This is a genomic window from Polaromonas sp. P1_F6, assembly GCF_056405695.1.
The window spans coordinates 1-56873 of the sequence record NZ_JBFUBQ010000009.1 but is presented as its reverse complement, the minus strand read 5'-3'; the positions used below and the strand labels follow the sequence as shown (position 1 = coordinate 56873).

Sequence of the window (56873 nt, the reverse complement as noted above, 5' to 3'; positions counted from 1 at the left end):
GCGGCCGGCGGCTACCCGGCCGAGGTCATGCAGCTGTTGGGCGAAATGACGGCCGCCGGCGCGCTGATGCAGAGCAACATCAAGTTCAATGGTGCGCTCATTCTTCAGATCTTCGGCGACGGCCCGGTCAAGCTGGCCGTGGCCGAGGTTCAGCCCGACCTGAGCTTGCGCGCCACCGCCACGGTGACGGGTACGGTCGATGCGGGCAGTTCGCTGAGCCAGCTGGTCAACGTGAGCAATCAGGGGCGCTGCGCGATCACGCTGGACCCCAAGGACAAGTTGCCGGGGCAGCAGGCCTACCAGGGTGTGGTGCCGCTTTTTGGCGATCAGCGCGAGAAGATTGAGAACCTGGCGGAAGTGCTTGAGCATTACATGCTGCAAAGTGAGCAGCTCGACACCAAACTGATTCTGGCAGCCGACGGCAAGGTGGCTACCGGCCTGCTGATCCAGCGGCTGCCGGTCAAAGGCCAGGGGAACCTTGAAGGCCAGATCGACCGGGACGCCAACGAAGACCAGATCGGCGTCAATGAAGACTACAAACGTATTGCCATGCTGGCCGGCACGCTCAAGCGCGAAGAGCTTTTAACTCTCGATGCCGACACGATCCTGCGCCGCCTTTTCTGGGAAGAGCAGGTCACCCGGTTTGAACCCGCCACCCCCAGTTTTGCCTGCAGCTGTTCGCGCGACCGTGTGGGCAACATGCTGCGCAGCCTGGGTACAGACGAAATCGAAAGCATCATTTCCGAACGTGGCAAGGTCGCGGTTGGGTGCGAATTTTGCGGCGCACAGTATGAATTTGACCCGGTGGATGCGGCGCAGCTTTTCACCAGCCAGACCAACCAGCAGCCACCCACGTCCACCGTGCAATAGTTTCGTCGGCCGCGCTGCGGCAGGGCAATGCTTCAAGCGGTTGCTGCAGCGCGCTCCGCCAGCAGGTCGCTGAGCAGGCGGTGCTCACAAGCAGGATCGCTGCACTTTTCGCAGACCCACACCCAGGCCTTCCTGCTTTTTTGGGGGCTTGCTGTCGCGCCGGGCGTGCTTCGGGTGAAAGTCGGGGCACGGGGCCGCAGACTTTGCGCGGCCTCCAGCGCCCGGGCAAGGCGCTGCTCTGCGGTCCCGTACATCACGCGATAGGGAATGCCCGCGTGCGACAGGGTTGCACGAATCGACTGGTCGGCGCTGTGTTGAAGTTGCCGGCGTTCATCGGCCGTTGTTGCCGCCTGCACTTCTTCCAGTCCCATGAGCAGCGTCAGCCCAAAGCTGGGGAGGTCGGCAGGAAGGGACGCGGCATCGGTCACGGCTACGGTGGCTTCGTGCCCCGAGATTTTCAGGGCGCAGTCCAGCGCAGCGGCAAGCTGTCTCTTTCCGGTAAGTGGAGCGCCGGTAACGGCAATTTTCAGCACGGGTACTTTCGCAGGCTGGATACCCAGGGCTTACTTGGTCACCTGCACGAAGATTTCATTCGGCTTGACCATTCCGAGTTCGATCCGGGCTTTTTCTTCGACCATTTCGAGCCCCTCCTTCAGGTCTCGGACTTCTGCAGCGAGCTGGTCATTGGCAGCCTGCGCCTGAACGTTTTTGGCGAGCTGCTCGGTCAGCCGGTGCTGCATGTCGCGCACGCTGGGAATGCTGCCCCGGCCGATCCAGAGTTGCGCGTGGAATATGGCTAGCAGCGCAATCAGGATGGYGGGGACGAGTCGGTTTCCCATGCCTATGCTTGAGGGTGATGATTAAAGGACAAGGTTTTTTCGCCGGGCCGCCCCAAGAAAAAACGCGCCCCCTCGGGGGGCAGCGAAGTACGCGAAGCGACGAGCGTGGGGGCTGACTTTTCGCCGGGCCGCCCCAAGAAAAAACGCGCCCCCCCGGGGGGCAGCGAAGTACGCGAAGCGACGAGCGTGGGGGCCATTTACCGGAGGTTATAAAAGGCCGCGCGGCCCGGATAGGTGGCGATGTCACCCAGGTCTTCTTCGATGCGCAGCAGCTGGTTGTACTTGGCCATGCGGTCCGAGCGCGAGAGTGAACCGGTCTTGATCTGGCCCGCATTGGTGCCCACGGCGATGTCGGCAATCGTGGAGTCTTCGGTTTCGCCCGAACGATGGCTGATGACGGCGGTGTAGCCGGCGCGCTTGGCCATCTCGATGGCGGCAAAGGTCTCGGTCAGCGTGCCGATCTGGTTGATCTTGATCAGGATGGAGTTGGCAATCTGCTTGTCGATGCCTTCCTTGAGGATCTTGGTGTTGGTGACGAACAGGTCGTCGCCGACCAGCTGCACCTTTTTGCCCAGGCGTTCGGTCAGGGTCTTCCAGCCGTCCCAGTCGCCTTCGGCCATACCGTCTTCGATGCTGATGATGGGGTATTTGTCGACCCAGGTTGCCAGGATGTTGGTCCATTCGGTGGCGTCCAGGCTCAGGCCTTCTGCGCCCAGGACGTATTTGCCGTCCTTGTAGAACTCCGACGCTGCGCAATCGAGGCCCAGGGCAATTTGTTCGCCGGCCACATAACCAGCGGCGTCGATGGCCTCCAGGATCATCTGGATGGCCGATTCATGGTTGGCCACATTGGGTGCAAAGCCGCCTTCGTCGCCGACGGCCACACTCATGCCCTTGTCGTGCAGGATTTTCTTGAGCGCATGAAACACTTCAGCACCGTAGCGCACGGCCTCGCGAAAGCTTGGTGCGCCCACGGGAATGATCATCAGTTCCTGCAGGTCCAGGTTGTTGTTGGCATGCGCGCCGCCGTTGACGACGTTCATCATGGGCACGGGCATCTGCATGGCACCGCTGCCGCCGAAGTAGCGGTACAGGGGCAGGCCGGCTTCTTCAGCTGCTGCGCGTGCCACGGCCATGCTGACGGCCAGCGTGGCGTTGGCGCCCAGGCGCGATTTGTTGTCGGTACCGTCCAGGTCGATCAGCGTGCGGTCCAGGAAGGCTTGTTCGCTGGCGTCCAGGCCCAGCACGGCTTCGGAGATTTCGGTGTTGATGTGTTCGACGGCCTTGAGCACGCCTTTGCCGAGGTAGCGCGACTTGTCGCCGTCGCGCAACTCAATGGCTTCACGCGAACCGGTGGACGCGCCCGAAGGCACTGCAGCACGGCCCATGACGCCGGACTCCAGCAGCACGTCGCACTCAACGGTAGGGTTGCCACGGCTGTCGAGAATTTCGCGGCCGACGATATCAACAATTGCGCTCATTAGGTTCCTTTTTTTGTAGAGAGGGGATCAGACCGGGGCGGCAACGCCTTCGACCAGGACCATATTGAAAAACTCGGTGGCGCCAGCACGCTTGGCACGCGCGGCGCGGTACATTTCGTCGTCATAAAAGGCCTTGGCCTTTTCGTAGCTGGGAAAGCGCAGCATGGCGACGCGTGCAGGTTGCCAGGTGCCTTCCAGCGCCTCAAACTTGCCACCGCGCACCAGGTATTCGCCCCCAGCGGCCGCAACCGCGGCAGGCGCGGCCGCCATGTACTGCTTGTACTGCTCGGGGTCGGTGATCTTCATGTCGACAATGATGTAGGCGAATGTCATGGCTTGTGTAGGTTTCCGGGATGGATCGCTGGCTCAGGCGCTGAAGTTGTTTTCGAGGAAGCCGTTTTTCTTGGTGACACGATCCAGTTCGAGCAGTGTTTCCAGCAGCGCCTTCATGTGCTTGAGCGGTACGGCATTGGGGCCGTCGCACAAGGCCTTGGCCGGGTCTGGATGGGTTTCCATGAACAGGCCAGAGACGCCGACGGCCACTGCGGCACGCGCCAGCACCGGCACCATCTCGCGTACGCCGCCGCTGCTGGTGCCCTGGCCGCCGGGCAGCTGCACCGAGTGGGTCGCGTCAAACACGACCGGCGCGTTGGTCTCCCGCATGATGGCCAGGCTGCGCATGTCGCTGACCAGATTGTTGTAGCCAAAGCTGGCGCCGCGTTCGCAGGCCATGAAGTTGTCTTCCGGCAGACCGGCTGCCTTGACGGCCGCGCGCGCCTTGGTGATGACGTTCTTCATGTCGCCCGGGGCCATGAATTGGCCCTTCTTGATATTGACCGGCAGGCCGGACAGTGCGACGGCGTGGATGAAGTCGGTCTGGCGGCACAGCAGGGCCGGTGTTTGCAGCACATCGACGACTTTGGCGACCTGGGCGATCTGGTCTTCGGAATGGATGTCGGTCAGCACCGGCACGCCAATTTCCTTTTTGACCTTGGCCAGGATCTCCAGTCCTTTTTCCGTGCCCAGTCCACGAAAGGCCGTCTCGCTGGTGCGATTGGCCTTGTCGAAACTGCTCTTGAAGATGAAGGGAATACCCAGCGAGGAAGTGATTTCCTTGAGCGTACCGGCGGTGTCCATCTGCAATTGCTCGGACTCCACCACGCAGGGGCCGGCGATGAGGAAGAAGGGTTGGTTCAGGCCAATGTCGAATCCGCAGAGTTTCATGGTCAGGCTACCGCCTTGAGGGGCTTGGCGGCAGCTTTCGGGTCCTGGCCTGCCGTGGCGCGCTGTTGGAGTACGGCCGCAATATAGGCATTGAACAGCGGGTGGCCATCCCAAGGCGTGGACTTGAACTCGGGGTGGAACTGCACGCCGACAAACCAGGGGTGGACGTCTTGCGGCAGCTCGACGATTTCGGTGAGTTGCTCGCGCTGCGTTAGCGCGGAGATGACCAGGCCCGACGCACGCAGGGCATCGAGGTAGTTGACGTTGGCTTCATAGCGGTGGCGGTGGCGTTCTGTCACCACGTCACCATAAATTTTGTGGGCCAGCGTGCCGGCTGCGACGTCCGAGCTTTGCGCGCCCAGGCGCATGGTGCCGCCCAGGTCGGATTTGGCATTGCGTGTCTTGATCGTGCCGTCGGCGTCTTTCCACTCGGTGATCAGCGCGATCACGGGGTGCGGTGTGGCGGGGTCGAACTCGGTGCTGTTGGCGTCCTTCAGGCCAGCCACATGGCGCGCGAATTCGATGGTCGCTACCTGCATGCCCAGGCAGATGCCAAGGTAAGGCATCTTTTGCTCGCGGGCGAAGCGGGCCGCGCAGATCTTGCCTTCGACGCCGCGTATGCCGAAGCCGCCGGGCACCAGGATGCCGTCAAAGCGCGCCAGGCGCGAGACATTGTCCTGCGTGATGGTTTCGGAGTCGACATACTCGATGACCACCTTGGCGTGGTTCTTCATGCCGGCGTGGCGCAGGGCTTCGTTAAGCGACTTGTAGCTGTCTGAAAGGTCTACGTACTTGCCGACCATGGCGATGTGCACTTCGGTCTGCGGATGCTCGGTCTCGTAGACCAGGTCGTCCCAGCGCTTGAGGTTGGCCGGTGGCGTGTTCAGGCGTAGCTTGTCGCAGATCAGGCCGTCCAGGCCCTGTTCGTGCAGCATGCGGGGCACTTTGTAAATGGTGTCGACGTCCCACATCGAGATCACGCCCCACTCGGGAACGTTGGAGAACAGCGAGATTTTTTCGCGCTCTTCGTTGGGAATGCGGCGGTCGGCACGGCACAGCAGCACGTCGGCCTGGATGCCGATTTCACGCAGTTGCTTGGCGGTGTGCTGGGTCGGCTTGGTCTTGAGCTCGCCGGCGGCGGCGATCCAGGGCACGTAGCTCAGGTGAACGAAGGCGGTGTTGTTGGCGCCCAGGCGCAGGCTCATCTGGCGCACGGCTTCAAGAAAGGGCAGGGACTCGATGTCGCCGACGGTGCCGCCGATTTCGACGATGGCCACGTCGACCGCATCAGCCGTCTCGTAGCCGGCGCCGCGCTTGACGAATTCCTGGATTTCGTTGGTGACGTGCGGGATGACCTGCACGGTCTTGCCCAGGTAGTCGCCACGGCGTTCTTTCTCAAGCACGCTTTTGTAGATCTGGCCGGTGGTGAAGTTGTTGGCCTTGCGCATGCGCGTTTCGATGAAACGCTCATAGTGGCCGAGATCCAGGTCGGTCTCGGCGCCGTCGTCGGTCACAAAAACTTCGCCATGCTGGAAGGGCGACATGGTGCCCGGATCCACATTCAGGTAGGGATCGAGCTTGATTAAAGTGACTTTGAGGCCTCGCGATTCGAGGATCGCAGCTAAGGAGGCTGAGGCGATTCCCTTGCCCAGGGAAGACACCACACCGCCGGTGACGAAGACAAATTTGGTCATGTCAGGTACGAACCGCAAGTTCGTAGAGGTGGTAAACGGAGATTATACGGGTTGCCCGCCGGGTTACTTCTTGCAGGGGATACTGAATTTCAGCCCACAGCTGTTCGGGCTTGCACGGTGGCTCGCAGCCCACGTAAGGCTGGCCGGTGTTGACCAAGCAAGCCGGGGCCGCGGAACCGGCTTAGCCGGGCCGCAGGCGCAGCGCCCCCTCGGGGGGCAGCGCATTACGCGAAGCGAAAAGCGTGGGGGCCTTTCCTCCAACTGAGATACATTGCGGAACATGACGAATCAAGTGAATCCCATGGGAAGCGGCCCGGACGGCAATGAAGCCCTGGACTTGGCCGGCAGACACATCGTGCTGGGCCTGTCGGGTGGCATTGCATGCTACAAGGCCGCTGAACTGTGCCGGGCGCTGATCAAGGCGGGTGCCACGGTGCAGGTAGTCATGACCGAAGCTGCCGAGCAGTTCATCACGCCCGTCACCATGCAGGCCCTGAGCGGACGGCCGGTCTACACCAGCCAGTGGGACAGCCGTGAAGCGAACAACATGGCGCACATCAACCTGTCGCGCGAATCCGATGCGATCCTGGTTGCGCCCATGAGCGCTGATTTCATGGCCAAGCTGCTTCATGGGCGTGCCGACGACCTGCTCAGCCTGATGTGCCTGGCCCGGCCCATCGACAACGTGCCGCTGCTGGTGGCGCCGGCCATGAACCGCGAGATGTATGCGCACCCGGCGACCCAACGCAATTTTGTCCAACTGGCCGGTGATGGTGCCACGGTGCTGGGCGTGGGTAGTGGTTTTCAGGCCTGCGGTGAGACCGGCGACGGACGCATRCTGGAGCCTGAGCAGATCCTCGAAGACCTGATTGCCTTCTTTGCGCCCAAGGTCCTGGCCGGGCAGCATGTGCTGGTCACGGCCGGACCGACCTATGAGGCCATAGATCCCGTGCGCGGCATCACCAACCTGTCGAGCGGGAAAATGGGTTTCGCCATTGCGCGGGCGGCGCACGAAGCAGGAGCAGAGGTCACTCTTGTTGCGGGCCCGGTCGGGCTGTCAACGCCACGCGGGGTCAATCGCATTGACGTCAAATCTGCACAAAATATGCTTGAAGCCGTTACAGGGCGTGCGCAAGCAGCTACTATTTTTATAGCAACTGCGGCTGTCGCTGACTGGCGGCCGGCCGCGCCTTCAACGCAGAAGATCAAGAAAGACGGCTCCGGCCAGACGCCGCAGCTGGTGTTTACCGAAAACACGGACATCCTGGCCACTGTCGCCCAGTCACCCGCCGCCCAGGCCGGCCGGTTATTCTGCGTGGGTTTTGCCGCTGAAAGCCATGACCTGGCCGACAACGCCGGGGCCAAGCGCCTGCGCAAAAAAGTGCCGCTGCTGGTCGGAAACATCGGCCCCGACACTTTCGGTCAGGACCACAACGCGTTGCTGCTGGTAGATGCGGAGGGTAGCACCGCGCTGCCCAGGGCTTCCAAGCTCTCGCTGGCGCGCCGTCTGGTGCAGGAGATCGCCGCCCGGATGGCGGCCGGGCCATCGCACGGAAAGGCGGCTGCACCATGAATCACCCCTCGGACACACCGCCTGACGGTGATTTCGCCAGCTACGTGGAGCGCCTGACGGGGGCCAATGCCGCTGCGGGAGTGCGTGAGGATTTGCTCAAACCCCAGGCGGGTGTTTCCGCCAACCCCCGGTTTTCAGCGAGTTCAGGCACGCCTTCGGTGAAGGCTGCGCTGGCGCCTTTGGCTGGCATGTCCTTCCTCAGCCACGTTAGATGGGTAGTAGTGTTGTGGATCGCTACCCAGGCGCTCTCCGAAGTGCTGCCCGGCGCGGGCTTTTTGTTTTTGCCCGCGCTGCTGGTCTATGGGGCCTGGGTGGTCTTCAAGGCCAACCGCAACTCCTCGGGTGCGCTGGTCCAGCGGCTGCGCGAGCTCGCCCGGCAGGCCGCCGAAGAGGCGCAAAAAAATCAACAACCGAAGAAAAAATAATTCATGCTCATCGACGTCAAGATTCTCGACCCCCGCCTTCAGGACAACCTTCCTGCTTACGCCACGCCCGGCAGCGCCGGCCTGGACCTGCGCGCCTGCCTGGAGGCGCCCCTGACGCTGGCCGCCAACGCGTGGCAACTGGTACCGACCGGCATTGCGATCTACCTGCACAACCCCGGCTATGCCGCGCTCATCCTGCCGCGCTCGGGGCTGGGCCACAAGCACGGCATCGTGCTGGGCAACCTGGTCGGCCTGATCGACAGTGATTACCAAGGGCAGCTGATGGTCAGCGCCTGGAACCGCAGCGATGTGCCATTCACCATTGAGCCGATGGAGCGGATCGCCCAGCTGATGATCGTGCCGGTGGTGCAGGCGCAGTTCAATGTGGTGGCGGAATTTCCCGCCAGTGAGCGTGGCGAAGGCGGGTACGGCTCCACGGGCAAAGCCTGACCGCCTGAACGGCTGGCGCGCTGGCGGGCAAAAGGCGTCAGGGGAGGGTGTTTTCCTACAACCCCTGCGACACGGCTCCCACGCCGCGACAGCTCTAATCCCCACCTTGTATTTGCTGCGGCGTGCCCTTAATGGGTCATGGGAGTCTCCGCGCTCCTGGTATCGGCTTCTCGCTAGCGTGAAGCCGATGGCAGGGGCCGGGAAGCTCATGAACTTATTAACAGGAGAGACTCATGCAAAACACATTCCGCTTTATTTCCTCGGCTTCCGCTGTGCTGGCACTGGTGGGCTTGGCTGCTTGCGCGCCCATGAGCCCCAGCGGCGATTCGTCCTACCCGGCCACCACCTCAACCTATCCCGCTTCTTCGTCCTATCCCGCCAATCAGCAGAATGCTTATGTTGAGTACGGACGGGTCATCAATGTGGAAGCCATCCAGACTACGGAAAAGGGCCGCGGCTCTGGCGTGGGTGCTGTCCTGGGCGGTGTGGCGGGTGCTGTGGTGGGTCACCAGATCGGTGGCGGCAGCGGCAAGGATGCTGCAACCGTGGTGGGTGCGGTGGGCGGCGCAGTGGCCGGCAACGCCATTGAAAAGAACCGCAATGCGACCATTCGTGAAAGCTATCGCGTCTCCGTGCAACTGGACAATGGCAGCTCACGCGCCTACGACGTGCCCAGCTACGGCAACCTTCGCGTGGGAGACCGCGTAAAGATCGAAAACGGCCAGATCAACCGGGTCATGTAAAGCTGCGGTTCCTCCGCATATGAAGAGCCGGCTACTCCCGCAGGGAAGGGCCGGCTTTTTTACGCCTGGAATTGCACGCGTCTCAGTGCAGCGTGCCACTTCCCGGTGTGATCGGCTCAAGTTTGAAAAAACCGGTACCAAGTGAGCCCTGGCCGATTTCCTCTTCGCTGGCTTCGCGCACGGCTTCAACCTTGAGGTTCAACCGGATGGCAATGCCCGCAAGGGGATGGTTGCCATCGAGCACGACGTGATCGGGGTAGATCTCGGTCACGGTGTAAATATGATCATGAGGCGCTTGCCCGCTGCTTCCTGGCGGAAGGGCCATGCCGTCGAAGGTCATGCCTTCTTCCAGTTCGGCTGGAAAAATCTTGCGGGGTTCGAGGAAAACCAGATTCTCGTCGTAGTCACCGAAGGCGTTTTCGGGCTCAAGGTGCAGCTCAAGCTTCTCTCCGGCTTCATGGCCTTGCAGTGCCTCCTCGATCTTCGCGAGGAGATCATCGCCGCCGAGTAAAAACTCGATGGGTTCGTCCAGCTCGTCCAGCACATCGCCCAGAGTGTCTTTCAGCGTCCATGTCAGGGCTACGACGCATTGCGGGGTGATTTTCATCCGACAATTGTCCCATGGATGTAAATCAATCTCTAGAGCTCCTCGCCGGCCTGAGCCCGGCGCAATTCATGCGCCGGCACTGGCAAAAAAAGCCGCTTCTCATCCGCCAGGCGCTGACGGGGCTGCAACCTGTGCTCAGCCGCGCAGCACTGTTCAGGCTCGCGTCGCGTGAGCAAGTCGAGTCCCGGCTGATCGTCCAGCAGCCCAAGGGATGGCGGATGAAACAGGGGCCTTTTGCCGCGCGAAGCCTCCCGCCGCTGAGCCAGAAAGCCTGGACCTTGCTGGTGCAGGGGGTGGACCTGCATGACGCCGGCGCGCATGCGCTTTTGCAGAAGTTCCGTTTTGTGCCTGATGCCCGGCTCGACGACCTGATGATTTCGTTTGCCACGCCCGGCGGCGGCGTTGGGCCGCACTTTGACAGCTATGACGTGTTTCTGCTGCAGGCCAGCGGCCGGCGGCGATGGAAGATCGGGCGGCAGAAAGACCTGACGCTGCAGGAAGGCGTGCCGCTGAAAATCCTCCAGAATTTTGTTCCTGAGGAAGAGTTTGTACTGGAAGCGGGCGACATGCTCTACCTGCCTCCGCGCTATGCCCACGACGGCATTGCCGAGGCGTCGCTGCAGGCCGACGGAAAACCTGCAGATTGCATGACATATTCCATCGGATTCAGGTCGCCTGCACAGGGGGAACTTGCCGCGGAACTGCTGCATCGCCTGGCCGAGTTCACTGAGGACGATCGCCATGAGGGTGATGAATCTGCCGCGGAAGAACTCGGCCGCAAGGCACGGCCCCGCCTGTACCGCGATGCGGGGCAGGCCGCAACCCCAACACCGGCCGCCATGCCGTCAGAGCTCACGGCCTTCGCCGGCCAGGCGGTTCTGGACGCGTTGAAAGATCCCCTGGCCGTGGCTTGCGCCCTGGGCGAATACATGACCGAACCCAAGCCTTCGGTATGGTTTGATGAGGTGGAGTGCGAGTGGGATGTCGATGCGGCGCGGCAGGGGAGTGCCGGCGTGCATCTCGACACACGCACGCGGATGATGTATGACAGCGACCATGTGTTTATCAATGGCGAAAGCTATCGCGCCAAAGGTGCCGATGCTGCCCTGATGCACCGCCTGGCCGACCAGCGCAGCCTGGCCCCCCGGGAGCTGCGCAAGGCTGGCGCATCTGCCATCGCGCTGCTGGGCGACTGGCACGACGCGGGCTGGTTGCGGCAGACGCTGCCTGCGGAAGACGACTGACCTGATTGCCAAACAGCCTGGAGACGTTTTATGGATACGGAAAAAACCAGTTCTGCCCTGCCGCCCGCCTTGCTGGAAGGCCGGTTTACCGGCCGCAGCGATTTCACGGAGTTGATCAGGAAGTCGCTTTCAGCGGCAGCCGCACAGGGGTGGCGTGAAATCATTGTGTGCGATCCCGATTTCGAAGACTGGCCCCTGGGAGAACGTGCAGTCGTTCAGGCGCTGAATGATTGGTCCATGACGGGCCGGAAATTCACGATGCTGGCCAAAAACTACGATGAAGTGGTCAGGCGGCACGCCCGGTTCGTCACCTGGCGGCGTACCTGGGCGCACATTGTGGAATGCCGTGCCAATACGTCGGGTGCGGCGGACGATATGCCCAGCGCCTTGCTCGGCCCCGGCTGGGTCTTTGAGCGGCTGGATGTGCAGCGCTGCACTGGCATTGCCGGCTCTGAGGTTGCGAGGCGGGTGGCGTTGAGGGAGCGCATCAATGAGCGTTTGCTGAAAAGTTCGCCGTCGTTCCCCGCCACCACGCTGGGGCTTTAAGGCGGGCATTTGTGCGTCTGAGGGCGCTACAGGCCTGTAAAGGCTGGCTTAGGGTTTTCCGGCTTGCGTTCCCATTTGTAATATCCGGCATATAATTTAAAGCTGGGTAGAAAGAGCTCGAGTCCTTTCCCCGGTCAAAAATAACTTGAATTCCGGTTTGGGTTTTCTTTTGGCAATTTCCGGAAATTGTTTTCTTAAATATCATCAAGGATCGTAAAAATGAACAAGTCACTCGTTTTGGCAGCTATCGTTGCCGCTGTTGCTCTGGCTGCTTGCGGCAAGAAAGAAGAAGCTCCAGCACCAGCTCCAGTTGCTGCACCAGCTCCAGCCCCTGCTGCTGACGCATCGGCTCCTGCCGCTGCCGCATCTGCACCTGCATCGGCACCTGCTGCTGACGCTGCTGCCGCTGCTGCCGCTGCTACCGCCGCTCCAGCCAGCGCTGCGAAGTAATTCTTCAGCGAGTCGAAAAAAGCCGCCGCGAGGCGGCTTTTTTATGGGCGCTTGTTTGCCGCGATGGCCGGTATGCACCCGCATTGCAGGGCCCACGACCCTTCCTCAGATATGGATCCAGCGTGTGCCGACGTCGGGCCTGGCCACAATAATGTCTTCTGCGCCACAGCCCAGGGCCTCGGCCATCAGGGCTTGCACCAGCTCCGGCCGGTTGTTTTGCGCGCTGAGATGGGCTGCCACCAGGTGGCGTAGCCCCTGATGCATGACGCCGCGGGCGACATCCGCAGCGGCCGTATTGGAAAGATGCCCAAATTGGCCGCCCACCCGCCGCTTCAGGAATGCGGGATAGGACGATTGGGCCAGCATGTCGGAATCGTGGTTGCACTCCAGCATCAGGGCGTCGCAGCCCCCAAGGTGTTCCAGTACATGCGAAGTGGCATGACCGAGATCAGTGAGGATTCCCAGCTTTGCCGAGCCATCGGTGCAGCTGAGCTGCAAGGGTTCCCGGGCATCGTGGGGCACCGTAAAAGGCGTCAGCTGCATGCCGCCGAGGTCAATGGCTTTCCCGTCGCGCGCCTTGTGCAGCAACCCGTCAAAATCTGGTGCCCCTATGCCTGCGTGGGTGCCATGGCTCATCCAGACCGGGATCCGGTAGCGAAGCGACAGTGACCGCGCGCAACCGATGTGGTCACCGTGCTCATGGGTGATGAACACGGCGTGGATGTCTTCGGGTTGCAGGCCCGCCTCACCGAGCCTGTAGAGCAGGTGCTTGAACCCCAACCCGCAGTCGACAAGAATGCGAAGCGGCGTGATCCCCGACGCTTCAACCAGTGTGGCATTGCCTGAACTGCCACTGCCCAGGCTTTTGAACCTCAGCACACCGGTATGGAATCTTCAGTCGGGATGAACAGGATCACGAACCGGGATTTACCGCAGATCGTCGGCAATCACCTGGATGATGCGCTGGGCATTGGCCGATGCTTCAGGGGCACCCTGGGCATTGAGGACCGACACCGTGGTGCTTTCACCCTGGCTCTTGACGGCGATACGGTACTTCAACGGCGGCACGGCGGCTGGCGAGCCGCTGAACAGCTTGCTGAAGAAACCGGGCTCGGTTTTGTTCACGATGGGCTCGACGTAGCGCACGAAGTAGGTTCCCTGGCTGCGGTCGCGGTCTTCAACCGTGAACCCGGTGCGGTCCAGTGCCAGTCCGACGCGGCGCCATGCACGTTCAAAGCCTTCGTCGATCTGCACGACGGGCTGGCTGTTGACAGTGGCGATCCGCGAGGTTTGTTTGTCTGCACCGGCGGCCACCAGGGCCTTCGATTGCTCTTGCGTGACACCCAGCTTGACCATCAGGCGGCGCAGGAATTCGGCTTCCAGCTCCGGGTCGGCAGGGCGGGGTTGCCACATGGTGCTGTCGCCGCCGGTGGAGCCGGCCTTGACGCCGGTCAGCACCTCGACCATACCGCGGTGGCTGACATAGATTTCGGTGCCGCCATCAGGGCGGCGCTCCAGCCGTGTGCGGAACTTGTCGCGTTCACCTGTGGAGTACAGGCTGTCGAATACTTTGCCGATAGTGTTGCGGATGAAATCCTGCGGGAGCTTGGCGCGGTTTTCAGCGTAATCGGTTTCCATGATGCCGAGGTTTTCCTGGTCCTGGGACAGCAGGAAGCCGCTCTCCAGCCAGAAATCGCGCACGGGCGTCCAGAGCTTGTCTGCCGGCCGGTTCACCACCAGCCAGCGCTGGCTTCCTGCGCGTTCGATGCGAACGTCGCCCACGGTCACTGCGGCTGTCTGCACGGCCTGTGTCGGCTGGCCAACCTGGTAGCTGCTGGCGGACACCGCCGTACCGGGCACCACATAACGGGTTTCGCGGCTGAGTTGTGTCAGGTCGGGAGGGATCGCCAGGGAAGGGGCTTTGGCGCCGCTGCTTTTGTAGTCGACGCGTTCGCCTTCCATCACATCCCTGATGGAAGAGCAGCCGGCGAGCAGGCTGAGGGCAACCAGTGCAGACACGGTTGCGGCGCTCCGGGCTTTGGAAAATGCAGGATGTGTTGGCAATATCTTCACTTGGGTTCCCTTAAAAATCAGATCAGGCAAATCAGACCAGGCCGCAGATGCGCAGGGCGCTTTCCACAGCGGCTTCGTTCGATGTTTCCAGCGGTGTCATGGGCAGGCGCAATGTGCCGCCGCAAAGGCCCATCCGGGCCATGGCCCACTTGACGGGAATCGGGTTGGCTTCGACAAACAGGTTTCGATGCAGCGGCAGCAATTTAAGTTGCAGCTCCATGGCGCGGCGGGCATCGCCGGCCACGGCGGCCACGCACAGCTCGTGCATGAGGCGGGGCGCGACGTTGGCCGTCACGCTGACATTGCCCTGGCCGCCGCAAAGCATCAGCGCCACCGCGGTCGGGTCGTCGCCTGAATACACGGCAAAGCCCTTGGGCACTTCCTTGATCAGCCACTGGGCGCGCTCGATATTGCCGGTGGCTTCCTTGATGCCGACAATGCCGGGCACCTGGGCCAGGCGCAGCACGGTGGCATGCGCCATATCGGCGACGGTGCGGCCGGGCACGTTGTAAAGCACGGTGGGGAGGTCGCCAACCGCTTCCGCAATCGCCTTGAAGTGCCGGTACTGGCCTTCCTGGGTGGGCTTGTTGTAATAAGGGACGACCTGCAGCTGGCAGTCCGCGCCAACGCCTTTGGCAAATTTGGCCAATTCGATGGCTTCGGCCGTTGAGTTGGCACCGCAGCCAGCCATGATCGGCACGCGCTTTTTGGCCTGCTCAACTGACACCCGGATGATTTCGCAATGTTCTTCGACATTGACGGTTGGGGATTCGCCGGTGGTGCCGACCACGCCGATGCAGTCGGTCCCTTCGGCAATGTGCCAGTCAACCAGCTTGCGCAGGGTGGGGTAATCTACGCTGCCGTCTTCGTGCAAGGGCGTTGCCAGTGCAACGATGCTGCCAGTAATGGGTTTCATGCTCTGCTTGTAAACGTTCGCGGCCATGCAGGTATCTGGGGTGTTCCGGCCTGAACAGCTTCAAGCCGGCCCCGGAAAAGGCCAATCCTGCATTCTACCCAGAGCCTAGGTCAGTCTATAGCGGGGTGGACCCCCTTCCGCGGTATGAAGGGGGGCGGATAAACCCGCGGTGCTGGCTGAGTCGCGGACGGCGGCGATGCGCTGGACAAAGCGTGGCGGACGCTCCTCAAAACCCTCCTCGAAGGCCACCACTTTCAGGCCCTGGCAGACCTGCAGCAATTCACCGGGACGCAGTAAAAAGTCGGGGCGCGAGGGTTTGCCTACCGTTTCATTGCCCTGCGTAAAAGTTTCGTAAATCAGCACGCCACCCGGCGCCAGGCTGGCCAGCAGCGTGGGCAGGAGCGGCCGCCACAGGTAATTGGTGACGATGACGGCTTCAAACTGTCGTCCTTCAAAAGGCCAGGGACCTTCCTCAATGTCGGCCACCACGGCTTCAACGGTTTGGGCGGGGCGCGTGGGAAGAGCTGATGCTATGAATTCGATAGCTGCTTGCGCAAGATCCACAAGGGCCAGAGGGTGATTTCGTTCATAAAACCAGCGGGCATGACGGCCATGGCCGCAGGCCACGTCCAGCACTACGCCGCGCTCAGGCACCAGGTGCGACCAGCGCTGCACCCAGGCGGAGGGTGGTTCCGTGCCATGCGCGGTACCGGTCATAGGGTTTTTCCGCCGGGCCGCCCCAAGGAAAAATGCGCCCCATAAGTGAGATCAGGGGCAGCGCGCCGCAGGCTCGGAGTGACAAGCGTGGGGGCTGTATTCATGGTCTTACGTCATCTTTGAGCGCGGCGAGCGCCATCGCCTCGACCCGGCCCGGCGCGATCAGCTTGAGCCAGCGGCCCAGCTTGCCCTTGGCCGTCATGACCACCTCGCGTTCCCGGCGCGCCATGCCCTCAAGGATGAGCCGTGCGCATTCTTCCACGCTCATGGCGTCGTCTTCCTTCAGGCCGCTGGCACCGGCCGCCTCACCGGCCGCGTTGAAGCCGCGGTGGCGGATGCGGGTGGCGACCACGCCCGGGTAGGCCGTCGTTACGCTGACACCGGCCGTTTTAAGCTCGGCGCGCAATGCCTCGAAGAAGCCCGTCATGGCGAATTTGGTGGCGCTGTAGGCTGTGCGGCCCGGCACACCGATCAGGCCCGCCAGGCTGGAGACCGCCACGATGCTGCCGTGGCGCACTTTTAAGTAAGGCAAGGCGGCATGGGTGCACCAGACGCTGCCCCAGAGGTTGATGCGCATCAACTGTTCGTACCAGGCCAGGTCCTGGGCCTTGACGTCTTCAAAAAGGGCTTGCGCCGACATGCCTACGTTGTTGATCAAGGCATCGATTTGCCCGAACCGGCCGATGGCGGCGGCCACCAGCTGGCGGCATTGGTCCTCTTGCGACACATCGGTTTTGACGGCCAGGGTCAGCGCCCCATGGGCAGCGCATTGGCCCGCAACCTCATTGAGCAGTGCTTCATTGCGCGCGGCCAGCACCAGCGCCACGCCGGCACCGTGGGTTTTGGCCAATTGCCGCGCCATTTCAGCGCCTATGCCGTCAGAGGCTCCGGTAATTACTATTGTTTTCATAGCTGCTTGCGCCCGTCCTGATTGGGCCGCAGCCCAAAACACACATAAAACCCCTGGGAAGGGCCTTGCGCTAGAAGCAGGCCCAGACCTGGTTGGCGAGTGTGAACAGGAAATCCGGCCGTGTGTAGAGGGCAAACACCCCCAGCGACGCGATGATCGCAAGCGTCCACAGGCCGATTCTTTTGGCCATCTCAGGCCCCTTGGGGCACGGCCGCGCGTGCAATCGGTGATTCACGCACCGGCAGGTTCACCAGCGCGGCAAACACGCCCAATGCAATCGCGATGTACCAGACGATGTCGTAGCTGCCCGTGCGGTCATACAAATAGCCGCCCAGCCAGACGCCCAGGAAGGAGCCGATCTGATGGCTGAAGAAGATAAAGCCGCCCAGCATCGACAAGTGCTGGATGCCGAAGATCTGCGCCACGACGGCGTTGGTCGGCGGGATGGTCGACAGCCACAGCAGGCCCATCAGGCTGGCAAAGATGTAAACGCTCAAGGGGCTCAGCGGTGCCGCCAGGAACACGGCGATCACGATGGCGCGCGAGAGATAAATCGTCGCCAGGATCTTGCGTTTGGCGATTTTCTGACCCAGCGAGCCCGCAATGTAGGTGCCGAACACATTAAAGAGGCCGATCAGCGCCAGCGCATAGCTGGCCACCTGGGGAGACAGGCCCTTGTCCTTGAGGTAGCTGGGCATGTGCACGCCGATGAACACCACCTGGAAGCCGCAGACAAAGTAACCCGCCATCAGCAATTGAAAGCTCGGGTACTTGAAAGCCTCGCGCAGCGCCTGAAGAATGGTCTGCTCGCGTTTGGCAGGCTGCCCGCCGGTAAAACCGCCTTCGCGCAGGCCCAATGCCAGCGGCGCAATCAGCAGCACCGCGCCGCTCAGCACCAGCAAAGCCTCTTTCCAGCCCAGGCTGCTGATCAGCAAACCTTCGGTCGGCACCATCAGGAACTGGCCGAATGAGCCCGCCGCCGCGGCCACGCCCATGGCCCACGAGCGTTTGTCGGCCGAAATATTGCGCCCGATCACGCCGTAAATCACGGCATACGTGGTTCCGGCCTGTGCGGCGCCAATCAGCACGCCGGCTGTCAGGGTGAACAGGAAACCGGTGGGCGACAGCGCCATGCCCACCAGGCCCAGCCCGTAAAGCAGAGCACCGCCCACGATCACGCGGAAGGCGCCAAAGCGGTCGGCCGCCATGCCGGCGAAGATGCCGAACACGCCCCAGGACAGGTTTTGCACCGCCAGCGCAAAGGCAAAAGTCTCGCGCGTCCAGCCCTGCGCCTGCGTGATGGGCTGCAGCCAGAGGCCAAAGCCGTGGCGAATGCCCATGGACAGCGTGACGATGGTGGCGCCGCAGATCAGCACCTGCAGCATGGAGAGTTTTTTGGTGTCGGTGGTCATGGGCGAGTCGCCTCGAGTGGCGAAAAAAGGAAAGGCCTGAGGCGGCCGGGAGGCTCTTTGCCGACTGTAACGAAAATGGCGAAACACTGCCGGGGCCGTCCTTCGTTCCCATCCATGAATCAGGTGAGCTGTATGTTTGTACAGTGACTTTTGCGGCCCCGACTACAATTGCGGCAATTCTTTCATCTGCCATGGCTGACAAACTACCCACCGAATATTCCGAAGGCTCGATCCGCGTGCTCAAGGGCCTGGAGCCCGTCAAGCAGCGCCCGGGCATGTACACCCGCACCGACAACCCCCTGCACATCATCCAGGAGGTGCTGGACAACTCCGCCGACGAGGCCCTGGCCGGCTACGGCAAGAAGATCAAGGTGACGCTGCATACCGACGGATCGGTGAGCGTTGATGACGATGGCCGGGGCGTTCCCTTTGGCCTGCACCCGGAAGAAAAGGTGCCGGTCATCGAGATCGTCTACACCCGGCTGCACGCCGGCGGCAAGTTCGACAAGGGCAAGGGCGGCGCCTACAGCTTTTCGGGCGGCCTGCACGGCGTCGGCGTGAGCGTGACGAATGCACTGTCCAAACGCCTGGAAGTCACCTCCTACCGTGAAGGTATGGTCGCCCATCTGGTGTTCTCCGGCGGGGACGTGACCGAGAAACTGCACCTGCGCAAAAACGGCGAGGGCGACCGCAAGACCGGAACCACCGTCCGCGCCTGGCCCGATTCCAAATACTTTGAATCGGCCGCGCTGCCCATGGCCGAGCTCACGCACCTGCTGCGCAGCAAGGCGGTGCTGATGCCCGGCGTCACGGTGACGCTGACCAACGAGAAAACCAAAGACGTCCAGACCTGGCTCTACAAGGGCGGCCTGCGCGACTACCTGATGCAGACCCTGACCGGCGACCCGGTGATCCCGATGTTTGAGGGCGAAGGTTTTGCCGACGCTTCGCACGAGAGTTTTGCCGAAGGCGAGGGCGCGCAGTGGTGCGTGGCCTTCACCGAAGAGGGCCAGCCGGTGCGCGAAAGCTACGTCAACCTGATTCCCACCAGCGCCGGCGGCACGCATGAAAGCGGCCTGCGCGACGGCCTCTTCAATGCCGTCAAGAGCTTTGTCGACCTGCATTCGCTGCTGCCCAAGGGGGTCAAGCTCTTGCCCGAAGACGTTTTTGCCCGTGCCAGCTATGTCCTGAGCGCCAAAGTGCTCGATCCACAGTTCCAGGGCCAGATCAAGGAACGCCTCAATTCACGCGACGCGGTACGGCTGGTGTCCAGCTTTGTTCGGCCGACGCTGGAGCTTTGGCTTAACCAGCACGTCGATTACGGCCGCAAACTGGCCGAACTGGCCATCAAGGCCGCCCAAACCCGGCAGAAAGCCGGCCAGAAGGTCGAAAAACGCAAGGGCTCAGGTGTCGCCGTGCTGCCCGGCAAGCTGACCGACTGCGAAAGCCGGGATTTGGCGCACAACGAAGTCTTCCTGGTCGAGGGCGATTCGGCCGGCGGCAGCGCCAAGATGGGCCGCGACAAGGAAAGCCAGGCCATCCTGCCGCTGCGCGGCAAGGTGCTCAATACCTGGGAGGTCGAGCGCGACCGCCTGTTTGCCAACACCGAAATCCACGACATCGCGGTCGCCATCGGCGTCGATCCGCACGGCCCCAATGACACGCCCGACCTGAGCGGCCTGCGCTACGGCAAGGTCTGCATCCTGAGCGACGCCGATGTGGACGGCTCGCACATCCAGGTGCTGCTTTTGACCCTCTTTTTCCGCCACTTCCCCAAATTGATCGAATCGGGTAATGTGTATGTCGCCCGGCCGCCGCTGTTCCGGGTGGACGCGCCGGCCCGCGGCAAAAAGCCGGCATCCAAGGTGTATGCCCTGGACGAAGGCGAGCTGATTGCCATTTTGGACAAGTTACGCAAGGATGGCGTGAAGGAAGGCGCCTGGAGCATCAGCCGCTTCAAGGGCCTGGGCGAGATGAGCGCGGAACAATTATGGGAAACCACACTCAATCCTGACACTCGCCGCCTGTTGCCCGTGCAATTGGGCAACCAGGATTTTCTGCAAACCGAGACGCTCATCACCAAGCTGATGGGCAAAGGCGAGGCCGCAGCGCGCCGCGAACTGATGGAGTTGCACGGAGACAGCGTCGAGGTGGACGTTTGAGGCTTCTCCTGTCGTTTGCGCGTGTGATGGGCATCGTGGTACTGGTGCTTGCCGCATTCTGGGCGACGGTGGCACTTGCGCGCCATGAATTCATGGCCTCCGGCTTTGCTTTCGCTCTTGCCGCAGGTGGTTTGTGTTTGTCGATTTTTTCAGAGAAGGCCATCGCCAGAAAGAAGCAGCAGGCGGAGAAGGAGGTCACGTTGGAGGCGCTGCTGTTTAGCGACAGTGCGCTGGACGTGCCATTTCGCTGGTTTCGCTGGCTCTGTTTTGTCGTTGCGCTGTTGCTGATTTTTGGGGTAACGGGTTTGCTGGCAAGGGCGACCTGGCAGGAAGGGAAGTTGGTTCCCGTGGCCTTGCTGGGCAGTTTTGCTGTTCTATTGTTTGTGTACATTGGCAGTTTGTTTGTTTCAGGTTATGCCGCATGGCAATCCGGCAGCGCGTTGAAGGCGGATTTGCTGGGCTTGAGGCTCTGCGGCTTGCCCGCTATCGCCTGGAAGCATATTCGCGGGATCGACCTTAAGCAGTTTGAAGTCAAGGGGCAAAAGAAAGCCATCTTGATGTTGGCGCTTGATCCGGCGACGTTCAACGAGCTGAAATCTGCCTTGGTGCCGAGGTCGCTTCATTGGACGGGTCCCAAATTAAGGGAGAAGCCTGCGGTAGTAGAGTTTGGTTGCGATTTTTTAGGAAGAGACCCGGAGCTCGTCGTTCGGGCCGTCCAGTTCATCGCGGACAAATCAGGTGGGCGAAGGGTCAAGGGCTGGAACTACCTTGAAGCAATTGACGTGGCGGAGCAGCGAGAGCAAGCTGCTGAACTCCGCAGGGAGGCAAACCGCAAGAGTGACCTGCTGTTTGCCGAGCTGCAGCGAATGAACCGGTCGGGACCTGTTGATGAAAAAAGACTGGCGGAAATTGACCGTCAAATGCAGGCTGAACTCGAACGGATGAGTTCAGCGGCCAATGCAGAAGTAAATGCTTTCAAGCACAACATGAGTGCACTGGATGAGCGCCTGAAGCCGCTGAAATGGTTTTACAGGGGAATGGTGGTTTTGCTGATTGTCATGATTGGTGGGGCCGTTTTAAGAATTGTGCTCACACTGAAGTCCTGACTCGTGACGATGAATAACTTGATGTTTTACCGTTCCTGCAAGCTGACCTCGTGGTTCCGACGGCCTGAGGCCGACAGGTTTGCCTGGATGGTTGAGCAATCAACAATGGATTTCTTTTATGAAAATTTTTAGTGGCAAACCCAGGCTCTGGCCGGGTTTCTTTTTGAGCCTGCTAATGCTGCTGTCGCAGCAATCTGCCCATGCCGACATCTGGGGCTACGTGGACAAAGACGGCATTGCGCATTTTTCGGCTGTGCGGCTGGATGAGCGCTATGAGCTTTTCTTTCGTGGTGTTGAAAGTTTCAGCGCAGGCGACAACGTTGCCAAAAGCGGCAAAGCCGTCGGCAACGGCGCCAACCGGGCCACCGGTGTGGCCAATGCGCCGCCCAAGCTGCTTGCTTACTTTGATGTGTCCCCCAACTACAAGGCCGTCAAGCACCTGCTGCGCGAGGCTTCCGCCAAACACGGCATCGACTACGAGCTGCTGCAGGCACTGATCGCCACCGAATCCGGATTCAACGCCCAGGCCGTTTCGCCCAAGGGTGCGGTCGGGCTGATGCAGCTGATCCCGCCGACAGCGGAGCGCTATGGCGTACGGGCCACCAAGGATTCCACCATCCACAAAAGGCTCACCGATCCCAAGACCAACATCCGGGCCGGCTCCAGCTACCTCAGTGATCTGATTGCCATGTTTCCCGGCCAGCTCGAACTGGCCATCGCTGCGTACAACGCCGGCGAGGGCGCCGTTCAGCGTGCCGGCAACAAGATTCCGAACTATCCCGAAACCAAAAACTACGTCAAGACCGTGATGCAGCTCTATAACCACCTCAAGCCACCCAGCATGGCGTCCGGCGGCCGCGTTCGCATGGAAATGATGGGCGGGGCCACCGGCCGCGGCAACATGGTGTCACCCACGGTGGTGTCCACCGCCACGCCAGAGGCCTTGCCCGAGCCGTACTGAGGTCACAATGCGCCTTGTGTCCTGCCCGGCAGCCTGATAGACAGCTTTCCTTTTTTGTAACCCTGTGGCGGCCGCACCCGCGTGTGCCGGCATGCCTCACGCCACCTTACCCGCCAAGCCAAACTCAAGATGGATCTCTTTACACCGGACGCCGTAGCCCCGATCCCCGAACCCGCAGACCAGGATTCCCTGGCCGCGTACGCGCAGCGGGCTTACCTTGAATATGCCCTCAGCGTCGTCAAGGGCCGCGCCTTGCCCGACGTTTGCGATGGCCAGAAGCCGGTGCAGCGCCGCATCCTCTTCAGCATGTCGCGCATGGGCCTGGGTTTTGGCGGGGCGAATGGCGCGAGCGGTGCCAAGCCTGTCAAGAGCGCGCGCGTTGTCGGCGACGTGCTGGGCAAATACCACCCGCACGGCGACCAGGCGGCGTACGACGCGATGGTGCGCATGGCGCAGGACTTCAGCCAGCGTTATCCGCTGGTCGATGGACAAGGTAATTTCGGCAGCCGCGACGGCGACGGCGCAGCGGCCATGCGATACACCGAGGCTCGGCTGGCGCGCATCACGACGCTGCTGCTCGACGAGCTTGACGAAGGCACGGTCGACTTTGTGCCCAACTACGACGGCTCCTTTGAAGAGCCGCGCCAGTTGCCGGCACGCTTGCCCTTCACGCTGCTCAACGGCGCCAGCGGTATTGCCGTGGGCCTGGCTACCGAAATTCCCAGTCACAACCTGCGCGAAGTCGCCGACGCCTGCGTGGCGCTCATCAAGACACCCAAGCTTGCGGACGAAGAGCTGTACGCGCTGATCGCCGGGCCCGACTACCCAGGCGGTGGGCAGATCATCTCGAGCGGCGCGGAAATCGCGGCGGCCTACAGCACGGGCCGCGGCTCGCTCAAGGTGCGTGCCCGCTGGAAGATTGAAGAACTCGCGCGCGGCCAATGGCAGCTGGTGGTGCAGGAACTGCCGCCCGGTGTCAGCACCCAGCGAGTGCTCGAGGAAATCGAAGAGCTCACCAATCCGAAAATCAAGGCCGGCAAAAAAGCCCTGAGCCAGGACCAGGTGCAGCTCAAGCAGACCATCCTGGCCGTGCTCGACGTGGTGCGCGACGAATCCAGCAAGGACGCCGCCGTGCGCCTGGTGTTCGAGCCCAAGACGAGCAAGATCAGCCAGTCCGAGCTCATCAACACCCTGCTGGCCAACACCAGCCTGGAAAGCTCCTCGCCCATCAACCTGACCATGGTCGGGCTGGACGGCAAGCCGACGCAGAAAAACCTGCGCCAGATGCTGACGGAGTGGATCGAGTTCCGCCAGACCACGGTGCAAAAACGATCGCAGCACCGGCTCGACAAAGTGCTGGCCCGCATCCACATCCTCGAGGGGCGGCAACTGGTGCTGCTCAACATCGACGAGGTGATCGCCATCATCCGCCAGTCGGAAGAGCCCAAGCCCGCATTGATAGAGCGCTTCAAGCTCAGCGAAATCCAGGCCGAGGACATTCTTGAAATCCGCCTGCGCCAACTGGCACGGCTTGAAGCCATCAAGATCGAGCAGGACCTGAAAAACCTGCGCGAAGAGCAGGGCAAGCTCGAGGAAATCCTGGGCAGCCCGGCGGCGCTCAAGCGCCTGCTGGTCAAGGAAATCGAGGCCGACGCCAAGCAATTCGCCGATGCGCGCCGCACGCTGATCCAGGCCGAGAAAAAGGCCGTGCTCGAAGTCAAGGTGCTCGACGAGCCGGTGACCGTGGTCATCAGCGACAAGGGCTGGGTGCGCGCACGCAACGGTCACGGACATGACCCGGCAGGCTTCGCCTTCAAGGCGGGCGACGGGCTTTACGGTACCTTCGAATGCCGCACCATCGACACGTTGCTGGCCTTCGGCTCACGCGGCCGCATTTATTCGGTGCCGGTGTCATTGCTGCCCGGTGCGCGCGGCGACGGCCAGCCGCTCACCACCCTGATCGACCTGGAGTCCGGCACGCAGCTGGTGCATTATTTTGCGGGCCCGTCCAATGCCGCATTGCTGCTGAGCGCCAGCGGCGGCTACGGCTTCCTCGCTACGGTCGAGAACATGACGTCGCGCCTCAAAGCCGGCAAGGCCTTTATCAGCTGCGCTGAAGGTGAAACCATTTGCAGGCCTTCGCATGCCGCCTTCACCAGCGCATCGGCGCCCTTGGTGCCGGCCACGCATGTGGCTTGCGCCTCGACGGGCGGCCGCATCCTGACGTTTGAAATCGCGGAACTCAAGATGCAGGCCGCCGGCGGGCGCGGCCTGATGCTGATCGACCTCGAAGCCAAAGACACTTTGGCTGGTGCAGCCGCCTACACGCGCAGCGTGAAGATTGAAGGCATTGGCCGCGGCGGCAAGGCGCGTGAGGAAACGCTGGAAATCCGCAGCCTGAACAATGCCCGTGCGGCGCGCGCGCGCAAGGGCAAGGCGGCCGACCTGGGCTTCAAACCCACCGGCATCAGCCGCGTTGAGTAAAACTGACTGAAGGTCATAACTGGCGGGCGCAAGCAGCTATTGATTTAATAGCAAGATGCTGCGCTCACCGGTCTGGTCAGCAGCTATTCAGCAATCAAGCTGCCAAGAGCAGATCAAGCTTTTTCAGGCCCGCCACCGTCTCCAGGCAGGCTTGCGCCACTTCCTTGCCCTTGGTCAGGAAATGTTCCGTGAAGAATTTTCGGTGTTCGTCATGCTCATGAAAATGCTGCGGCGTCAGCACCGCTGAAAACACCGGCACGCCGGTTTCCAGCTGGATACCCATCAGCGCGCTGATCACCGCATCGGCCACAAACTCGTGACGGTAGATGCCACCGTCCACCACCAGCCCGCAGCAGACCACGCCTGCATAACGGCCCGACTGTGCGAGTTTTTTCGCGTGGAGCGGAATCTCGAACGCGCCGGGCACTTCAAACGTGTCGATGGATTCAGCGCCCACGCCTTGCCGGGCCATCTCGGCCAGGAAGGCGCCGCGGCCCTGGTCCACGATGTCTTCGTGCCAGGACGACTGGATAAAGGCAAAACGTGCCTTGTGGGAGGAGCCGCTGGAATGGTTGGTGGAAACGGGGAACTGGGTTGACTGACTCATGGATGGCCTCTGTTGGGTGTTACCAGAATCAGGGCGCACGAGCCTGCGGCTTTGCGCGTGGACACGCGGACGACCGCAGCGCAGAACGCGCCCAGTCGTAAACGCCCACGGCACAGCCGTAAACATCGCGCTCTCTTTCATCCGGACTGTGACCGTCGGCTTCGGAGTTGAACCGAATCTGCTGACCCTGGTTGCCATATGAGGCACGGCAACCAGGCGCTCGCGGGCTGATGCAGTTGCCTGCAAACACCGCCGGTGGGGAATTTCACCCCGCCCTGAGAACGCTGCCCCGGCAAAATGACCGGGGCGAAGTGAATTTTATGGTTTGCGAGAAACCTTTGCCGGGCGGGTGAATGCCCTGGCCTTCGCCAGCTCAGAGGAGGGTACTCAGCGAGGTCCAGTAGCTGTCCATCAGCTTTCTTGCGTCTGCAATCGCTTTTTCCTTGCTGGTTCCGCTGGGGATTCGCATGATCAGTGCAAATTCGACCAGCTTGTCTCCAATGACCGAGAACCTGCTGATGCCCAGCGTGTTCAGTACAGAGGCGTCCGGTGAAACCTGAAAGTCCGCCGTCGGGAAGCAATGCGAGCCAATCCTGTTGGGCACCAGGAGTTCAATGGACTCACCAAACGGGCCGGTCAACCTGGAGAAGGAAAACGGCGCGCCGCGGGATGACTTGACCTGTAAGTCGGCCGCAGCACGCAGACCGCTTGCGTTGCTTCTCATATTGGAAGGAAGCTCTGTCACCACGATCGCGGCAATCGGGGGAGCCAGATCTCCCGGGGAAAGCAGCACATAGTGATCAGTGACCCCGCGCGATTTGTCGTTCAGGAAAAGCTTGACGTGCGTTCGTTCCAGTTCGGGAAGCTGCGGCACGGCAATTTGAAACCCCGCGTCCTTCAGGATGATTTTTCGGGTGGACTTGATGGTCGCTTCGTCTGCATTGCGCACCATGAGGTTTCCGCCTCCGCCGTTGCAGGGCTGGAGCGATAAATTCCAGACAGACCTGATGTCGTTGGCTGCACCCGCAGGAGCTTGGGCAACTGCCAGCGGGGGACAGGCCAAAGCCAGGTACAGGACAGACATCCCGAGCTTGGCGAGTTTGCCGAAATGCCGCTTTTCCTTGTTCATGGTGAATACTTTCAGAAAGTCGGCTTCCGTGCAAACTTCGTTGCACTTGCCATGAAGAAGGTTCTGCTGGAAGTCAAATTCAGGCCGGGGGTACAAAGCTCCGGCCTGACGTCTTGTCTCACTCGACTTCAGCAACCAGGTCGATCTCGACGCAAGCGCCCATGGGAACCTGGGCCACGCCAAAGGCGCTGCGTGCATGCTTGCCGGCGTCGCCGAAGACTTCTGCAAACAACTCGCTGGCGCCGTTGGTCACCAGGTGCTGCTCGGTATAGTCGCCGGTCGAGTTGACCAGGCTCATGAGCTTGACGATGCGCTTGACCTTGCCCAGGCCGACGGCGGCTTCGAGTGTGCCCATCAGGTCGATGGCGACCGAGCGCGCGGCGGCCTTGCCTTCTTCTGTCGTCATGTTCTTGCCGAGCTGGCCGACGAGGGGCTTGCCGTCCTTCTTGGCGATGTGGCCGCTCAGGAACACCAGGTTGCCGGTCTGCACGAAGGGCAGGTAAGCTGCCAGGGGCGTTGCCACGGTTGGCAGGGTGACGTTCAGTGCTTTCAGCTTGTCGTAGGCGCTCATGGTGATCCTTTTGGTGAAGAAAAATGGCACCAGCCCAATGAGTATAAGCGCGAGCAGCTATTGTTTTGATAGCGAATAAAGCGGCGCGGCCGGCTGGTAGTGCAGGGAATTGTAGGATGGTGCCCGGGTTCCGGAGGCCTTTGGGGTCATGAAAGGAAATGATGGAACGGCGCAGGGCCTGCGCGGCTTGTCCCGCGCCCCCTTTCACCGTTCCACATGCCGGCGTCACTCGGGCTTGATGCCGGCCTTTCGCACCACAGCACCCCAGCGGTCTACTTCGTTGCGCATGAAGGCACGCAGTTCGTCGCGTGTCGAGCCTTTCAGGTCAATGCCCAGGGTGGTGAGGCGCTCGCGCGTGGAAGGGTGCGCCAGCGCCGCCACCGCTTCGCTGCGCAGCCGCTCGACGATCTCGATCGGCGTGGTGGCCGGCGCCACCAGCGCCCACCACTGGTTGAACTGCATGCCCTCGATGCCGGCTTCGCGCGCGGTCGGCACGCCGGGCAGGGTAGCCAGGCGCGCATTGCCGGTCACCATCAAGGCAGAGATCCTGTTCGCGCCCAGCAGCGAACTGCCGCTGGCCATCGTGGCGAAATGCGCGTCCACCTGGCCGGCTGCGACGTCGGTGAGCGCGGGTGCGGAGCCGCGATAGGGAATGGCGTTGACCTTGATCCCCGTGGCGCCGGCGAACAGTTCGCTGGAAAGGTGGCTGATGGAGCCATTGCCGCTGTGGGCCAGCGCCAGCGGCACCTTGCTGCCCCGGTAGTTTTTGAGGAAGCCCTTGATGTCGCCATTCTTGTACTGCGCGCCGCCGGCAAACAGCAGCAGCGGCGAGGTGCCGACCATGGACACCGGCGTGAAGTCGCGCAGCAGGTCGTAGGGCATCTTGTTGAACACGGCCGGCGCAATCGCATGCGGCAGCTCGACGATGGCGAAGGTGTAGCCGTCAGGCGCGGCCTTGGCCGCGGCTTCGGTGCCGATGCGCCCGGAAGCGCCGGAGCGGTTGTCGACCACCACGCTTTGCCCCATGGTTTCGCCCATGCGCTGGGCAATCGCGCGGGCGATGGCGTCGGTGCTGCCACCGGGCGCCCAGGGCACGATGAGGCGGATGGGTTTGTCGGGGTAGGCGGCATGGGCGGTTCCCGCCAGGGTGGCGCAGGCCAGAAGCAGGGCGGGGAGCAGTCGGGTCTTCATGGTGAAAAATTCCTTTGCGGGCTGAAGAAAAAGGAGTCGTGTGGTCAAGGGATGGGGTTAAAGGTGTCGCGGTCGCCTTTGGCCGTGAGCAGCAGCAAGGCGTGTTCTGATGCCTGTACTTGGCCGAGTGCGCGTAGGTGCGCCAGCGCACTGAGGCAGGCGCCGGCGCAAAGCTCCACCCACAGGCCTTGCGCCGCGAGTCGGGCGCTGCCCTCAATGGCGCCGGCATCATCAATGGCCACGGCGCCGCCGCCTGACTGCTGCACGGCCAGTTGCTGCTGCAGCGTGACGGTGCTGCCGCCTGTTGAAAATTGTGCCGTCTGGCCGTTAAATTCCGATTGCAGTGGCGCACCCTCGAGTACGCGGGAAAGGCGGGGGAACGGCTCAACGGCCCACAGCCTGGGCATGTGCCCGATGAGTTTCGCCTGGTGCAAATCACGCAGTGCGCTGTAAATGCCCCAGAGCAGGTCGCCGCGCGCAGTGGGCACCAGCACGTGGTCCGGCACGCAGCCGCCGGCGACAAATTCGAGCGCCACCGCGCGGTAGCCTTCCACGCCAAAGGCCGGGCTGCCGACCGCGGGCACGCTGTAGTTGGTGAGCGCAAATGCGCCGTCCTGCTCGACCCGCCGGCGTACATGGCTCCAGCGGTCAAAGCCGTGGTCGAACACCACGCGCCGGGCGCCCAGGTGATGGAGGGCTCGCGCAAAAGGCGCCGGCATGTCGCGGTAGGTGGCGATTTCGCAGGGCAGTCCGGCCGCGGCGCAATAGGCTGCTGCCGACACTGCTGCGTTGCCGCTGGAAGCCAGCACCACGGTCTGTGCGCCTGCGTCCAGCGCCCGACTGACGGCCTGTGCCGACATGCGGTCTTTGTGCGAGCCGGTGGGGTTCATGCCCTCGTGTTTGGCGCTGAGCTGGCGCAGGCCAAGCTCGCGCGCCAGGCGCGGCAGGTCCAGGCAAGGCGTGTCGCCTTCGCCCAGGGACACGCCGTGGGTGTAAGGCAGCCAGTCTCCCCACTTATAACCTGTACTGGCAGTTTTCAGTGTTTGGGGCAGCCCGGTGTAAACGGCTTCCAGGCTGGCGGGCGTACCTTGCGCCGCGCAGTGCGGGCAGCCGGTGGGCAAATCCTTCAGCGGGTATTTACGGGCGCAGAGGATGCAGCGCAGCCCGGTCATCCGGGGATTGCGGCTGATGGCGTTCCATGCCTGAGGGCTTGGAAGGGATTCGGGGAAAACAGGATTCATGGGCAGATGGTACGAAGACCGTGGCCTCTCATGCATCGCTTGTTTGCGATTTAAAATAAGTAAAACTTATAGGAAGAAGCCATGGCTGAAGCCAGTGCACGTCAGATTGAGGTGTTCCGCATGGTCATGCGGCTGGGCACCGCCAACCGCGCGGCGGCGGCGCTGCACGTGAGCCAGCCGGCGGTCACGCAGCTGCTGCAGCAGCTCGAAGCGCGCGCCGGGCTCAAGCTGTTTGACCGGCCCAAAGGCAAGCTCACGCCCACGCCGGAGGCGCACGCGCTGATGGAAGAGGTTGAGCGGGTCTACGAAGGCCTGGAAGCCGTACAGCGAAAAATCGTGGCCCTGCAGTCGCATGAAGACACCGTGCTGCGCATCGGTTCACTGCATGCCATGGCCGCCAGCGTGATGCCCTGGGCGCTGGCGGAGTTCCAGCGCAGCTATCCACGCACGCGTTGCCTGCTGCTGGTCGACAGCTCGAAAGTGCTGCGCGAGGCGTTGTTCCAGGGGGCGGTGGACCTGGCTTTCCTGGGCGACGAGGCGGACACCAGCGGCCTGGTGTCTTCGCTTTTTTACCAGGTGCCTGCGGTATGCGTCATGCCCGCGGCCCACCCGCTCGCGCGCAAGCAGGTCCTGCAGCCCAGGGATCTCGCAGAAGTGCCGCTGGTCGGCCTGTCCGCCTCGGATACAGCCCAGCGCCGGCTGGAAGCCGCATTTGCACAGGCGGGTGTGCAGCCGCGCTTTGTGGTTGAAACACCTTACAGCGCAACGCAGTGTTCGCTGGTGCTGGCCGGGGCCGGGCTGGCAGTTACCAATCCGCTGGTGGCGCGTGAATATGTGGCGCTGGGCCTGCGCAGCGTTCCGCTGGCGGCTGATGTGTCGTTCAGGGCCTTGCTGGCTTTCAAGCCGCGCCAGGCGCAGTCGGGTGCCGCGCAGGAGTTTGTGAGCCTGTGCCGGCGCTGCCTGGCACGCAGCCTGCCGGAGGGTTCGCTGCTGGAAGAGCCGACAGCTTCGCGCAAGCCCCTCAGTTCCCGGCGCTTGCCACCGGCTCCACCGTAACGGCCACGTCCAGGATGTGCTGTGCGCCGCCGCGTATCACGCCGCGCATGGGCGATACATCGAGGAAGTCGCGGCCGATGGCCAGCGTGACGTAATCTTCACCCGGCGCGCGGTTGTTGGTGGGGTCGAAGTCGAGCCAGGCGCCCAGGCCGGGGCAGTACACCGAAGCCCAGGCATGCGAGGCGTCGCTGCCCACCAGCCGTGGCTGGCCGGGCGGTGGCGTGGTGAGAAGGTAACCGCTGACATAACGCGCCGGCAGGCCCATGGCGCGGCAGCAGGCCACCATGATGTGCGCGAAATCCTGGCACACCCCCTTGCCCAGCTTGAGCGCCTCGAGCGCCGGCGTGTTGACTTCGGTGCTTTCGCTTTCGTAGGTCATGGCGCTGTGAATGCGTTCCATCAGGTCGCGCGCCGCCTCGGGCAGCGGCCTGCCAGGCAGGAAGCTGGGGCGGGCAAATTCAATGAAGGCATCGTCGCGCGGCACATAGGGCGAGGCGAAGAGGAATTCGGAGGCGCTGTCGTAGGCCGCGCCGGCGCGGTAACGGAACTGTTCGCGCACCTGCTCCCAGGCGGGCGATGCAGGCTTGCCGGTGGACAGCGTCGCTTCTGATTGCAGCGGGTTGAGGGCCGACGTGGAGACGATGCTGTCGGCCACCACGGTGAGGCTCTCATGTGCCGCCTGCAGGGAGAAGTAGGTGCGCGTGTTGCCGTAGACGTCTTCGGTTTCGCGCAGCTGGACCGGTTCGGGATTCACCCGCAGCGCATAGTCCAGCAGGGTCTGGCCGTTTCGGCTGGCGGGCTTGAGATGCACAACATGGTGCGCGTTTTCCACCACAGGGGCATAGCGGTAACGGGTTTCGTGAACGACGTGAAGCAGCACGGGAAAACTCCTGGGGCCTCAGGCGCCTAAGCTCTGGCTGGCCGAAGCCGCGTGGCTGAAGTAGCGGCGGCTCAAGGTGTCTGACAGCTCCAGCGCGGCATCGCAGCACTGCTCGAGCAGCTGCACCAGCCGCCCGTCATGTTGCTCGCCGTTTTCATCTTCGCCTTCGCCGGTGCGGGCTGGGACCTCCTGGCACAAATCAGCCAGCGCCCAGCTGCCGGGGTCGGGTAGTTCCATCGCCAGGTCGGGCATGTCGCCCGGCGCGCTGCCCGCCAGCTTGGCAAGGCGCCCGCGCAGGGTCTGCACCACCCAGCCGAGGGAGCGCGGGTTGTCGCGGTCCAGCACCAGCAGATCAAGCAGCGCCGGGATGTCGCGGCGCTGCTGGTATTGCGCGTGGAAGGTGATAGTGCTGTCGAACAGCGCCACCATGGCGTTGAAGCCGCCTTCCTCAAAGACCGATCCGGTTTCGAAACCGCGCACCAATGCGCCCGCCAGGGTGTTGAGCCGTTCAATCAGCCGCCCCAGACTCAAGAGGCGCCAGCCGTCGTCGCGTGTCATGCGGTCAGTTTGCGCACCCGTCATGGCTGAGAGGAAACCGCTGGCTGACTCGAGCGCCCGCAGCGCCTCGACGGAAGAATATTCGAGCAGATATTGGCTGGATTGGCTCTGGCTTTGCCCACCCTGACTTTGGGTCTGGCCCACGGCGCTGAACGATGAGCAGCGCTGGAAGAAGTCGGTCTCGGTGCGCACGATCATGTGCCATTGTTCCTGTGACAGGCGTTCGCGCACGGCAGATGCGGCGCTCTTGAGCGCCCGCAGGTTAAAGCCGACGCTGGCGGCCTGTTCGGTGTCGGCCAGGTTGGCGATCAGCGCGCGTTCGAAGACACGGCGCGCATGCGTGGCCGGCGGCACGGTGTCCAGCACCAGCGCATTGCCGACGGCCATGCTGGTCAGCCAGGCCAGCAGCGGCTGCGAGGTCTGGTCCTCGCCGCCCAGGCATTGCAGCGTGATCTGCGCCAGGCGCGTGGAGTTTTCGGCGCGCTCGGTGTAGCGGCCCAGCCAGAAAAGGTTTTCGGCCGCGCGGCTGGTTACTGGTGGGCGGTGGCGCAGCGGTGCTGCGGCCCAGGCAGGCGCCGGCTGTTCGGTGCGCGGCGCGGTGGTGTGTTCGGCCGCCGCCCTGGCTGCCGATGGATCGCCCAGCACCCACACGTCGGCACTGCTGCCGCCGTGCTGCATCGACGACATGTTTTCGTTCTTGCCCGCCAGCCGTGCCAGGCCTCCCGGCAGCACCTGCCAGGAGCCGTTGCCGTCGGCCACCGCAAACACGCGCAGCATGGCCGAGCGCGGGGAAATCCGCTCGCCCTGCCAGGTCGGCGTTTGCGGCAGAGGCAGGTAAGCCTGCACGGTGAAGTCTTCGCCCCGGCGAACAATGCGGCCAGCCCATTCGTCCAGCGCGCGACGCGACAGGGTATGGCCGATGACGGATTCCATGCCGGTGCCCGGATAGGTCGGCTTGATCACGCAGGTCTTGAGCTGGCTCAGCACGTCCTGCATCACCGCCTGCTCGCCGCACCACCAGGTGGCCAGCGAGGGCAGGGCCAGGGTTTCACCGAGCAGGTGCTCGGAGAGCGCGGGAAGAAAGCCGAGCAGCGCGCTTGACTCGAGGAAGGCCGAGCCCGGCGTGTTGACCACCAGCACATTGCCCGCGCGTATCACCTGCAGCAGGCCGGGCACGCCCAGTGTGGAGTCCGAGCGCAGTTCCAGCGGATCGAGAAATTGGTCGTCCAGACGCTTGAGCAGCCCGTGCACACGCTCCAGGCCGCGCAGGGTTTTCAGGTAAAGCTTGTCATCGCGCACCAGCAGGTCGCTGCCCTCGACCAGTGTCAGGCCCAGGAAGCGCGCCAGGTAAGCATGCTCGAAATAGGTTTCGTTGTAAGGCCCCGGCGTCAGCAGCACCACGCGGCTTTCCTCGTCGCTGTCCGTCGGGCTCATGGCTTTGAGGCCATCCACCAGCGCCTTGTACGACGCGGCCAGCCGCTCGACCTTCATTTCGCGGAAGGCTTCGGGAAACAGCAGTGAAATCGTCAGGCGGTTTTCGAGCAGATAGCCCAGGCCCGAAGGCGCCTGCGTGCGCTGCGACACCACCGACCAGCGGCCGTCGGGGCCGTGGGCGATGTCGAAGGCGGCAATGTGCAAATAGGTGCCGCCGGCCGGCTGCACGCCCTGCATGCCGCGCAGGTAACCCGGGTGGGCATGCACCAGCGCGCTGGGCAGCAGGCCTTTGGATAGCAGCTCCTGCGGGCCGTAGATGTCGGCCATCACGCGGTCCAGCAGGCGGGCGCGCTGCTGGATACCGGTCTCGATCTGCGCCCAGTCAGCGGGCGAAACCATCATGGGGAACAGGTCCAGCGACCAGGGCCGCTGCGGGCCATTGGCGTCGGCATAGACGTTGTAGGTCACGCCGTTGTCGCGGATCTGGCGGCGCAGGTTGGCGGTGCGGTGGTTCAGGTCGTAAAAGCCGTCGCTGCCGAGGAAGTTGAAAAAGCGCGTCCAGTCGGGCGACAGCGCGTCGTCCGTCCCCGCCGCCGGGGCGTCGGGCCGGGCGGGGGCGGTTTCAGGGGGACTGCCTGCGGCCCGCAGCGCGGGCTGTGCCGGCGTGGCCGTTTCTACAGGTGCGGGGCCCTCGGACGCACGGCCCCGCAACTCATCGAAATGCCCCGCCGCCGCATGAGGCGCCAACGCGGCAGCCAGTGCGCAGGGAGATTCAAGCGACTGGGCGGCAAAAAGTGACTGAGTGTTATTTTCCACGTGGGTGCAAGTATGCCTGCGGCCCATCCCCTGCAAGGCTCAAGGCGGGTTGAATGCACGGCCAAAATGGCTATTTATGCCGCCTGCGCATGCAAATGTTGCAGCCATAAGACAGCCGTTGACGGTACGGGGAGGCGCTTCGCCCGGGGCTTTCAAGCCCCGGGCCGCCGCCGTCGGGCCGTAATCAGCGCAAATCGAGCGTGAACGGGAACTCCCGGCTGGGCTGCGCCGGCGCCACGCGCATCTTGCCCGGGGTGTGGCCCATGCGGAAAAAGCGCGTGAGGCGGCGGCTTTCGGCCTCGTATGAATTGACCGGCAGCGTGTCATAACTGAGCCCGCCCGGATGCGCCACATGGTATTGACAACCGCCCAGCGAGCGTTCCATCCAGGTGTCGACGATGTCAAACGTGAGCGGCGCATGCACGCCGATGGAAGGGTGCAGGGCCGAAGGCGGGTTCCAGGCCTTGTAGCGCACACCGGCTACATATTCGCCGACGCGGCCGGTGCTTTGCAGCGGCAATGCCCGGCCGTTGACGGTGACGACATAGCGGTTGTCATTGAGGCCCGTCACATGCACTTCGACGCGCTCCAGCGATGAATCCACATAACGCACGGTACCGCCGGCCGAGCCTTCTTCGCCCATCACATGCCAGGGCTCCAGCGCACTGCGCAACGTCAGCTCAATGCTGTTGGACTTGACCTGCCCGATCAGCGGGAAGCGGAACTCGAAGTGAGGTTCGAACCATGCCATGTCGAAGCCGTAGCCGGCTTCGCGCAGCTCGGTCAGCACGTCTTCAAAATCCATGCGGATAAAGCCCGGCAGCAGGAAGCGGTCGTGCAGCTCGGTGCCCCAGCGCGTGACGCGGCCGTGGTAGGGCTTGTTCCAGAAGCGCGACACCAGCGCGCGCAGCAGTAGCTGCTGGGCAATGCTCATGCGCGCATGCGGCGGCATTTCAAACGCGCGCAGCTCCAGCAGGCCCAGGCGCCCGGTGGCGGAGTCGGGCGAGTACATCTTGTCGATGCAGAATTCGCTGCGGTGCGTGTTGCCGGTCACGTCGACCAGGATGTTGCGCAGCGTACGGTCCACCAGCCAGGGCGGCATGTCGGCACCGTATTTTTTGCGGTTGTTTTCGATCTCGCGCAGGGCGATTTCCAGTTCGTACAGCTGGTCGTTGCGGGCCTCGTCCACACGCGGTGCCTGGCTGGTCGGGCCGATGAACATGCCCGAGAAAAGATAGCTCAGCGACGGGTGGTTGTGCCAGTAGGCGATCAGGCTGCCCAGTACCTCGGGCTTGCGCAGGAAGGGGCTGTCGGCGGGCGTCGCGCCGCCCAGCACGAAGTGGTTGCCGCCGCCGGTGCCGGTGTGGCGGCCGTCGGTCATGAATTTCTCGGCCGACAGGCGCGTTTCATGCGCGATCTTGTAGAGGAATTCAGTGTGCTCCACCAGCTCGCCCCAGTTGTAAGCCGGGTGGATGTTGACTTCAATGACGCCGGGGTCGGGCGTGACCTGCAGCATCTTCAGGCGCGGGTCGCGCGGTGGCGGGTAGCCTTCGAGCACGATGCTCACGCCCAGCGATTGCGCCGTTGCTTCCACCGCGGCCAACAGGTCGAGGTAGTCTTCGAGCCTTTCCATGGGCGGCATGAAGACGTAAATCGCACCGGTTTCGCCACGGCCCGACTTGTTGGCCTTGCTGTCCGGGTCGGCCTTGGGTTTGTCTTTCGGGCCATTGGCGCGGGATGGGTCTCGTACTTCCACGCAGAGCGCGGTGCGCGTGAGCCAGGCGGCCGATTCAAAGGGCTTGGGCGCGCGATCGTCGGCAGGCGTCGTTGCCTCTGCGGCCGGTTTGCCATCCAACCCGTCCGTACCGTTCGTTCCGGTGTTTCCCAGCGGGCGGAACTGAAGGATGCGGCTGGCTTGCGACAGCGCGGTATTGCCCGTCATGTAGCGCGCCATGTACTGCGCGAGCGAACTGGCGCTGCCGCCTGCCGATGCGGCCGCCGGTGTGGCGCCGCGGGCTGCGCTGAAGCTGCCGTTGTAGCGCGCCGCCAGTGCGGAAGCCGCCGGCAGGTCCTGTCGCGGGGCAAACGGATCGGACTCGATCATGTAAGGGTAGTCGGTCTTGGACACCCAGGGCACCGAATCCAGCGGCAGGCGGTAGCCCATGGGCGAGTCGCCCGGCATCAGGTACATGCGCTCTTCGCGGAAGAACCAGGGGCCGGTGGTCCATTTGGGCCCACTCAGCGCGGGCGAGGCGCCTGCGTTTCGTTGCTTGAGTTGCTCCTTGGTTTGCAGCGGCAGCACATAGCCCACGACGGAATCCAGGCCCTGCATGAAGACGCGGCGCAGGCGTTCGCGCTCCATGGCGTCGTCCAGCTTCGAATCAAATGGGTCGACATTGACTGGCAGCCGGCGTTCGCGCCAGAGGTAGTACCAGGTATCTTCATAGCCTGGCGTGATGTAGGTGGTGGCCAGGCCCAGCTTGCCCGCCAGTGTCTGCACAAAACGCTGCGCGTCGGCGCTGGTGTAGTTGCAGGGCTGGCGCTCGTCGGCGAAGAGGCTCGGGTTTTGCCAGATCGGCTGGCCGTCCTTGCGCCAGAAAATGCTGAGCGCCCAGCGCGGCAATTGCTCGCCGGGGTACCACTTGCCCTGGCCGAAATGCAGGAAGCCGCCTTCGCCATATTCGGCGCGCAGCTTTTGCACGAGTTCGGTCGCATAGCCGCGTTTGGTCGGGCCCAGTGCGTCGATGTTCCATTCGGCCGCGTCGCGGTCGGTGGTGGCCACAAAGGTAGGTTCGCCGCCCATGGTCAGGCGCACGTCGCCGGCCGCCAGGTCTTTATCGACCTTTTCGCCGAGCGCCAGCACCTCCTGCCATTGCTCCTCGGTATAGGGCTTGGTCACGCGCGGTGATTCGTAAATGCGCTGCACCGCCATGTGGTGTTCGAACTCGACTTCGGATTTGTCGACGCCGCCTTCGACCGGCGCTGCGCTCGACGGCTCGGGCGTGCACGCCAGCGGAATGTGGCCTTCGCCGGCCATCAGTCCCGAGGTCGGGTCCAGGCCGACCCAGCCGGCACCGGGCAAAAACACCTCGCACCAGGCGTGCAGGTCGGTGAAGTCGGCTTCGGCGCCGCTGGGGCCGTCGATGGATTTGACGTCGGCTTTCAGCTGGATCAGATAGCCCGAGACAAAACGCGCGGCCAGTCCCATGTGCCGCAGCAGCTGCACCAGCAGCCAGCCGGTGTCGCGGCAGGAGCCGCAGGCCAGGCGCAGCGTTTCTTCAGGCGTTTGCACGCCGGGCTCCATGCGAATGGAGTACTTGATGTCCGACTGGAGGCCCTGGTTCAGACCCACCAGGAAGTCGATGGTGCGCTTGGGCGTGCGGTCGATTTTTTCAAGGTAACGCTTGAGCAGCGGTGTGGCTGGCTGGGTGGCCAGGTAGGGTGCCAGTTCGCGGGCCTGCAGTGCGTTATAGGTAAACGGGAATTCTTCGGCAGCCGGTTCCAGGAAGAAGTCAAACGGGTTGAACACCGCCATTTCCACCACCAGGTCCACCGTGACCTTGAACTCGCGTGTCGGCTCGGGAAACACCAGCCGGGCCTGGTAATTGGCAAACGGGTCCTGCTGCCAGTTGATGAAGTGGCCGGCGGGCTCAACCCTGAGGGAATACGACAGTACCTGTGTGCGGCTGTGCGGCGCAGGCCGCAGGCGCACGACCTGGGGGCCGAGTTTGACCAGGCGGTCGTATTTGTAATGCGTGATGTGGCTCAGGGCGACGTGGATGGACAAGGCAGCCTCGCTTTTAAAGGAACGGGCGTGTAATCACGCCCTCTGGAAAATACGTTCAACAGACCGCCACATCTTGCGGTCTCAGGAACGCCGTGTAAACAGCTTACCCGGATTTGGTGGCATTTCTGAAAGCAAGAGCTGCGCCACGTGGTCTCTTGAGTGTGAACCGGCTGTTTGGCGCTGTTTGTTGGCTATCTGCCGCGCTTTCCCGTTAAGCTCAAAGCGGTCAGTGCATAAAAACAGTTCAAAGGGGAGGCGGGTTTGAATCGACCTGTATCAGCCGGGGCACGGCTGTATGCGGCAAGCCCGGGGCCGGTGTTTGCCGGTTTTATTGCGGGTGTTGCCCTGCAGTTGCAGCAGTCCGTCTTGTGGCCACAACAGATTTATGCCGCCATGGCGCTGCTGGCCTGCACCCTGGCTGGCCTGTACCTGCGCTTTGGCAGGCTGCGTCTTCCTTCGTGGGGAAGGGTGGTTTCGGCCTTTGCCCTTGCTGCCTTGCTCGGTGTGGGCCTCACGGGCTGGCGTGCCGGCGTCTTCCTGACGGCGGCGCTCAATCCGGCGCTGGAGGGCCGCGATATCGAGGTCACAGGCCAGGTGCTGGCGATGCCGCAACCCGGAGAAGATGGCCTGCGCTTTCGCTTCGCGGTGGAATCTGCCCGCCTCAATGGCGGCACAGTCACCCTGCCGCCGCAAATCATGCTGGGCTGGTATTCGGGCTTTGCCGGGCGCGAGCCCGCCGTACCGGCGCAGGACGCCGACCCGTTCGAGATAGCACTGGCCTTGCAGCGCCAGCCGCAAGCCCTGCGCGCCGGAGAACGCTGGCAAATGACGGTGCGGCTCAAGGCGCCGCACGGAAACAGCAACCCTTATGGTTTTGACTACGAACTCTGGCTGTGGGAGCAGGGCATACAGGCCACGGGCTATGTGCGTGCCGGCCCGCGCGACGCACCGCCGGCAAAACTCTCCAGCAGCTGGCAACACCCCATTGAGCAGGCCCGGCAAGCCGTGCGCGAAGCGATTTTTGGGCGCATTGAAAACCGGCAGCTGGCAGGCGTCATTGCCGCGCTGGTGGTCGGCGACCAGGCCGCCATCGAACGCGCCGACTGGGATGTGTTTCGTGCCACGGGCGTAGCTCACTTGATGAGTATTTCAGGCCTTCATATAACGATGTTTGCCTGGGCTGCCTCACTGCTGATCGGCGCGCTGTGGCGGCGATCAGCGCGTTTCACGCCGCGGTTGTGCCTGGTGTTGCCGGCAGCCGCTGCAGGTGCTTTGGGCGGCTTGCTGCTTGCCACCCTGTATGCATTGTTTTCCGGCTGGGGCGTGCCCGCGCAGCGAACCATCTGGATGCTGGCCACCGTGATCCTGCTTCGGCAAGGCGGCAGGCAGTGGCCCTGGCTGCAGACCTGGCTGCTGGCCATGGCCGTGGTGGTGGCGCTGGACCCATGGGCGTTGATGCAAGCCGGGTTCTGGTTGTCTTTCGTTGCGGTGGGTGTTTTGTTTGCTACAGATTCAGGAGCTGCTCGCGCTCATGGGGAAAGGGCTGCAGCCCAATTCGACTCAAAAAAACAACCTGAGGACGGGCACTGGTGGCAGCGCCGGCCCAGATGGCTGGACAGCGTTGGGCGTGCGATGCGGGAGCAATGGGTCGTCACGCTGGCGCTCACGCCCCTGTCGCTGCTGCTGTTCAACCAGGTTTCGCTGGTCGGCCTTCTGGCCAATGCCGTGGCCATTCCGGTGGTAACACTGGTCATCACGCCGCTGGCTTTGCTGGGCGTGGCGTGGGCGCCGGTGTGGTCGCTGGCGGCATGGTCGGTCGGCGGGCTGGCGATATTTTTGCAATGGCTGGCGAGCTGGCCGCTGGCCTCGGTCAGCGTGGCGGCGGCGCCGCTGTGGTGTGCTGTCGCCGGCGTTGCGGGCGGCGGCCTGTTGGCCACGCGCCTGCCGTTTTATTTTCGAGCGCTGGGCCTTCCCCTGTTGCTGCCGGTGCTGTTGTGGCAGCCGGTGCGCGTGGCGCCGGGGCAGTTTGAATTGCTTGCCGCGGACATCGGGCAAGGCAATTCCGTGCTGGTGCGTACGGCAAGCCACACGCTGCTGTATGACGCCGGCCCGCGCTTTTCGCGCGAAAGTGATGCCGGGCACCGCGTGCTGGTGCCGCTTCTGCGCGCGCTGGGCGAGCGGCTGGACATGCTCATGATCAGCCACCGGGACATCGACCACATCGGGGGCGCCCAAGCCGTCCTGGCCATGCAGCCAGAAGCCAGCCTGGTGAGTTCGATTGAAGACGCGCATCCGCTGCAAATGCAGCGCAAAGCCGGCCGCTGCGTGGCCGGCCAGCGCTGGGAATGGGACAGCGTGGCATTTGAGGTGCTGCACCCCGTAGCCGCCGATTACGACGCTGCCAGCAAGTCAAACGCCATGAGCTGCGTGTTGCGCATCTCCAGCAGCGTCCCTGGCGGCAGCCGCACAGCCCTGCTGGTCGGCGACATCGAATCGCCGCAGGAACTCCGGCTGGCAACCAGCGTGCCGGCCAGCCTCAAGGCTGACTTTCTGCTGGTACCCCACCACGGCAGCAAAACATCGTCCAGCGCGGTGTTCCTCGATGCCGTCAGGCCGCAGTGGGCGGTGGTGCAGTCGGGTTACCGAAACCGTTTTGGCCACCCGGTGGAGTCCGTGGTGGCGCGTTATGAGGAGCGCGGCGTACGCCTGGTGAAGTCGCCGCAGTGCGGGGCTGCCACCTGGCAAAGCCTTCGCCCCGGGGAGATTTTGTGCCAGCGGGAGCAGGGCAGGCGCTACTGGCATCATGTGCCTGAACGCTAAAAATATTGGCGGACGCACCGCCTTGGCGCATAACTTGCTAAGCTACGTTAAAACAATTGCCATGCGCATAACTTGCTGGAGATCAAGCCAATGAGCCGACCGATGTTCGACGAAATGAACGCCACGGAGTCCAGCGTCCGTGAGCATTACCAGGGTTACCAGCGTTGGCTGGCCCGGCAGCCTGCCGACGTGATGCAGGCCCGCCGCGCCGAAGCTGAAATGATTTTCCGCCGGGTCGGCATCACTTTTGCGGTTTACGGTGCCAAGGACGAAGACGGCGCCGGCACCGAACGCCTGATTCCCTTTGACCTGATTCCCCGCATCATTCCCGCCCACGAATGGGCCAGCATGGAAAAAGGCCTGGTACAACGCGTCACTGCACTCAACCGCTTCATCCACGACGTGTACCACGGCCAGGAAATCATCAAGGCCGGCGTGGTGCCGTCCGAGCAGATCTTCCAGAATGCGCAGTTCCGCCCCGAAATGATGGGCGTTGATGTACCCGGCAATATCTATTCGCACATCAGCGGCATCGACATCGTCCGTGCGCCCGACGCGCAGGGCAACGGTGAGTACTACGTGCTTGAAGACAACCTGCGCGTGCCCAGCGGTGTGAGCTACATGCTGGAAGACCGCAAGATGATGATGCGGCTCTTTCCCGAGCTTTTCAGCGAAAACCGCGTTGCGCCTGTTGCGCATTACCCCGACCTGCTGCTCGAAACCCTGCGCGGCATGGCGCCGCCGGCCACGGCCGAGCCTACGGTGGTGGTGCTGACGCCCGGCATGTACAACTCGGCCTATTTTGAACACGCCTTCCTGGCGCAGCAAATGGGCGTCGAGCTGGTCGAGGGGCAAGACCTTTTCGTCAAGGACAACTTTGTCTACATGCGCACCACGCGCGGCCCCAAACGCGTCGACGTGATCTACCGCCGCGTTGACGACGACTTCCTCGACCCGCTGGCCTTCCGCCCCAATTCCACCCTGGGCTGCGCGGGCCTGCTCAATGTGTACCGCAGCGGCAATGTCTCGCTGTGCAACGCCATCGGCACCGGCGTGGCAGACGACAAGTCGATCTACCCTTACGTGCCCAAGATGATCGAGTTCTACCTCGGCGAAAAGCCCATTCTGAAAAACGTGCCGACCTACATGTGCCGCAACAATGAGGATTTGCAGTACACCCTGGCCAACCTGAAAGACCTGGTCGTCAAGGAAGTGCACGGCGCCGGCGGCTACGGCATGCTGGTGGGGCCAGCTGCCACCAAGGCCGAGATCGAAGAGTTCCGTGCGGCCTTGCTGGCCAATCCGTCGGGCTACATTGCGCAGCCCACCCTCAGCCTTTCAACCTGCCCCACGTATGTGGAAAGCGGCATTGCACCGCGCCATATCGACTTGCGGCCCTTTGTGCTGAGCGGTAAAGAAGTGCAGATGGTGCCGGGCGGCCTCACGCGCGTGGCGCTCAAAGACGGCTCGCTGGTGGTCAATTCGTCGCAGGGCGGCGGCACCAAAGACACCTGGATATTGCAGGACGGCTCGTCCATGCAGTACCAGTCCCAATCGCAGTCGCAATCCCGGGGAGGAATGTAATCATGTTGTCACGCACTGCAGACCACCTCTTCTGGATGTCGCGCTATACCGAGCGGGCGGAGAATACAGCGCGTATGCTGGATGTGAACTACCAGACCTCGTTGCTGCCGCAGTCCGATGCGCTGGTACAGGCCGGCTGGCAGGGCCTGCTCAGCATCAGTGAGCTCAAGCCTTCGTTTGCCGCCAAGTACGGCGACACCATCAACCCGCGCGACGTGATGGACTTCATGGTGCGCGACGAAAAAAACTCGTCCAGCATCATTTCATGCCTGCAGAACGCCCGTGAAAACGCCCGGGCTGTGCGCGGCACGCTGACCACCGAAGTATGGGAAACGCAGAACCAGACTTACCTCGAAGTCATCCGCATGCTGCGCAGCGGCGACTTCGAGCGCGACCCGGGCCAGTTCTTTGAATGGGTCAAGTTCCGTTCGCACCTGTCGCGCGGCGTGACCCTGGGCACCATGCTGCAGGACGAAGCCTTTCACTTCCTGCGGCTGGGCACCTTCCTCGAGCGCGCCGACAACACCGCGCGGCTGGTGGACGTGAAGTTTCACGCCGTGCAGAACGACTTCCTCGGCATGGCCGGTGAGAAAGACCAGGAATACGACTTCTACCACTGGAGCGCCATCCTGCGCAGCGTTTCGGGCTTTGAGGTCTACCGCAAGGTGTACCGCGACGTCATCAAACCCGAGCGCGTGGCCGAGCTGCTGATCCTGCGCGCCGACATGCCGCGCTCCCTGCTGGCCTGCCTGAACGAAGTCATGAGCAACCTTGCCATGGTGACCAGCGACACCAGCAGCGAAACCCAGCGCCGCGCCGGCAAATTGCGTGCCGACCTGCAGTACGCACGTATCGACGAAATCCTGGCAACGGGCCTGCATGCATTCCTCACGCAGTTCCTGGACCGCGTGAACGAGCTGGGCGCACACATCAGCCGAGAGTTTTTGGTGCCGGCCACCACTTGAAAGACGGTAACCCACCGGCCGCAGCGCCGGGCCAGCCAAGGCAAGCCCGGCGCCGCTGGAAGGCAGAGGCTTGATGAAACTGCACGTCAGACACATCACCGACTACCGGTACACGGAGCCGCTGCGTTACGCGTTGCAGACGCTGTGGCTCACGCCGCAGTCCAGCCCGGCGCAGACGGTGCATTTCTGGAGCCTGGGCGCGCCCGAAAAACTCTTTACCCAAAGCGACGCCTTTGGCAACACCATCAGCTCCTACACCTTTGTGGGCAAGGATGCCGATAACGTGCGCTGGAGCCTGGTCAACGCGGCTGGTGATGTGGAAACCTTTGGCGTGGCTGAGTTCAACGACCCGGAAACCCTGCCGCATCCGTATTTTTTTCTGCGTGCCACGCATCTGGCTGAGCCGCATTGGGAGCTCGCCGAATTTGGCCGCCGCTTTATCCCGCAAAGCCTTGACGGCACCGCAAGCTTGCCGTCCCTGCTGGCATTGAGCCAGGGCGTGGCAGACGCAGTGGGCTACCTGAAAAACAGCACCAGCGTGACGACCACGGCGCTGGAAGCCTTCAAGTCCGGGGCAGGCGTCTGCCAGGACCAGGCCCACGTCATGGTCGCCATCTGCCGCAGCCTGGGCTACCCAGCGCGCTATGTCAGCGGCTACTTCTACGCCGCCAACGAGCCCGACCTTGCCAGCCACGCCTGGTGTGACGTGTGCCTCGATGTGGCCACCCGCCGCTGGGTCAGCATCGACGTCACCCATAGCTGCCTGATCGACCAGCGCCACGTGCGCCTGGCCATGGGCACCGACTACAACGCCTGCCCCCCCATCAAGGGCGTGCGGCAGGGCGGCGGGGAAGAATCGATGACGGTGGAGATCACGATTCAGCCGGTGTGAGCCTGCCCGGGCCTGGATGGGCAGATGCACTGAGCGCAATGCGGAGGTAGATACCCGATCAGTCCATTTGATTGCTATTGTTTTCATAGCTGCTCGCGCCCGCTACTATTGGCCTGCAGACCTAAAATATGAATGAAAACAGGCCCAAAAGCGCTCTAAAACCCGTTTTAACGCCTCAATTGACCGCCCCGGAGGCGCAAAAGAGGCCTGCAGCGGCTCAAGTCGACTTTTTTAAGCATCAAAAGGGAATCCAGCCCAATCAAAGCAAGCGCCAGAAGCTATTGAATTGATAGCAATCCAGGCGAGCCATACAGCTGGCGGCCTGGCAGGACTTTGGTCAGCGTGATCGAAAAACCGCCACCGGCGACCAATACCGAACGGATATGTTGTATGCGTTATCTGGCTGTTGCCGCGGTGGCATCGAACAAAAACGTACCCCAGTACAGGTAAGTTTTCCCGGTGCTAAGGCTATAGTGCAAATACCGAACCCGCTCCCGGACCTGATCCAGCAAGCGGGCAGACTGCAGTGGAGGATTGCGGGGTTTCACAGAATTTTTATACCTGTATGAAATTACAGTGTATTTCTTTGAGACCCAGCATGCAAGCGGCTTACAGGAGGTTTTAATGTCCAGATTAGATTGCAAGCGCCAGGTTATACCGCAGGTTTTGCGGCATACATTACGTTAGACCTCATGCAGACGTTCGCGCGCGTTCCCAGGCGGACCGTGGTGATCGCCGGTCACCCAAACAGCGGCTGGTCCAGCGCGGATGAAGGCACGCCCGGGTCATTTGAGCTCGAGTTCGCGTTCGAAATCACAGACGACGGCAATCGAAACTTTCTCCTTGTGTACTCCTCTCTCGATGGCCGCTATGCTGCGGACACATGGCACGAAACGCTCGAGAACGCCTACGCCGCTGCCGCCGAGGAGTTCGGAATTGACCAAGGTGAGTGGTTGAAATGAGCAGACGGTCAGCTACTGCCTGGGGCGGCAAGAGGTCTAACAGGTCGTTCGACACGGACACGCACCGGCACTGCGCCGCGCAGCGTGCAGATGAACGTACGCCGCGCGGCGCAGTGCCGGTGCGTGCCGGTCAACTCCGACGTTAGGCGTGTATGAATAGTTCTAGTGTCACATGAGATCGGTCATTTCGTTCCTGCTCGTACTCGGATTCGTTTCCTCGTTTGGATTTTCGCCGAACGCCGATGCGGTCGAGTTTGTTGAGCCGACTCCGGAGCAAAAGGCGCGCTGCGAGGCCGTGGCAGACGAGCGACCCCGGCAACTCTGCCTCCAAGCGTACTCCGTCATGGGGTTGAAGTTTCCGGACACAGTGGAGGAATTTGGCTCCTTTACCAACGCTTCTCGGATGGCCATCTTCAAGCCGAAAGGCAATGGTCCGTTCCCCGCGCTGCTTCTATTGCACACGTGCGCGGCGGTCGATTTTGATCCCCAGCACATGCGTTACTGGGTGAGCCGGGCGCTGGAAGAGGGCTACGTCGCCTTCGTCGTGGATAGCTGGAAACAAAGAGGGATTCCCCAGGAGGGTACCTGCTTCGTCATTCGTCCGGGTTTCGCTCCTCTACCAGTCCGCGTTCGGGACGCCTATGAAGCGCTACGGCATCTGGGCAAGTTTGATTTCGTAGATACCTCCCGTGTCGCCGCGATGGGGTTTTCTCAGGGCGGACGGGTCGCGCATTTGCTTGCGAGCAAGGGAACCGCCGCGAGGTATTCCGTGCAGCGCTTCGCCGCCACCGTCGCGGTTTACGGCCAGTGCTTCAGCCGGGAATTCGGCGCGACGTTCGTGCTGCCGGACAGCGATGCGCCGCTTCTGTCACTCCTCGGCGAGCTGGATGAAGACGGCGACCCGCGGGAATGCCTGCCCCGACTTCAAAAGCTCCAGGAATCCGGCGCACCGGTCGAATGGCATGTGTTCCCTAATACCGGCCACGCTTGGGACCAACCCAAATCCAGCCCGCCCCGGCGCGTCCGTCAGATTGGAAGTTCCCCCGAGGGGGTGCTCTTCGCTTACGACGCCAAGGTCGCGGACGAGTCGCGCAAACGGGTTTTCGAGTTTCTTGCCCGCCACCTCAAGGCACGTGACGGCGGCGTAGACCCTCCGAAATGAAGGCGAATGTGAGAATTCTTCGTGTTCGCGGACGATAGAAACGTCACGCCTAACCGCCGCATCCACGCCGACGCGCGCAACAGCGGCGCGCGCGGGTGATGCGGAACGTTAAATGGCAACCTCGCAAGTTCAAACGCTCCCGCGATTTCGGTTCCGCGTCAGCACGGCCCTCGTGTGTTTCGGTCTGATTTTCTTGCCGTGGTCGGCGTATTTCTTTGACCGCCCAAACTTTCTGGACGACAAAGGGTTCGCCGCTGCAACCTTCAATTTCATCGTCTATCATTTTTCTGCGGAGGTCCTGTTTTTGGGCTTTGTCGTTGCCTTTGGATCGTTTTTCTGGTTTGCATACAAGCGGCATTGGCGCGCGGTATTTCAGTTTTTTCTAGAAATGGTGGTGTGTGTTGGTGCAGTCATTCTTCTTCCTGCCTACTGAGCCATTTAACCCGTTGCTCGGCACGGACACGCAACCCAAGGCTGCCGCTTTGCGGCGCAGGTTGTGTGCCGGGCAGCGCCAACGTTAGATTTTCAGATGTACGCGCTCACGGTTTTAGTATTTCTGGTCCTGCCTGTTGGTATGGCGTCATTTCTTCTCTGGCGCGCCTATCAGATGGGAGTCAAAGGCCGCGTTGAACTTACACATCAATGGATTTCGCGCCGGCCTGAAGGCATTGAAGCATTTGCTCGATGGTTTGCTTGGCGCGACTTAACGTTTGGAGCGGGCCTGTTGGCTTGCCTGATGCTGCTACTGGCTTTGCCCCAATACTTTGCCGCGTGGATACCTCTCATGGCACTATTCGGTTTCATACATCAAGGATTCACTGGCTATGCACTTCACAAGCTCAGGAAAAGAAATTCAATCTAACAGGGTGCTCGTCGCGGACAAGCAGCGTCAGAATGCCGCTTCGCGGCGCGTGCTGCGTGCCGTACAGCGCCGACGCTATATGGCTTGAGCACATGAGGTATCGCTGCGTCCCACCAGATCCAAGCGAGTTTCCGAGGATACGCTTGGTTGCGCCGGCCCTAGTTCCCTTGGCCTTTGTGATTGTGGGAATGGGGGGCTCAGGCCAAGGACATCTTTGGAACGTTCACGGCGACGGAGCGTTGTTGCTCGGAGCAATTGTGATCTCAGGCATTGCTGCATTTTTCATCACCCTAGTCACCTTTGTTCGGGGGTTAGTCGATCTTGTGGCTTATTCGAGCCTGCGCACGAGCCTCAACATAGGCTGTGTGTCACTGGCGGGTGCCTTCTTGGTCACGGCCCTGGTTGGAGTTGCACGTGGATAGGACGCCACATAACCCGCTAGTCGACACGGACGCCCAAGTGAGTCTGCTCCCTTTGGTCGCACCTGACCTTGAGCGCCGGTCACACGCACGTTAGCCCTCATGAACCTGCCCATCGGTTCTTCCCAAGGATTGCCTCGCTGGGCGGGGCTCGCAATCGCTTGGGGCATAACGTTCGTCTGTCTGGGCTGCGGTACTTACGAATGGGCCCACCCGGGATCTTTGTCTCCTTCAGGTCGAGCGGCTTCTCTCTTCTCTTTTGCTCGAGACCTTTTCGGCCCGAAAGGCGTCGCGGCGGCTCATTTCGCTCTCGCGGTTCCCGCCGCTCTGATCGCTCTCAGCATTCAGTTCTCATCGAAAAGTGAGCGATGAGGGCTAACCATTCCATCAAGAGCGGATCGCCTTCGCCCCCGCTCATGTCAAACGTTAGGCCGCATTATGGAACCGTGGTTGTTCATCACAATCGTCTTCGTGGCCGCTGTAGTGGCAGCCGCAAAATGGCTGTTTCGCCAGCGCACGCCTGACGAAGTACGTGCAGCTCGCGAGCGCCTCCGCCGGTTCCGGGGCAAGCCGTAGGCGGTTGTGGCATAGTCCGTTGAAATACTTGGTTCGAGGGAGAGTGCGAATGCACGACAAGGCGGAAATCTACTGTCCAGTATGCGAGTGGAGGCCACGCTCAGAAGACAGATGGGAATGCATGCCGTCTTGTGGGACCGTTTGGAATACGTTTTGGACTCGAGGCGTTTGCCCGGGTTGCGCATACAAGTGGACGAAGACCCAGTGTCTTGCCTGCAGCGAACTGTCTCCGCATGAAGCCTGGTATCACTACCCTCCTGAGCTGGAGTCGTCAGAGTCCGAGTCAACTGCGGCCACAACGAATGCGGCCTAACCCTTCCATCGAGGGGACGTCCACAAGCGGGCTTCGCCCACTTGCGGCCGCCCCTCATGTCAAACGTTAGGCTTCTCAGATGACCGATATCAAGCCCGCAACCTTCCCCGATGACCTTGAGCATGTCGTAGCCATCCTTCGGGAGTACGTCGCCAGTCCAAGCGTAAGCCTTGCCTTCCAGAATTACGAGGCGGAATTCGCTGCGTTACCCGGAAAGTACGCCGCGCCCGATGGTCGCCTGCTTCTCGCATGGAAGGGGCCGGCTGTCGTTGGCTGTGCCGCGCTTCGCCGCGTTGACGCAACCACCTGCGAAATGAAGCGCGTCTACGTGCGGCCGGATGCGAGAGGCGAAAGCCTTGGCCGCCGGCTCATCGAACGTATCCTCGATGAAGCGCGGGCTGCGGGCTACTCCCGCATCTGCCTCGATGTCTTGCCTGAGTTTTCTGCCGCACAGCGCATCTACGAGTCCCTGGGTTTTCAACCTGCGGCGCCCGTTACCTTCAATCCCGTCCCCGGTACCAGGTACCTGGCCCTTGAGCTCTCGCCGTCACGGCTTGCAGATGTTGCCTGATCCTTCCACCGGGCGGGCGCCTTGTGGACGGCTTTGCCTGGGCGCGGTCGCTATTCCGTCCAGAGATTAATGGTGCGTCCTGCTTTTGCTATCGCCGCCCTCGCCACCGCCGCAAGCAGTGTTGCATTCGCCACCGGCTCCTTGTCGTTCGAAAGTGCTGGCTACGTTCTGGACTTTGAAGTAGGGCAACAGGAGCGCCCAGTTCTGGCTGGTGTGTCGTTTGCCGCGCCTGGGGCGGGCTCGAGTCCGATGCTTCGGCCGCCGCATCTGGTCGCCGTGGCATTTGACGTGAAGGCAAAAATCCTGCTCGTTCGCTACAGGAATCCCGGGGACAGCAAGCTGCCGCCAGACTTTGAGCTTTCAGTTCGCGGTAGTGAGGGCATCTTGAAGCTGCCGAATCGCTCAGTCACCGGCAGGTTCAACTGGGAAATGTGAGCTGAGAATGCCATTCGCCGCATAACGCCAACGTTGAGTGCCGCAACGCGCATATGCTTCACCTTTACGATCGCGAAACTTCTGGCAATGCCGGCAAGGTCCGCCAGCTGCTGGTCTTCCTGGGCATTCCGTATGATCGAACCCTCCTTCCCTTAACGGTCGATCATTTCAGCCGCCCTCGGTGGCCTGTTTGTATTGAATATTGGAATCCATCATGAACAAATTGCTTGTCTTCCAGCTCACGGTTCAAAGCTCCTATGTCGGCAACGTTGAGCATGATGCTGAAGGTGATCACTTCGACACGGTTCAGTGGTGGTTCTCGGAAAACGAGACCTGGCGCATCAAGACGTTTGCAATAGACCAGGACATCCACACGCATCGTATTGCAGGCCCAATCGCTGAAGAAGTTGCAATGGAGAACACCATGAAGCACTACGAAGATGTGGTCGAGAGAGCGTTTGCCGTCGAGTTCGACGATCTGGGTGACGAGAGCGAGGTGTCGGAAGTCATGGAAGATTTAGGGGGAGCCTCCGCGCTGGAGATTGCAAGAAACGGGAGCCAGTTTGCCTTCTGGAATCCGTCACGCCTGAAGTACACCTCCAAGAGTCAACCGGTCTGAAGCTCAACCACTCATCTCAAACACCTGCCCACAAGAACAAAATTCATGAAATTCGAATTTGGAACGCCGAAGGCGCTGGACGATATCTCGCTGCAGGACGCCAAGAATCATCCCATTTGGTTGTGGGCCTGGGAGGCCGGACTGGAGGGCGAGGTGGAGGATGAGACGTGGCAGTGCCCGGTCTTGAACACCGCGGATGTCACGGATGCAATGACGGAGCCGGTCATTACGCTGCGCATCGAGGGGAGCGATGTGATTGGCTCGGCCAGCTACAACGCGGAGCTTGATCAACTGGAAGCAATTTCCATTTGGGAGAACGGTGCCTGGGCAGGAATCCAGGAGACCACGCTGGCGACACCGATTACATTGATTGCTGTCCCCAGCATTCGCGGCGTCACGGGTGTCAGGTTTGTTTGCAGTGAACCCGACGAAGATCGAGCTTCACGTGAGGGCTGACTGCGGTGGGTACTTGGGGCTGGAGCGGCGCATGACGCAATTTGCCAGCTTGGTAGGCACGAATGTTCGGCCAGCCTGCTTTGCATGCTTGTTGGCTGCCGATTGATTTCAACGTCAGGCTAAAAATGCGTTACCCGGAATCAAAACCGCCATGGACCGGCAGCTGCCTTTGCGCAAAGGTGCAGTACCAGCTGACTGCGCATCCGCTGACGTTCTACGCGTGTCATTGCACAGACTGCCAGCGGCGCTCCGGCAGTAGCATGCGGCTGGCCATGTGGGTTGACCGCTCGGCGCTGGAGGTCACGCAGGGAAGCCCGCAGCTCCTGACGTTTGACATGGGAAACGGGCGCCAACGCAGGGCGAAAGTGTGTGTTGATTGCGATACCCGGTTGTGGGCGGAACCGGCCGACAAGCCGACCATGGCGGCGTTGCTGCCCGGCACATTGCACAACGCGCGGGAGTTTGAGCCTGTTGCGCACCTCTGGACAAAAAGCGCGCTTTCCTGGGTGGTGATTCCGCCAGGCGTTGCCGTGTACGAAACCCACCCCGATCGCCCGGGGGAGCTCGCCAGGCTGTGGCAGGAGGCGATGCAACAGCGTGGCTCCGGCGATGCAAACTAAACACTGGTCGAGCCTGCAAATTGTGGCGGGCTGAATTTCCCCTTTCCTCCAGCACATCAACATCAGACCTTAATCCATGACGACAACTGCCCTCCTTATCATCGACGTTCAGAAGGCTCTTTGCTCCGGCGAGAGCGGGGCCTTTGAAAGCCGGCGCGTCATCGACAGAATCAACCAGGTGTCTGCCATGGCCCGCGCCGCGGGAGCTCCCGTCATCCTGATCCAGCACGAGGCGCCGGATGATCCACTGGAATATGGCACTGAAGGGTGGAAACTCGCCGATGGCCTGGACACCCAGCCAACCGATATCCGCCTGCGGAAGAAGGCGACCGACTCGTTCCACAATACGGAGCTGCACGCGCTGCTGCAGGAGCGTGAAATCAAAAAGCTGATCATCTGCGGTATGCAAAGCGACTTTTGCGTAGACACAACGACCCGGCGCGCCCTGGCTCTCGGCTATCCGGTCACGCTGGTTTCGGATGGCCACTCCACCGTGGACAACGGAATCCTCACTGCGGCACAGATTTCGGCCCACCATACGGCGACCCTGGCAAACATCCAGAGCTTTGGGCCAAGAGTCACTCCACAGCTAGCGGGCGAGATCAAGGTTACGGTCTGAGCCAGTTTTGATTTCTATGCACGCACCCTGGATGCCCATCGCCTTTGCCGAAGTCGGCGTGCGCACGTTCCCTGCCGGCCAAAGCAACCTCAGAGTGACCGAGTACCACGCCCACACCAACATTCGCGGCTATGACGACAAGGCGTCGTGGTGTTCATCATTCGTGAATTGGGCTTTGGCACAGGTCGGCATTCCCGGCACCGGGTCTGCGCTGGCGCGTTCCTGGCTGGAATGGGGTGAGCCGCTCGGTGGGCCGGTGCCCGGCTGCGTTGTCGTGTTGTCGCGGGAAGATCCGGGCGGCTGGAAGGGCCACGTGGGTTTTTTTCTTCGCGCAGATGAAACGAATGTGTACCTGCTGGGCGGCAACCAGCTGGACCAGGTGTGTGAAAACGCCTACCCGTTGGTTACGGTGCTGGGGTATCGCTGGCCCTCTGGCAAGGGGCCTTGATCTTCGTGCAACTGCGTGCTTCGCCTGCTGCGCACCAGGTTACTTCATCCTTACCGGCGGCCATCATTGGCGCTTGGCGTCATTGGCACCGGCGTCAGTTGTACTGCCGCAGGGCCGCACTGTCCTGAATTTGTTGGCTATCTGGGCGCTTTCGTGGCATCCTGCCATGCACCGGGATTTCCATCCGATCCTCCGGCCCATGGTGAGCGCCAACGTTGGGCCTCAAAATTACAACGTCAAAGGGAGACGCTCCAATGAAATTATGGGTTGTTCCGGTGGCGGTTGTCATCTGCATGGTGGTCTTGTGGATCTGGAGCCGAAACGCAGATAAAAGAGGGCTGGCTGCCTGGGCCAGGGGGCAAGGCGGCGAACTTCTGGAAGTGCGAGATGTTCATGAATTCGACGGTAGCGGAATGCGTCCCCTGCAAGACGATAACGTCCAAGAATATTTAGTGAAGGTGAAACTTGAAAATGGCACCCTGAAACAGGGGCGGGTTGTGCTGACTTCTCACCTGCTCAGGAAAACGGATATTCAGTGGCGGGAGGACGGTGAATGGGATTGACGCGGCCTCGCGCCAACCGTCTGGCCGAACGGACGGCACAGGCCGGCCGGTGGGTGCCTACTGCCTGACCCGCGCCGCCACTTCCCGCCCCAGCTCAATCACCGCCATCGCGTAATAACTGCTCCAGTTGTAGCGGGTAATGGCGTAGAAGTTTTCGGTGCCCGCAATGTATTGCGGCGCGTCCGGGCCGTTGAGCAGCTCCACCAGCGCGAGCGGCCCGGTGTGCTGCAGCGCAGGGCCTTCCAGGACAGCACCCTTGGCCGTGAAGCTTTCAACACCGAATGTAGGCAGGATGTCGGGCGCCATCAGGGCGTCCATGTCGAGCCGGCTTTTGTCGAAGCTCACGGGGTAATGCGTGGGCATGCCCGGCTGCCAGTTGAAGGCCTTGAAATAACTCGCGACTGAGCCGATCACGTCGGCCGGGCTGCCCGACAGATCGATATTGCCGTCGCCGTCGAAGTCCACCGCGTATTTGACCCGGCTGGAAGGCATGAACTGCGGCATACCCATGGCGCCGGCGAAGCTTCCGCGTGCGTCGAAAGGGCTGGCCTCAAGCCGGTGTTGCAGCGTCAGGAACTGTTCAATTTCTCCCTTGAAGAATTCGCTGCGCTCTTTGGCGCGCGGATGGTTGGCAGGGAAATCGAAGGCCAGCGTGGTCAGGGCATCCATCACGCGAAAACTGCCGGTGTCGCGGCCGTAGATGGTTTCCACGCCGATGATGCCGACGATGATTTCGGCGGGTACGCCGTATTCCTTTTCGGCACGCTCCAGTGTCTGCTGGTTTTCCAGCCAGAAGCGCCTGCCGGCCTCGATGCGCACCGGGTCGATGAAGCGGCTGCGGTAGACGCGCCAGTTTTTGACAAAGGTCTTGGCTGGCGGCTGCATCAGCCGCACCACGGTGGCGTTGTAACGCGACTGGCCGATCGCATCGCGCACCCAGTCGGGGTCCAGGTCGCGGCGTGCGGCCATGTCGTCGGCAAACTGCATGGCTTCGGGGCGGGTGGAATACAGCGGCCCTTGCGCCGGGGCCGATTTGGCGGCCACGCGTTTTTTGATGTTATTTCCCTCGCCAGACCAGGCAGATACTGCGCAAGCAGCTATCAAAAAGAGAGCAAATCCGAAACGTTGAAGGCGCATGAAGGAGTGATCGAATGACGAGGAGTGAGCGGGGAGGGCTGAGCCGATTTTAAGCGGGCCAGGCGAGCCGGTCGAACTCCTGCCTGAGCGCATGAAGCTGCAGCGCCGCTTTACCGCCGCTTGCCGGCACGGCGGCGTAGCGCAGGTGCTCCAGGCGCATCAACCAGTCATGCAGGGCCTCGCCTTGCTTGCCGTAGCGGCCCAGCACCTCCTGCGCCAGCTGGCGGGGCGAGGTGGCGGGCGTGCTGTGAAGGCCGGCCTTTTCCAGCCGCTTGCGCGTGCGGGCCAGCAGGCGCAGCCAGGGATCGTGCTGCGCACGGTCCCACAGCGTCCAGGCCGCGCCGACCAGGGCGGCCAACACCACGATACCGATCAGCACATAGCTCAGGTCTTCCCAGCTGGGGGACTCAAAGCCGATGTCTTTCAGCAAATTGAGTTGTTTGCCTTGGGTGTAGTTCAGCACCCACTGGTTCCAGCCGTTGTTCACGGCCTCCCAGGTGGCGCGCAGCTGCGCAGTCAAGGTCGGGCTGAAGTTGCCCAGGGCTTGCGCCACCACGCCTTGCGGTGCGGCCAGGCGCTGGAACGCCCCTGTGCGTCCCGGCGCCACTGCTGAGGTTGGGTCTACGCGCACCCAGCCTTCACCGGCCTGCCAGACTTCGGCCCAGGCATGCGCGTCGCTTTGCCGCACCACCCAGTAGCCGTCGACGCTGTTGAGCTCGCCGCCCTGGTAGCCGGTGACGATGCGCGCCGGGATGTCGAGGGCGCGCATCAGGATGACAAAGGCCGAGGCGATGTGTTCGCAAAAACCTTCCTTGCGGTCAAACCAGAATTCGTCGGCGGTGTGTTGCCCGTACACACCGGGCTCCAGCGTGTAAACGTAGCCCCCGGTGCGCAGCCGTTCCAGCGCAACTTGCACCAGCGTACGGGTATTTGCCACCGCATAACGCGGGTCGCGGCGAATCTCGGCTGCGAGCGCCAGCGTGCGGGGATTAAAGCCGGCCGGCAGCGCTACAAATTCCTGCAGGCCGATCACCTGCTGACGCGGCCCATGCCTGAAGATCGGATAGCTCTGGGCCTTGTAGCGCACCAGGTCGGTGACAGGCCGGTTGGTGAACCACTGGAGATCGGCCTCCATGGTATTGCGGTATCCGGGCAAGTCGGGGCTTTGCGGGGCCGCCTCCATCACGAAGATCCATGGTTGATTATTGGGGGCAAGCGTCACTTCATAGTTGACAGGCGCACCAGCCACTTCGAGGTTAGCAGGCAGGGCATAACGCGATGGCAGGAACGCGCGCAACGGCTGCCAGTTGCGCCCATCGAAGTTTGAAAGCACAGGCCCCCTGAAGTACAGCTCTTGCTGGGGTGGTGGCTTGCCGCCCTCAAACCGGATGCGCATGGCTACGCTGTCGTCCAGTGCCAGAGTGGCGATACTGCCCACCTGCATGCTGGGGCTCAGGCCGCTGCGGCCGGTCATCGCATCGCTCGGCACCCCCCACAAAGGCGCCAGGCGCGGAAACAGCAAAAACAGCACCAGCATGATGGGCGCGCCCAGCAGGGCCATCCAGCCTGCTGTTTTGGCCGCTTGCAGCAGCGGCGGTTTGCCCACCGGCAAATGGGCATTGACCAGCACGGTCAGCAGACCCATCAACCCTAGCAGCATGCTGAAGGCGGTAAGCAGGGACTGAGAATAAAAGAAGTTGCTCAGCATGCAGAAGAAGCTGAGAAAGAACACCACAAAGGCGTCGCGCCGGGCCCGCAGCTCCAGGGTCTTGAGCGTGAGCAGCACGACCAGCAAGGTCACGCCTGCATCGCGGCCGAACAAGGTTCGGTGCGTCGTCAGCGTGGCGCCAATGGTCAGGGCCAGCAGGGCCAGCAGCCACCACTTGCCCGGCAGCGGACGGGCCTGCACGGCCAGCCAGCCGCGCCACACCAGCACGGTACTGGCCAGCGCGCTGCACCACAGCGGCAGGTTGCCCACCTGGGGCAGCAGCACCCAGGCGATGACCAGCAACAGGAACAGGGTGTCGCGGGCGTCGCGGGGAAGGGTTTGGAGGCGGGTCAGCATGGGGCTTCCCGTCCCCGTTCGGGCTGGGCCTGTCGAAGCCTCGTTGTTGTAAGGGCGCTGAGGTGGATTGAGTTCCGGGGCCGGGGTTGCCGGCGGCAACTCACTTTCTTTTGCTTCGCCAAAAGAAAGTAAGCAAAGAAAAGGCGACCCTGGTTCCTGCGTCCCCTTCGCTGCGCTACGGGGCAACCTGCGGTGCTCGGCTCAGGCGGGGTCTCGCTCGAACTCGCCTTCGGCTCAGACAATCGCGATCCCTGATCCGCCTGAGCCTGCGCTCCTCGGCGCATCCACAAGGGGAAATCGGGAGCGGGGACCAATACCAACAAGGACACGCCATGGCGTGTCCTTGTTTCTTCAAGTGTTCGGGTTYTGCTATTCGGCTGTTGGCTGTTGGTATTCCTTACCCCACCCCTTCTGTATGCGCCGAGGAGCGCAGGGCCAGACGGATCAGGGCAAAAACTTGTTTGAGCCGCAGGCGAGTTGTTTTTGACCCCGGCTGGACCGAGCACCACAGGCTGCCCGAAGCGCAGCGCAGGGACGCAAACAGCAGGGTCGCCTTTTCTTTGCTTACTTTCTTTTGGCGAAGCAAAAGAAAGTGAGTTGCCGCCGGGCAACCCCCGGCCAGCCGTCC

The 56873-nt window shown here is 62.1% G+C and carries 52 protein-coding genes, 1 pseudogene and 1 riboswitch (1 of these 54 running past the window's edge); of the genes and pseudogenes, 29 read left to right on the top strand and 24 right to left on the bottom strand.

Features of this window, described 5'->3' with window-relative positions; translation table 11 throughout:
• Positions 1–870, top strand: partial view of an Hsp33 family molecular chaperone HslO gene (gene hslO / locus AC1DY9_RS20270; RefSeq protein ID WP_477646843.1) — the 3' portion only. 99 nt of this gene lie to the left of the window's left edge; only the last 870 of its 969 coding nucleotides appear in the window; the start codon falls outside the window, past its left edge; its stop codon occupies positions 868–870.
• Between the two features lie 32 nt (positions 871–902).
• Here the strand turns inward: hslO and AC1DY9_RS20265 are convergent, their stop codons facing one another.
• The 6 genes from AC1DY9_RS20265 to AC1DY9_RS20240 form a co-directional block, all read right to left on the bottom strand.
• The gene (locus tag AC1DY9_RS20265) at positions 903–1403 is read right to left on the bottom strand and encodes a hypothetical protein (RefSeq protein WP_457278943.1); all 501 of its coding nucleotides are present in this window, start codon (positions 1401–1403) and stop codon (positions 903–905) included.
• A gap of 30 nt (positions 1404–1433) precedes the next feature.
• Complete coding sequence (locus AC1DY9_RS20260; RefSeq protein WP_477667475.1) at positions 1434–1709, bottom strand: septum formation initiator family protein; 276 nt, start codon at positions 1707–1709, stop codon at positions 1434–1436.
• A 197-nt stretch (positions 1710–1906) separates the two neighbouring features.
• Positions 1907–3190 (bottom strand): phosphopyruvate hydratase, encoded by a 1284-nt coding sequence (gene eno / locus AC1DY9_RS20255; protein ID WP_457278941.1) that lies wholly within the window; start codon positions 3188–3190, stop codon positions 1907–1909.
• Positions 3191–3217: 27 nt separating this feature from the next.
• Complete coding sequence (locus tag AC1DY9_RS20250; protein WP_457278940.1) at positions 3218–3523, bottom strand: DUF1330 domain-containing protein; 306 nt, start codon at positions 3521–3523, stop codon at positions 3218–3220.
• 33 nt (positions 3524–3556) lie between these two features.
• Positions 3557–4414, bottom strand: coding sequence for a 3-deoxy-8-phosphooctulonate synthase (kdsA, locus tag AC1DY9_RS20245; RefSeq protein ID WP_477646839.1), 858 nt, complete (start codon positions 4412–4414; stop codon positions 3557–3559).
• A 2-nt stretch (positions 4415–4416) separates the two neighbouring features.
• Positions 4417–6108 carry a CTP synthase gene (locus AC1DY9_RS20240; protein ID WP_457278938.1) on the bottom strand — a complete coding sequence of 564 codons (1692 nt, stop codon included), beginning with the start codon at positions 6106–6108 and terminating at the stop codon, positions 4417–4419.
• Between the two features lie 301 nt (positions 6109–6409).
• Here AC1DY9_RS20240 and coaBC point away from each other — a divergent pair, with 301 nt between their 5' ends.
• From coaBC to AC1DY9_RS20220, 4 genes are all read left to right on the top strand, one after another.
• Complete coding sequence (gene coaBC / locus AC1DY9_RS20235) at positions 6410–7681, top strand: bifunctional phosphopantothenoylcysteine decarboxylase/phosphopantothenate--cysteine ligase CoaBC (RefSeq protein ID WP_477667474.1); 1272 nt, start codon at positions 6410–6412, stop codon at positions 7679–7681.
• A complete protein-coding gene (locus tag AC1DY9_RS20230; RefSeq protein ID WP_457278936.1) occupies positions 7678–8106 on the top strand; it encodes a hypothetical protein in 429 nt (142 codons plus the stop codon). Before coaBC ends, AC1DY9_RS20230 begins: the two co-directional genes overlap by 4 nt.
• A gap of 3 nt (positions 8107–8109) precedes the next feature.
• A complete protein-coding gene (dut, locus tag AC1DY9_RS20225; RefSeq protein ID WP_457278935.1) occupies positions 8110–8556 on the top strand; it encodes a dUTP diphosphatase in 447 nt (148 codons plus the stop codon).
• Between the two features lie 233 nt (positions 8557–8789).
• Entirely contained in the window at positions 8790–9299 is a 510-nt protein-coding gene (locus tag AC1DY9_RS20220) for an outer membrane lipoprotein (RefSeq protein WP_457278934.1), read from the top strand.
• Positions 9300–9381: 82 nt separating this feature from the next.
• On the opposite strand, the gene AC1DY9_RS20215 is transcribed toward AC1DY9_RS20220, so the two are convergent.
• Positions 9382–9906: an FKBP-type peptidyl-prolyl cis-trans isomerase gene (locus AC1DY9_RS20215; protein WP_457278933.1), complete on the bottom strand. Its 525-nt coding sequence runs from the start codon at positions 9904–9906 to the stop codon at positions 9382–9384.
• A gap of 14 nt (positions 9907–9920) precedes the next feature.
• Between AC1DY9_RS20215 and AC1DY9_RS20210 the strand changes: the two genes are divergently transcribed.
• The 3 genes from AC1DY9_RS20210 (at position 9921) to AC1DY9_RS20200 (ending at position 12146) form a co-directional block, all read left to right on the top strand.
• A complete protein-coding gene (locus tag AC1DY9_RS20210; RefSeq protein ID WP_477667473.1) occupies positions 9921–11150 on the top strand; it encodes a JmjC domain-containing protein in 1230 nt (409 codons plus the stop codon).
• 30 nt (positions 11151–11180) lie between these two features.
• Positions 11181–11696 (top strand): hypothetical protein, encoded by a 516-nt coding sequence (locus AC1DY9_RS20205; protein WP_457278931.1) that lies wholly within the window; start codon positions 11181–11183, stop codon positions 11694–11696.
• 219 nt (positions 11697–11915) lie between these two features.
• Positions 11916–12146 (top strand): hypothetical protein, encoded by a 231-nt coding sequence (locus AC1DY9_RS20200; RefSeq protein WP_457278930.1) that lies wholly within the window; start codon positions 11916–11918, stop codon positions 12144–12146.
• Positions 12147–12251: 105 nt separating this feature from the next.
• On the opposite strand, the gene AC1DY9_RS20195 is transcribed toward AC1DY9_RS20200, so the two are convergent.
• From AC1DY9_RS20195 to AC1DY9_RS20170, 6 genes are all read right to left on the bottom strand, one after another.
• Entirely contained in the window at positions 12252–13025 is a 774-nt protein-coding gene (locus AC1DY9_RS20195; protein WP_477667472.1) for an MBL fold metallo-hydrolase, read from the bottom strand.
• 48 nt (positions 13026–13073) lie between these two features.
• Positions 13074–14219, bottom strand: coding sequence for an outer membrane protein assembly factor BamC (gene bamC, locus AC1DY9_RS20190; protein WP_457278928.1), 1146 nt, complete (start codon positions 14217–14219; stop codon positions 13074–13076).
• A 31-nt stretch (positions 14220–14250) separates the two neighbouring features.
• The gene (gene dapA / locus AC1DY9_RS20185; protein WP_457278927.1) at positions 14251–15135 is read right to left on the bottom strand and encodes a 4-hydroxy-tetrahydrodipicolinate synthase; all 885 of its coding nucleotides are present in this window, start codon (positions 15133–15135) and stop codon (positions 14251–14253) included.
• 105 nt (positions 15136–15240) lie between these two features.
• Positions 15241–15852 carry a class I SAM-dependent methyltransferase gene (locus tag AC1DY9_RS20180; protein WP_477667471.1) on the bottom strand — a complete coding sequence of 204 codons (612 nt, stop codon included), beginning with the start codon at positions 15850–15852 and terminating at the stop codon, positions 15241–15243.
• Positions 15853–15952: 100 nt separating this feature from the next.
• Positions 15953–16762: an SDR family oxidoreductase gene (locus AC1DY9_RS20175; protein WP_477667470.1), complete on the bottom strand. Its 810-nt coding sequence runs from the start codon at positions 16760–16762 to the stop codon at positions 15953–15955.
• 191 nt (positions 16763–16953) lie between these two features.
• Positions 16954–18174 (bottom strand): MFS transporter, encoded by a 1221-nt coding sequence (locus tag AC1DY9_RS20170; protein ID WP_457278924.1) that lies wholly within the window; start codon positions 18172–18174, stop codon positions 16954–16956.
• A gap of 191 nt (positions 18175–18365) precedes the next feature.
• Here AC1DY9_RS20170 and AC1DY9_RS20165 point away from each other — a divergent pair, with 191 nt between their 5' ends.
• The 4 genes from AC1DY9_RS20165 (at position 18366) to parC (ending at position 24887) form a co-directional block, all read left to right on the top strand.
• A complete protein-coding gene (locus AC1DY9_RS20165; RefSeq protein WP_477667469.1) occupies positions 18366–20336 on the top strand; it encodes a DNA topoisomerase IV subunit B in 1971 nt (656 codons plus the stop codon).
• Positions 20333–21442, top strand: coding sequence for a hypothetical protein (locus tag AC1DY9_RS20160; RefSeq protein ID WP_477667468.1), 1110 nt, complete (start codon positions 20333–20335; stop codon positions 21440–21442). Before AC1DY9_RS20165 ends, AC1DY9_RS20160 begins: the two co-directional genes overlap by 4 nt.
• A 118-nt stretch (positions 21443–21560) precedes the next feature.
• Positions 21561–22403 carry a lytic transglycosylase domain-containing protein gene (locus AC1DY9_RS20155; RefSeq protein WP_457278921.1) on the top strand — a complete coding sequence of 281 codons (843 nt, stop codon included), beginning with the start codon at positions 21561–21563 and terminating at the stop codon, positions 22401–22403.
• A 129-nt stretch (positions 22404–22532) separates the two neighbouring features.
• Positions 22533–24887, top strand: coding sequence for a DNA topoisomerase IV subunit A (gene parC, locus AC1DY9_RS20150; RefSeq protein ID WP_477667467.1), 2355 nt, complete (start codon positions 22533–22535; stop codon positions 24885–24887).
• Positions 24888–24981: 94 nt separating this feature from the next.
• Here parC and AC1DY9_RS20145 read toward each other — a convergent pair whose 3' ends face one another.
• The 5 genes from AC1DY9_RS20145 to AC1DY9_RS20125 form a co-directional block, all read right to left on the bottom strand.
• On the bottom strand, positions 24982–25494 hold the full coding sequence (locus AC1DY9_RS20145) for a 6,7-dimethyl-8-ribityllumazine synthase (protein ID WP_477667466.1): 513 nt from the start codon (positions 25492–25494) through the stop codon (positions 24982–24984).
• Between the two features lie 125 nt (positions 25495–25619).
• A riboswitch (FMN riboswitch) is annotated at positions 25620–25781 on the bottom strand.
• 86 nt (positions 25782–25867) lie between these two features.
• Positions 25868–26821 (bottom strand): hypothetical protein, encoded by a 954-nt coding sequence (locus tag AC1DY9_RS20140; RefSeq protein WP_477667465.1) that lies wholly within the window; start codon positions 26819–26821, stop codon positions 25868–25870.
• The gene (locus AC1DY9_RS20135; protein WP_477667464.1) at positions 26742–27194 is read right to left on the bottom strand and encodes a RidA family protein; all 453 of its coding nucleotides are present in this window, start codon (positions 27192–27194) and stop codon (positions 26742–26744) included. Before AC1DY9_RS20135 ends, AC1DY9_RS20140 begins: the two co-directional genes overlap by 80 nt.
• A gap of 225 nt (positions 27195–27419) precedes the next feature.
• Positions 27420–28385, bottom strand: a complete 966-nt coding sequence (locus AC1DY9_RS20130; RefSeq protein WP_457278916.1) for a tripartite tricarboxylate transporter substrate binding protein — start codon at positions 28383–28385, stop codon at positions 27420–27422.
• Positions 28386–28429: 44 nt separating this feature from the next.
• Positions 28430–29626: a pyridoxal-phosphate dependent enzyme gene (locus AC1DY9_RS20125; RefSeq protein WP_477667463.1), complete on the bottom strand. Its 1197-nt coding sequence runs from the start codon at positions 29624–29626 to the stop codon at positions 28430–28432.
• Between the two features lie 81 nt (positions 29627–29707).
• Here AC1DY9_RS20125 and AC1DY9_RS20120 point away from each other — a divergent pair, with 81 nt between their 5' ends.
• Positions 29708–30682, top strand: coding sequence for a LysR substrate-binding domain-containing protein (locus AC1DY9_RS20120; protein WP_477667462.1), 975 nt, complete (start codon positions 29708–29710; stop codon positions 30680–30682).
• Here AC1DY9_RS20120 and AC1DY9_RS20115 read toward each other — a convergent pair.
• The 3 genes from AC1DY9_RS20115 to AC1DY9_RS20105 form a co-directional block, all read right to left on the bottom strand.
• A complete protein-coding gene (locus AC1DY9_RS20115; protein ID WP_477667461.1) occupies positions 30648–31562 on the bottom strand; it encodes a transglutaminase family protein in 915 nt (304 codons plus the stop codon). The two genes, AC1DY9_RS20120 and AC1DY9_RS20115, sit on opposite strands and share 35 nt — an antisense overlap.
• 18 nt (positions 31563–31580) lie before the next feature.
• Positions 31581–34370 carry a circularly permuted type 2 ATP-grasp protein gene (locus AC1DY9_RS20110; RefSeq protein WP_477667460.1) on the bottom strand — a complete coding sequence of 930 codons (2790 nt, stop codon included), beginning with the start codon at positions 34368–34370 and terminating at the stop codon, positions 31581–31583.
• 184 nt (positions 34371–34554) lie between these two features.
• Positions 34555–38157: a transglutaminase family protein gene (locus AC1DY9_RS20105; protein WP_457278911.1), complete on the bottom strand. Its 3603-nt coding sequence runs from the start codon at positions 38155–38157 to the stop codon at positions 34555–34557.
• A gap of 261 nt (positions 38158–38418) precedes the next feature.
• Between AC1DY9_RS20105 and AC1DY9_RS20100 the strand changes: the two genes are divergently transcribed.
• From AC1DY9_RS20100 to AC1DY9_RS20025, 16 genes are all read left to right on the top strand, one after another.
• Positions 38419–40977: a DNA internalization-related competence protein ComEC/Rec2 gene (locus AC1DY9_RS20100; protein ID WP_477667459.1), complete on the top strand. Its 2559-nt coding sequence runs from the start codon at positions 38419–38421 to the stop codon at positions 40975–40977.
• Positions 40978–41067: 90 nt separating this feature from the next.
• Positions 41068–42561, top strand: a complete 1494-nt coding sequence (locus tag AC1DY9_RS20095; protein ID WP_457278909.1) for a circularly permuted type 2 ATP-grasp protein — start codon at positions 41068–41070, stop codon at positions 42559–42561.
• Positions 42562–42563: 2 nt separating this feature from the next.
• The gene (locus AC1DY9_RS20090; RefSeq protein WP_457278908.1) at positions 42564–43526 is read left to right on the top strand and encodes an alpha-E domain-containing protein; all 963 of its coding nucleotides are present in this window, start codon (positions 42564–42566) and stop codon (positions 43524–43526) included.
• Between the two features lie 73 nt (positions 43527–43599).
• Positions 43600–44418 carry a transglutaminase family protein gene (locus AC1DY9_RS20085; protein WP_477667458.1) on the top strand — a complete coding sequence of 273 codons (819 nt, stop codon included), beginning with the start codon at positions 43600–43602 and terminating at the stop codon, positions 44416–44418.
• A 692-nt stretch (positions 44419–45110) separates the two neighbouring features.
• Positions 45111–45380 carry a hypothetical protein gene (locus tag AC1DY9_RS20080; protein WP_477667457.1) on the top strand — a complete coding sequence of 90 codons (270 nt, stop codon included), beginning with the start codon at positions 45111–45113 and terminating at the stop codon, positions 45378–45380.
• Between the two features lie 172 nt (positions 45381–45552).
• Positions 45553–46542 carry a dienelactone hydrolase family protein gene (locus tag AC1DY9_RS20075; RefSeq protein WP_477667456.1) on the top strand — a complete coding sequence of 330 codons (990 nt, stop codon included), beginning with the start codon at positions 45553–45555 and terminating at the stop codon, positions 46540–46542.
• A gap of 112 nt (positions 46543–46654) precedes the next feature.
• Complete coding sequence (locus tag AC1DY9_RS20070) at positions 46655–46975, top strand: hypothetical protein (protein WP_477667455.1); 321 nt, start codon at positions 46655–46657, stop codon at positions 46973–46975.
• A 96-nt stretch (positions 46976–47071) separates the two neighbouring features.
• Positions 47072–47404: a hypothetical protein gene (locus AC1DY9_RS20065; protein WP_477667454.1), complete on the top strand. Its 333-nt coding sequence runs from the start codon at positions 47072–47074 to the stop codon at positions 47402–47404.
• A 1387-nt stretch (positions 47405–48791) separates the two neighbouring features.
• Positions 48792–49283 (top strand): GNAT family N-acetyltransferase, encoded by a 492-nt coding sequence (locus AC1DY9_RS20060; RefSeq protein ID WP_457278903.1) that lies wholly within the window; start codon positions 48792–48794, stop codon positions 49281–49283.
• A gap of 69 nt (positions 49284–49352) precedes the next feature.
• Entirely contained in the window at positions 49353–49718 is a 366-nt protein-coding gene (locus tag AC1DY9_RS20055; protein WP_477667453.1) for a hypothetical protein, read from the top strand.
• 214 nt (positions 49719–49932) lie between these two features.
• On the top strand, positions 49933–50337 hold the full coding sequence (locus AC1DY9_RS20050) for a hypothetical protein (protein WP_457278901.1): 405 nt from the start codon (positions 49933–49935) through the stop codon (positions 50335–50337).
• 45 nt (positions 50338–50382) lie between these two features.
• Positions 50383–50793 carry a hypothetical protein gene (locus AC1DY9_RS20045; RefSeq protein ID WP_457278900.1) on the top strand — a complete coding sequence of 137 codons (411 nt, stop codon included), beginning with the start codon at positions 50383–50385 and terminating at the stop codon, positions 50791–50793.
• Positions 50794–50855: 62 nt separating this feature from the next.
• Positions 50856–51413: a GFA family protein gene (locus AC1DY9_RS20040; RefSeq protein WP_457278899.1), complete on the top strand. Its 558-nt coding sequence runs from the start codon at positions 50856–50858 to the stop codon at positions 51411–51413.
• 76 nt (positions 51414–51489) lie between these two features.
• Positions 51490–52032 (top strand): cysteine hydrolase family protein, encoded by a 543-nt coding sequence (locus AC1DY9_RS20035; protein WP_457278898.1) that lies wholly within the window; start codon positions 51490–51492, stop codon positions 52030–52032.
• 16 nt (positions 52033–52048) lie between these two features.
• Positions 52049–52480, top strand: a complete 432-nt coding sequence (locus AC1DY9_RS20030) for a TIGR02594 family protein (protein WP_477667541.1) — start codon at positions 52049–52051, stop codon at positions 52478–52480.
• A gap of 254 nt (positions 52481–52734) precedes the next feature.
• On the top strand, positions 52735–53043 hold the full coding sequence (locus tag AC1DY9_RS20025; protein WP_477667452.1) for a hypothetical protein: 309 nt from the start codon (positions 52735–52737) through the stop codon (positions 53041–53043).
• A gap of 57 nt (positions 53044–53100) precedes the next feature.
• Here the strand turns inward: AC1DY9_RS20025 and mltB are convergent, their stop codons facing one another.
• The 3 genes and pseudogenes from mltB to AC1DY9_RS20010 all read right to left on the bottom strand — a co-directional run.
• The gene (mltB, locus tag AC1DY9_RS20020) at positions 53101–54180 is read right to left on the bottom strand and encodes a lytic murein transglycosylase B (RefSeq protein ID WP_457278895.1); all 1080 of its coding nucleotides are present in this window, start codon (positions 54178–54180) and stop codon (positions 53101–53103) included.
• Positions 54181–54229: 49 nt separating this feature from the next.
• The gene (locus tag AC1DY9_RS20015) at positions 54230–56245 is read right to left on the bottom strand and encodes a transglutaminase TgpA family protein (protein WP_457278894.1); all 2016 of its coding nucleotides are present in this window, start codon (positions 56243–56245) and stop codon (positions 54230–54232) included.
• Positions 56246–56642: 397 nt separating this feature from the next.
• Positions 56643–56873: pseudogene (locus AC1DY9_RS20010) on the bottom strand (hypothetical protein); the annotation flags it as partial.

Excerpts from the sequence above, each read along its gene's own strand:
- dut (WP_457278935.1), top strand. The coding sequence starts at position 8,110 with ATGCTCATCGACGTCAAGATTCTCGACCCCCGCCTTCAGGACAACCTT.
- AC1DY9_RS20180 (WP_477667471.1), bottom strand. The coding sequence starts at position 15,852 with ATGACCGGTACCGCGCATGGCACGGAACCACCCTCCGCCTGGGTGCAG.
- AC1DY9_RS20135 (WP_477667464.1), bottom strand. The coding sequence starts at position 27,194 with ATGAGCGCCTACGACAAGCTGAAAGCACTGAACGTCACCCTGCCAACC.
- AC1DY9_RS20040 (WP_457278899.1), top strand. The coding sequence starts at position 50,856 with ATGTTCGGCCAGCCTGCTTTGCATGCTTGTTGGCTGCCGATTGATTTC.
- AC1DY9_RS20220 (WP_457278934.1), top strand. The coding sequence starts at position 8,790 with ATGCAAAACACATTCCGCTTTATTTCCTCGGCTTCCGCTGTGCTGGCA.
- AC1DY9_RS20045 (WP_457278900.1), top strand. The coding sequence starts at position 50,383 with ATGAAATTCGAATTTGGAACGCCGAAGGCGCTGGACGATATCTCGCTG.
- kdsA (WP_477646839.1), bottom strand. The coding sequence starts at position 4,414 with ATGAAACTCTGCGGATTCGACATTGGCCTGAACCAACCCTTCTTCCTC.
- AC1DY9_RS20075 (WP_477667456.1), top strand. The coding sequence starts at position 45,553 with ATGAGATCGGTCATTTCGTTCCTGCTCGTACTCGGATTCGTTTCCTCG.
- AC1DY9_RS20205 (WP_457278931.1), top strand. The coding sequence starts at position 11,181 with ATGGATACGGAAAAAACCAGTTCTGCCCTGCCGCCCGCCTTGCTGGAA.
- AC1DY9_RS20120 (WP_477667462.1), top strand. The coding sequence starts at position 29,708 with ATGGCTGAAGCCAGTGCACGTCAGATTGAGGTGTTCCGCATGGTCATG.
- AC1DY9_RS20170 (WP_457278924.1), bottom strand. The coding sequence starts at position 18,174 with ATGACCACCGACACCAAAAAACTCTCCATGCTGCAGGTGCTGATCTGC.
- AC1DY9_RS20230 (WP_457278936.1), top strand. The coding sequence starts at position 7,678 with ATGAATCACCCCTCGGACACACCGCCTGACGGTGATTTCGCCAGCTAC.
- AC1DY9_RS20140 (WP_477667465.1), bottom strand. The coding sequence starts at position 26,821 with ATGCACGCAGCGCCTTTGGCGTGGCCCAGGTTCCCATGGGCGCTTGCG.
- AC1DY9_RS20165 (WP_477667469.1), top strand. The coding sequence starts at position 18,366 with ATGGCTGACAAACTACCCACCGAATATTCCGAAGGCTCGATCCGCGTG.
- AC1DY9_RS20250 (WP_457278940.1), bottom strand. The coding sequence starts at position 3,523 with ATGACATTCGCCTACATCATTGTCGACATGAAGATCACCGACCCCGAG.
- AC1DY9_RS20210 (WP_477667473.1), top strand. The coding sequence starts at position 9,921 with ATGGATGTAAATCAATCTCTAGAGCTCCTCGCCGGCCTGAGCCCGGCG.
- AC1DY9_RS20060 (WP_457278903.1), top strand. The coding sequence starts at position 48,792 with ATGACCGATATCAAGCCCGCAACCTTCCCCGATGACCTTGAGCATGTC.
- AC1DY9_RS20215 (WP_457278933.1), bottom strand. The coding sequence starts at position 9,906 with ATGAAAATCACCCCGCAATGCGTCGTAGCCCTGACATGGACGCTGAAA.
- AC1DY9_RS20240 (WP_457278938.1), bottom strand. The coding sequence starts at position 6,108 with ATGACCAAATTTGTCTTCGTCACCGGCGGTGTGGTGTCTTCCCTGGGC.
- AC1DY9_RS20175 (WP_477667470.1), bottom strand. The coding sequence starts at position 16,762 with ATGAAAACAATAGTAATTACCGGAGCCTCTGACGGCATAGGCGCTGAA.
- parC (WP_477667467.1), top strand. The coding sequence starts at position 22,533 with ATGGATCTCTTTACACCGGACGCCGTAGCCCCGATCCCCGAACCCGCA.
- AC1DY9_RS20095 (WP_457278909.1), top strand. The coding sequence starts at position 41,068 with ATGAGCCGACCGATGTTCGACGAAATGAACGCCACGGAGTCCAGCGTC.
- AC1DY9_RS20125 (WP_477667463.1), bottom strand. The coding sequence starts at position 29,626 with ATGAATCCTGTTTTCCCCGAATCCCTTCCAAGCCCTCAGGCATGGAAC.
- AC1DY9_RS20035 (WP_457278898.1), top strand. The coding sequence starts at position 51,490 with ATGACGACAACTGCCCTCCTTATCATCGACGTTCAGAAGGCTCTTTGC.
- AC1DY9_RS20090 (WP_457278908.1), top strand. The coding sequence starts at position 42,564 with ATGTTGTCACGCACTGCAGACCACCTCTTCTGGATGTCGCGCTATACC.
- AC1DY9_RS20080 (WP_477667457.1), top strand. The coding sequence starts at position 45,111 with ATGCAGACGTTCGCGCGCGTTCCCAGGCGGACCGTGGTGATCGCCGGT.
- AC1DY9_RS20055 (WP_477667453.1), top strand. The coding sequence starts at position 49,353 with ATGGTGCGTCCTGCTTTTGCTATCGCCGCCCTCGCCACCGCCGCAAGC.
- AC1DY9_RS20025 (WP_477667452.1), top strand. The coding sequence starts at position 52,735 with ATGAAATTATGGGTTGTTCCGGTGGCGGTTGTCATCTGCATGGTGGTC.
- AC1DY9_RS20015 (WP_457278894.1), bottom strand. The coding sequence starts at position 56,245 with ATGCTGACCCGCCTCCAAACCCTTCCCCGCGACGCCCGCGACACCCTG.
- AC1DY9_RS20065 (WP_477667454.1), top strand. The coding sequence starts at position 47,072 with ATGTACGCGCTCACGGTTTTAGTATTTCTGGTCCTGCCTGTTGGTATG.
- AC1DY9_RS20030 (WP_477667541.1), top strand. The coding sequence starts at position 52,049 with ATGCACGCACCCTGGATGCCCATCGCCTTTGCCGAAGTCGGCGTGCGC.
- mltB (WP_457278895.1), bottom strand. The coding sequence starts at position 54,180 with ATGCGCCTTCAACGTTTCGGATTTGCTCTCTTTTTGATAGCTGCTTGC.
- AC1DY9_RS20155 (WP_457278921.1), top strand. The coding sequence starts at position 21,561 with ATGAAAATTTTTAGTGGCAAACCCAGGCTCTGGCCGGGTTTCTTTTTG.
- AC1DY9_RS20070 (WP_477667455.1), top strand. The coding sequence starts at position 46,655 with ATGGCAACCTCGCAAGTTCAAACGCTCCCGCGATTTCGGTTCCGCGTC.
- dapA (WP_457278927.1), bottom strand. The coding sequence starts at position 15,135 with ATGAAACCCATTACTGGCAGCATCGTTGCACTGGCAACGCCCTTGCAC.
- AC1DY9_RS20200 (WP_457278930.1), top strand. The coding sequence starts at position 11,916 with ATGAACAAGTCACTCGTTTTGGCAGCTATCGTTGCCGCTGTTGCTCTG.
- AC1DY9_RS20145 (WP_477667466.1), bottom strand. The coding sequence starts at position 25,494 with ATGAGTCAGTCAACCCAGTTCCCCGTTTCCACCAACCATTCCAGCGGC.
- AC1DY9_RS20050 (WP_457278901.1), top strand. The coding sequence starts at position 49,933 with ATGAACAAATTGCTTGTCTTCCAGCTCACGGTTCAAAGCTCCTATGTC.
- AC1DY9_RS20130 (WP_457278916.1), bottom strand. The coding sequence starts at position 28,385 with ATGAAGACCCGACTGCTCCCCGCCCTGCTTCTGGCCTGCGCCACCCTG.
- eno (WP_457278941.1), bottom strand. The coding sequence starts at position 3,190 with ATGAGCGCAATTGTTGATATCGTCGGCCGCGAAATTCTCGACAGCCGT.
- AC1DY9_RS20085 (WP_477667458.1), top strand. The coding sequence starts at position 43,600 with ATGAAACTGCACGTCAGACACATCACCGACTACCGGTACACGGAGCCG.